Genomic DNA, 57,671 nt, shown 5'->3' with positions numbered 1-57,671 from the left:
TAAGCCTGATCAATGATCAGGCTTCTGTCCTTTGATCTGGTTAATGTTCACTTGTTAACATGCAAACCTGACTAGTTACAAAGAACTTTATTTCATCCAATGGAAAGTCAGTGTATTCAATAACCTGACTAGCAACAATGTTACCATTCCCATCATCACATGTTATGATACCACCAATTCCCTCCTTTTTAAAATACCAGACCTGAAAAGGTTCTTTTCTGACCTTTTGCTCAAATTGATAAGAAGCAATTAGGTCAAAAATCCAGTATGCTCTCCCCTTTTTTGCCACAAAAAGACACCCATCCGTTAAATTTATGCCAAAATATTTATGGTAATATTCTGTACCAGTAAATTGGTCTAATTCATTTAGAGTCAGTTTGGATACCTGCGTTTCTTGCTCAATTGACGATTGATTTTCCATACAAAAGAAAGTTAAAAGTGAGAAACTGCTGTATTGACGGTGAGAGGCGTAAATACAGCGTTTAGTTTGTTAAGCGTTCGTCTGTTCCCCTACATTCAGTTACTTGCCTAACCTGTTTCTAACTATCGTGTTATAGAAGGCTGGCTTTCAATTTTTCAGGGCAATGTTGAGTTTATCCTGCCTTGCAGACCTGCGGCAGTCTAGTACCCGTGTGAGAGGTAATCTTGCGACCTACCAGCGTGTCAGAATACCCTTACGCAGTAGCTAATTTCAGTAAGTAAAGAACGCTGCCTTGCTTGGCAAAAGAGGGATGAGAGGGGGTGTTTCTGTGTTTCTCTCTCATTATCTTATATGTAAATATACACTAAAAGTTTCAAATATGAAACTTTTGAAACAACTTTTTTACTCTTTTTTTTTAAACTTTTTCTTCAAAGAAAACTCGCCAAAAGCTTGTATAACAGTGCAGAATCCCCATTTTTCTTCCCTCTGGTTTTTTTGTATTCTATTTGGTTCTCTCTCTGGTTATTTCCTTTATAGAGCCTGTGTATGAATTGTACTCTATGCATTATCTAATATTGCTTAGATTAGAATTCTATTGTCTGTTTTAGAACTCTAATCCCTTCTTGAATTATTGCAGTCGAATAGGATTAACCATGAAGGTAGAAAGGTTAATAAATGCTCCGTGGTAAGAAATCCTTACTTCTCTAAACATTTTCCACAGTAAGGCAATACCAAATTGTGCTAGTGTTGAATTAATTAGCAAATCTTGTTTGGATAGTGCTTCTGCCAAAGAGCAGCTTGGCCCCTGTTGAACATCATCATCTGCGTTTATTAAATCCGGAAACATATCAGTCACAGTTGGCAATGTTTCATAGAGTTTATTTACGGATTTGGGTTGTTGAATGGGACGTACTGTACCTAATATTACTTGTCCTGTTGAATGGCTGTTTCCATAGTCCATCCAGTAAAAGGGCTTGTAAAAACTGTTATGAAATACAGTCATTGAATCAGTATATATTTTGCTAATTTCCAATCTGGCTTTTGCCGTATCAACACAGGTGATGAGTATATTACTTGGGGATATGTGGTTAGCACTCACATACTTTTTGGTATAATTCACCGGAATTGCCTCCCATGACAAACCGTAGAAACGGTTAATTCTTGAAATAAGCAGTATTGCTTTATTAAATCCAAGGTCAGAAGGAGAAAATAATTGTCTTCCTACATTGGCCTCTGAGACAATATCTGCATCATACGCTATCACATGCAGGCCAGGATGCCCAAGTTTTACCATTGCCAGATGCATTCTGGCTAAACCACTGAGAACCTGACTCCCTGTTCCTCCAACTCCAATAAGTGTCACACTGACTTTATGAGTAGGGTTAAGTAAATAATTGTCTATATAATGCATACACAAAGACTTGGTTTTATAGTGTTTCGATTAGTTGTTTTATGGTCTTTATTGGATGAGGAAGCAATTCTTCGACAGGAAACTTAGCACCGTTAGAAATCAAATCTTTCCAAAGAAGATTTATATTTGTTTTTGTAGGAGATGAATTAACAAGCAGGTTTGAGAACTCGGAGCCAAAAAATATTTTCTGCCATTGGGTTAAGACATTTTCATATTCTCCCTCTACATTTTCAATTTTGGCATTACCCAGGCAAACCTTTCCATCTTTATATATATTATGAAATGGTGCTATATAAAGTTTGGTCCGAAGGTTTACTATATCCCCTCGAAATGCGAAAACAGAGAGAGTTTTGTTTTTGGCCACGAATACTAATCCTGGACAAAATGCCTGTCCATTGGGAATTGCTAAATTACTCGTAAAGAAGAGAGGGTTTCTTTGAGGCTTTAAAAACCATACAAATGTAGAATTTCCATATTGCGTGTCAACATAAATCAGGTTATTGGGCAGAAGTTGCTTGCAGGTAAATTTTAATTGATTATCAGTGGAGAACTGTTTGGCAATCTGCATAATGGTTTCTTTCTGTAATGGTTTTCCCTCTGATAGAAAAGATTTATTATCCTGATCAAAGTATATAGTATGGCTTTCCAGATAATATTTGTTTTCATTCTGGTATAGTATAATTGCTTGTCTGGGAGCAAATGGAGATTCTAAATCAAGGCTTATCATGATCTATTTTAAAAGTTGAGATGTATTTCGAAATTTCAGAGAAAAGGGAATTTCCTTTTTCAAAAAAATCATATAAATGATTGGGAAAGTCAGGAGGTGATTGAGTTAAATCAGCAAGGTTTTTAATTGGCTTTGACCACACTAAGGGAATTGCACCATATTCAGCGTAGTTTTCATTCATACTATCAAATACTGCATTCATGGTATGTCCTTCATCTACCCAAACGAATCTCAGATATTGATGAGGTAGGATGGGATATTCTTCAGCTTCACCATCTGTAATACAATGACTAAAATTCAATAAGGAATAGGAAGAATCAAAGAGTTCAAGCCCCAATTTAATCCAATCAATCAGACCTTTTTCAAAGTCTGAAACGGGTTTAAATTTTTCTACCTGTGTTGTGACTACAGACAGGGATAAACTGGATTTTTGAATTATTTCTCTATACACATGTGCATCCCCTTCTCTATATAAAGCAATCTCCTCCTTTAATTCCTGTATATAATCCTTTGGAAAATCCTCGCCATAATCTTGCTCATCTACCTGTGATTCAAGGTATCCAAGAGCATAATCTTCATCCTCATCCCAGAGTTGAATTCCTTTTACTTTATTCAGATGATGAACAAACCCAATCAGTATATCATGCAGAGGATAACTCTTTAATGAAGGGAGAAACCATAAAGGAAGGCCACAAAAGATAGTTTCATGCTGGTAATAGTGAATACGCCTTACCAAATCGTAGTTATCATGTCTGTCTTCATATCTGGGAATGCCTATACTTTCATTTTTAGGTAATAAAATTGAAAGCTGATTAAGGAGCCACGTTAGCACTTCTGCGGGAGAAGTGCTAGGTAACCAATCCTGTCTATCCATAAAAGTGGTATACCCACTTAAATAGGTATACAAATCTGAAATTAACTTTGCAGGGTTAGTTAAGCTTTGTTTAAGTAATACTTCTAACTTGCTTTTAGGTAGAACAGAAACATTTACAGGAGTAAATCCAGTGTTATGGATGAGGCTAGGAACCTCTGGTCTTTCTCTACCCCCAAACGATGACTTTCCATGCTTTCGGTTTGGAAAATTGAGCCGATTAACTGATGGAACTCTTTGTAACTTTCCGGATCTCTGATGTTGTGATTTATTTCGCACTTTTGAATCTCGCTGTTGCATAGTATATCCTGTATAAATTGTCGTGTATTCATAGCTTTAGCCCTTAACTCCTACAGTGGTTTTAAATTCATATAAAAGTTCCTTCTCTTTTACCTCTGGGCCGTAAACTGTTGCTGTTGTGAGTTCACTATACATATTTGCATAAAAACTCATTACTTCTTCAGGAGAAAAGGACGAATTAGGGTCGTTTAACTCAATTACATTCCCGTTCTTCTTCAGTTGAAATTTGCGAGTCAGTGTTTGTGTTAGTAGTATCATCTTTTTGTGTGTTTGAGTATGATAGATTAGTTATAGATGAATCAAGGACAGAGGTATCAGGTGTAGAGCTGTCTGTCGAAGATGTATCTGGTGTAGTGGAATCGGATAAAGAGGTATCAAACAAACCGGGTATAGCCTTTGCAATTTTAATAGGTTCTATTTTTTTTGTGTCCTTGTTATTTTTATTCTGAGTTTCTTCTAATTTCTTCTTCATTGCCTGTTCAAAGGGCTTTATCGAAGCGATTACAGATCGGGTTAGCTGCATAGAATCTTCTATTTTAAAAAAAAATTGTTCATCCATCATATCAACCGGACCTATCATAGTTAAGGGGGTGAAAGAGGTAGTACTCTCTGGATTACTCATTTTGGGCAAAAGCAATATGGTCAATTCATGCCCCTTCAAGCGCAGGGAAATAGTCAGATCAAAGTCCTTCAGATAAGGTGTTATAGTTTTAAAAAAGTCCATAATGAAATTGGTTAATGAAAAGAATGGAAAATAAAAAACCCTCATTTATATGAGGGTTTAATGGAATTAATTAATAGAGAAGTACTTAAAAACTATTTATACTTAATGGTTGGCTTGACTTCTTCATTATTGCGGTCCAGAACTTTAAAATCCTGATCTAAAGTTTTGATCCCCTTTATTTCTGCATAAGGTACATTCCATGTCCATCCTGCTAAATCCAACCAATTTATAACAGTCACTGACTTTGTATTTAAGGATTTAAGAGGATACCATTTTGATTTATAGAAGATATGGCTTACTCGTTGCAGCTTTAAATTCTCTTTAGTATACTTTATTCCACCCATTGCTATAAGTTTATCAGTATAGAAAGTTAATTTGTCATTCTGCTCGGCTATTCTTTCCAGATAAATTCTCTTGTTATTTTCAGAGGTAGAGTTACTTAAGTTTTGTTCCTGCTTACGAATATTTGCTTTACACTCTTCAATTCTACGATTAAGGAAAGCAGGGTTATTAAGTTGTTCCTGACTGGCTGTATACGTTGCAGCTTTCGCTTTCTGCTGATAATAGTCCGCCCTTTCACTGGTTTTTACGGCATTTCCAAGCATAGTCCAAGACCTGTTTAAAAGGTTTCGGTGTGCTTTTTCGCTATGATGACCTACTAATATAGGTTGTCCTACTGGAATGCAGGATACCATGTTATGAGAGTTTGCAAAAAGCTGATTTGACTGATTTTCTAAATGAATTGCTCGATTTTTGAATCTTTCGGCTTGGCTGGCTGCTTTCTGTGAAGCCAGTTCTACTTTTTCTCCAAAACTAATCTTTTCTCCTTCTGTTCCTTTATAAATTAAGCCAATACTATTGGCTATCTCTTCAACCCAAGAAGTATTTTGAGAGGATTTACTAATCCATGCGGCTTTACTGGAAGAGAACAGAAAATAAGATTTTATCTTCTTTCTGGCTTCTGTGGATAATGCTTTATATTCACTCTTTGAGAAATAAAGTTCAATTTTTCCACTTTCAAGGTTTTTTATATAATATCCTGATTGCTGTGAACCTGTTTGCATAAATGTATTGGAAGGGAGAAAGTTTGTAAATGATGAAATGAATCGGCTTTGGTATTTTTCCAGCTATGCATAGCTGGAAAAATACTTAGGCTTTCCGTCCCATCTGCTGGCGTAGATTCCATCTACCTTAATAGATTCAAAAACTCTATCACCATCACATTTACTTTTCCAGTATCCTTTTACTATTTTACCTTGATTGCTATCAAGCGCAATTGCCTTACCACACATATCACCTGTATATGTATTTTCCCTTGGCAGTCGCATAGCCTCAAAGAATTTCTTTCCCATTTTAGTGACTTTATAAAAGTCAATATTGGTCTGCTCATACCCATAGCTAGTATAAAGTACAGTTCCAACTTCGAGCATTCCCGCACATGTATCAATTAAAAACGGAATTTGATTATAAGTAGCTTTGTCAGCAAGTATCTGCTGAACTTGATTTACAATTTCCATACAAAAGAAAGTTAAACGTGAGAGATAGCTGTATTGACGGTGAGAGGCGTAAATACAGCGTTTAGTTTGTTAAGCGTTCGTCTGTTCCCCTACATTCAGTTACTTGCCTTGCCTGTTTTAACTATCGTGTTATAGAAGGCTGGCTTTCAATTTTTCAGGGCAATGTTGAGTTTATCCTGCCTTGCAGACCTGCGGCAGTCTAGTACCCGTGTGAGAGGTAATCTTGCGACCTACCAGCGTGTCAGAATACCCTTACGCAGTAGCTAATTTCAGTAAGTAAAGAACGCTGCCTTGCTTGGCAAAAGAGGGATGAGAGGGGGTGTTTCTGTGTTTCTCTCTCATTATCTTATATGTAAATATACACTAAAAGTTTCAAATATGAAACTTTTGAAACAACTTTTTTACTCTTTTTTTTAAACTTTTTCTTCAAAGAAAACTCGCCAAAAGCTTGCATAACAACGCAGAACCCCCATTTTTCTTCCCTTTGGTATTTTGTATTCTCTTTGGTTCTATCTCTGGTTTATTTCTCTATGGTTTAGTATGCAAGGAATTGTCAGTGAAAAGAATATCCTTGTATAAAGCGAAAAACAACTTTTTACATTTGTGTTATGGTCTATTTTGATAACAATGTGACAAATCGTATTGAACTACAGCTTCTATAGAACCATCTCATGTTTTAATGTCTATGGGTTTGAATGAATCTGAGGCGTTTTCTTGTTTGTGTTTAAGTTTAGGCAGATTTAATACACAATAAGAAGTTCAGAAAGTGTATAAGATTTATACACAGTTACAAGACATTTAAGAACAATGGGCAGATAAGAATTGTTGAAAAATATGTTAAATCAGTTATAATCTATGCTGGACATGTATGTATTAACAAAAAGTAAACTTGTAACTATATCTTTTTAAAATCAAGAATTGAATACATGCCTAATCAACTCACCATACATATTAGTCAGTACTTAGATGACCAGGAAATCAATTTGATTATCGAATCTTCTGAGCATTTAAGTCTTATCTTTCAACTAGATGAGATTAGAATGAGCAAACTATGTATAGTGCTTCCACAAGTAAGCAGGAAAAAGGGATATGCCCTTGGTCAGTTAGATCTGAGTATATTCATACGTCACAGTCAGAAAACAGACTTAGGTCAAATGGAACTTTATCATGTAACAGATTTTATTCGTCAAAAAGTAAATTTGGGTCCGCTATTATTTGCAGTAGAAAAGATTAGTGGTGTTAAGGTGAGAGAAACAGCCGACTTAATTAAACTACAAATACATTACTTACAACGAGCAGAAAATATTAACTTACCTTTCACATCTTCACATATGCAAGGTTTCTAAGTCTGTTATTTTCAATAATCAACTTACTCAAAATCAATATTTTATCTTTAAATCCATCTTTCTCTCTTCTTCTGTTTAAAGCAGATTCCTTTTCTACTTTATTTTCGATATGCAGTGATTCGTATTACTGGTATATTTTTTTCCATTAACAGCTCTTTAAATTTTAAGTATAATTTATTTCTATACTACAAGTGTTAAAAGTAGTCGTCAAACAACTACCTTTAACACTTATAAAGTAGTTGAAGTACAACTACAATTCTAACGAAAAAGTAGTTGCATAGCAACTACTTACTATATAATAAATATGAAACGCAATATAACATCACTTGCTTCTCTTGTTTTTACAGTATGTCTAACGCTAACAGCTTGCGATCAAGCTACAGAATCAATTCCTAAACCACTTGGAGAAATACCTTCTAATGGAATTATGCGATTGGGAGAAAAACTAGTCATTCCATTTACAATAGAAAATGTAAGGAAGGCTTATAAAAAACTCAAATCGGAAAACCGATTAGTACATAAAGGTCAGGTTGAAATCAACGCTACCCATTTGTATATTCGACTGAAGCCAAAAACAGAAAAGCAGCTCGAAACCATTTTAGCAGATTCCAATCAGACAATATTTGATTATCCATTAGATTATCAGATTTTATCATATGGAAAATATATTGCTCCTAAAACACCATCAAATATATTGTCCTATCAGTATACCATTATTTCTGTTGATCAGATCAGCTCAACATATCCTGCTATTGAATATGACATTTTAGAAGAGTTATTTCTCCCTTATGAGCCAAAAATGATAGATATAGATCAGAAGACTACAGTTTACCCAGCTGTAGAGTATGACTTCCTTACAGATCAATATCCAGCACATGAATATGACTTTGTTCCAAATTCAGAGAATGAACAATCAAATAGATCTTCAAGAGATATTTACTCATCAGTTCAAAAAAGAGCCTTGAGAACTGGAACTATAACTTTAGCTGAAGACCAATTATCAACTGAATTTTTGAATGAGTTAATAGAGGAAGCACGAAGACTCGTCTCTAATCCAATCATTTCTAATAAAGACACAATAAATAAGCCTTCTGGAGCTCAAATAAGATACTAGTAAATGATTTCCTCCTATAAAAATGGTCCGTAGGGAAGAAAAAAATAAAAACGACCTGACTTGGATGGAAAATCCTGGTAAAAAAATCAGGTTTTTTGTAAATGGTTATTCGGTGATAAACTAAGTTAAGATAGTAAAGAGTTAAGTAAAGTCCTTGTCAGGTAGTTCTGTCAAGGACTTTTGGTTTTGAGTTATGATACTATACAATCGGTCATTAAAATGATCTATCTTATTAGGTTCATTTACTTTTTACCTCCACCTAAACCAGCTCCCAGACGAAACACCCAGGGAGAATTATAAAGCTGTTTGTTAAACTCGTTTTTGTTGTAATTAAAGTTATAGAGCACTGTAATCTGAAAAAACGATTTGCCCCCCGTATTCATGTTTAATGACAATCCAGCCAGAGGGTTCACTACCCAGTCACGTCTTTTGTCTTCTCTGTCATCAAAATAAGGGTAATTCAACGCCTCGGTTTCGGCCTGTAAAAACAATGGCTTATAGAGCCTTCTGGCTACAAATACTCTTCCTCCATACACATGCATAGGACCGGGTTTGCTACTACTGGGTTTGCTACTCACCAACGGAGAAACCAACCCTTCTTTGTTATAAATATAGGTAGGACCCAGGCCTGTCACCAGGTTATCTGTAAATTTATAACCCAACAGGGGAGAGGCATTGATCAGCAGCGGTTTGATCTGAAAGCTGACATTGCCAGCAAATACCCACGGACTTTCTTTCTTTCCGGCCTCGTGTCTGCGAGTATATAATGAGTCAGAAGGTGTCTGAGCTTTTATTTCCAAAGCTACTCCTACTACAAAGAGTGAGACCAGATAAGATAGTTTCAATAGAATAGTGCAATCATAGAGTTGTCTCATAGTGTATGAAGCATGATGTATTATCAGAGTGTGTGGTCTTATATATATTCTTTTGTATTACCTTAAAACTTCCAGCCAACCTGTTCTGGATCGGAAGCCTGTTTTGGCTAAGTGGTAATAATATATCCCGGCTGGCAAGCCTTCTGCTGACCAGTCCTGCTGATAATTTCTGGACTGATAGACCAGCTTTCCCCACCTGTTATATACCTGCAGCTGCCAGTTTTCCTTGCCTATTCCTTCAAAGCGAAATACTTCATTGTCCTTGTCGCCATTGGGGGTAATCACATTGGGAACACGGAAGGTTTCTTCGCATTCGGTAAAGTTAACCTGAATACTATCCTGATACACCACACATCCATCTGAGGCTTTGACCCAGTAGGTTCCTGGCTGGGAGATCAGCAGACTATCTGCCCATGAGCCATCAGACCACTGATAGACAAACTGTTCACGAGTCGTATCCTGTCCAATAATGCCGTCACTCTCCATAGTATGAAAACTGGGTCTGAGCGTGTAGGTACGTGAGTAGCAGACCAGTGTATCTTTCCCCAAAAGGTTTGCCCTCTCCTGTTGGTGAATATTATCCAGAAAGATACCGCCATGATAAAACGGCATTTGGGCAAAATAACAATCAAAAGCCAGCGAGAAATAAGCCGTTTGTCTGGGTGTAAACTGTACTTTATAGGTGCGCCATTCCCGGTGCTCAATTACCGGAGACGTCCATAACAGTTCAGTAGGTGTGCAGCCGTTGGTGCCTTCTGTTGCCCACAGCCGGAATATAGCCGGTGAAAGAATCGAGCTGCTCCCTGAACTCGGACCCGGAAAGCACAGGTCGATAAAAAAACAATAGGTACTATCTCGTTTTAATACAGGTCCATAAAAAGGTGAACCTGGTTCAACGGGTTTGAGAGGCAGTGACTGAAAAACCGACTCATAGCTGCCCAGTGGAAATACTTCAGTTTCTCCCCGACAGACTAACCCCAGATAGGTTTTCCCATCAGAGGCTGTTTGCGTATTGCCATTCCAGATCGGTTGTATATCCGGAGTTGAGGTCCAATCACAGCTTCTCCAGGGGAAAGGTGGGTAATCACGCTGGGGGGCCCCTTCAAAAGAAGGATTGGTAATCTCCACCCAGTGATATGGCATTGTCTGATAGGGTGCTGTCTGGGCAAAGACAGGCACTGCACCCAGACAAAAGCCTAGATTGAATACTACTAGCAGGAATACAACCCTTACCACCCTAAAACAATGCCTCATGGCTATTCAAATTATTATTCCCATTACTATTTCAATCGTTACAACCCAATTCCGGAAGGCAGTACATGGGTAGAAAGCAGACTTTGTTTGAGCTTTTCTCTGGCGGCTGATGTCAGGGTTGAGGTCTGTAGTTTCAACGAATCCAGATTTTTCAACTCTCCCAGTTCGGAAGGTAAATCGCTGATCTGATTGCTCCATAAATCCAGATTTTTCAGATTGGATAGTTTGCCAATCGAGGAAGGCAGGGTCGTGAGTTTGTTATTCCACACATTCAGGTTCTCCAGATTTTTCAATCCTGACAGATCCTCAGGCAATTTATCCAGCAGGTTTCCCGATAGATTCAATTCCTTTAACGAAGAAAGACTAGATACATCCGCAGAAGAAATTTCAGCTGCCAGCGAGGAAATCTGATTATTTCTGGCCAGCAGTGTTTGCAGACTTTTTAGCGAGCCCAGTTCTTTGGGTAGAGATGTCAACGTATTGGAAGACAGATTAAGATTTTTCAGACTCGATAGTTTACCCATAGACTCAGGCAAGGAAGTCAGTTTATTCCCCAGTACATTTAGATTCTCTAACGATGTCAAAGAACCCACCTGACCAGGCAAAGATGATAACTGATTAGAAGACAGATTCAGATCTTTTAAGGATGTGAGTTTAGTCAGCGACTCAGAGAGCGAAGAGAGTTTATTGCCTGACAGATCGAGCGTAGAAAGCTTTGATAGATTTCCTACACTTTCCGGTAAACTGGTTAGACTGTTTTGCCCAATACGTAGGGTTTGAAGATTTTTCAATCCGGAAATACTCTCTGGAAAGCTGGTCAATTTATTGGCTGACAAATCCAGCGTTTTCAGATTGGATAAGTTACCAATCTCTGTAGGTAGTTCTTTTAAATGTACACTGGTCAGATCCAGTTTTTCGAGTTTGGATAGATTGCTTATCTGAGAAGGTAAAGATTCTAAAATATTACCTGACAGATCTAGCTGTTGTAAGTTAGATAGTTCTCCGATTTGTGGGGAGAGTTTGGTTAATCCTGAGAGTTGAAGCTTATAGACCTGATCCGGGTTTTTCAGCGCTTCCTGGAGCGATTGTACCAAGGGCAATTGAGCAAGTTCACTTTGCGTAAGCAAACGGTCTTTAAGCTGGTTGCCCCGAATCTGCAGATCGGTCAGTGAGGGCAAAGAGTCTACAGATGAAGGTAAACTGCTAAGTTTATTATGAGTCAGTGTAAGCGAGCGAAGTTGCTTGAGTTTACCCATTGAATCAGGTAGAGCAGTAAGTGCATTACTATCTAGTTTGAGTACCTGAAGTTTAGACAGAGAGGTAATAGATACAGGCAGTGTGGTAAGCTGATTGCCTTGCAGATTAAGCGATTCCAGTTTGGCTAAGGAACCCACAGAAGAAGGCAGAGTCTTGAGCTTAGAACCTGATAAATCCAGTTGTTTAAGGCTTGTAAGTTTGGTCACAGAGGCGGGTAATGAATCCAAACCTGACAAGGATAGCTTGTAGACTTTGGCCGGATTCTTTAGTGCTTCTTTCAATGAGGTGTATACAGGAGCCTTTGACAGAGCAATCGAATCAAGAGTCTCTTTCTCTGTAAAAGAAGTTTTCTTTCCCGTAGATTTTTTTGTAATAGATTTTTGGGAGATACTCTTTGTTGCAGACTCAGTTTTGGTAGTAGAGGGACTTTGAGCAAGTATACATCCTGTTGCAAAGAGGAGGACTACCAGAGTGGGTATGGGTTTTAAACTGCCAAAAAAGCCTTGCTTAAACCACAATAAACAAACAGAATGAAATAGCATATTCTAACGGAGCTGTGAAATAAAATATATAATCTAGTAGGCGCTACCTGACAATTAGGTAGTTAAGTATAAGCTCTACACTATAGTTAAAAATTAAATTTTATTTATTTTATCATGTAACCATATGTAATAAATTCAATAGAATCTGCTTCGGTATATACCTAATTTATATCAAAACTGGTGTATTATCTATCTTGGTTAAAACCTATATGAGATTATACAAAAGAATGAATATACGATAAATATCAATAGTAATTCCAAATTTTAGTCAATAAAAAAATATTTTCATAGTCTGACTATTTTAATGTTTACCTTCTACTGTTTTCGTTATTAAACCTTCTTGTACTATTTTTTATATTTATTTTAGTGTAATATTTTTAATATTTTTTCACTGATTTTCTTGCTTATTTAAAACTGCTTTAACACATTTGTGGAAGTACGGTTAAGTAATTTAAAACCTACGTATCGTCTTCATTCCAGCCTTTCCTTTCCAGCGTTTTATTTCATAAATAAATTATCACCATAAGGTTAGTTATGCTGCCAATTATGCGCGTCTGCTTTTTTTACAATGGGCATTGTCATGGAAATAGTAGATTTCTAGTGCCATTTTGTTATATGTTTAGCAAATTCCTTCAGAATAAAGGGAGATCCGTTTTCACCATAGGCAAGGTGTTAGTGTTAGGCATGCTACTTCTTGACAGCGCTATTGGTATTCAGGCACAGAGTAATGCCTTTGCATTGCCAACAGTTATCCCTCCTTCTCCTACAGCGGCGGCCTTGGAAAAGTATGGCAATGTTCCGGTAAGCCCCTATACAGGAGTTCCTTCTATTAGTATTCCCCTATATCAGATCAAAAGTAAAGATATTGACGTGCCTATTTCGTTAAGCTATCATGCAGGTGGAATTGGCGTGGCAGAAGAGGCCAGTAGAGTTGGACTTGGGTTTGTTTTGAATGCAGGTGGCATGATAAGCCGGACTATTTATGGAAAAGATGATTTCTATCAGGATCCAACAACATATTTCAATACAGCCGAATTAGAAAAAACACTTATACAGCCAACCATTCAAAGGGCGTGCTTTACCACATTCACAGTTCCTCAGGCACAAGTAGAAGACACTCAGTTATTTGATTATGAGCCGGATCACTATTCTTTTAACTTTCTTAACTACTCTGGAAGGTTTATATTGGACCGAAGTAAAAATGCTATTTTACAGAAACAGGAAAAGCTACTGATTCGTCCGCTCACAACTGATGCCAGTAGTTGGGAAATTAAAACACCCGATGGATTTACCTATACGTTTGAGACTTTCGAAACCTGTAATACAAACGATGGTACAGGAGATCATAAATCCAGCTGGTATTTGACTAAGATTACATCTGTTACCAATGAGACGGTTACTTTCTCTTATCAGGTGGCAAGCAGTCGGTATATTAAACCTATTGGCTCCTATACAGAAGTAAAAGAAGGGGCTATCTTAAAAACAAGCCTGCTTTTGAGTAATGGAGTAACTACTCCAAGCCAAAATCAGGTCTCAGCTGGACGATTTTACTCCAAAGTGTTTCTGGATCATATTGATTTTCCAACCGGACAAGTTAAGATTGTCTATAATGCTGAAGACAGGTTAGATCTGGAAGGAGAAAAAAGTATACACTCTGTCCAGGTATTTCAAAAGACAGGAACAGGTCTTGTCGGATCAGCCCCGATTAAAGAGTATATTTTTAACTATGACTATTTTGATGGACAGATGGATTCAGACTTTATCCCATCCAATGGATTGTCTTCCTATGTTTACAAACGCCTCAAATTACTATCCCTAACAGAAAAGAATGGCTTGCTTGAGAAGAATCCGTATCGGTTTTCTTACTATGAGTGGGGGAGCTTACCTGCAAAAACTTCTTTTGCCAGAGATCATTGGGGTTTTTGTAATGGCAGATGGGAGAATAATTCGCTGATTCCTTCTGTGAGAACCCCTATTGGTAATCCCTCTATTTGTGAGTATACGATTGGTTTGATGGGAAATCAGCGTAATGTCAGACCAGACTTTATAAAAGTATTCAGTTTGCAAAAAATTACTTATCCTACAGGAGGAAGTACTGAATTTAATTATGAAGGGAATAAGGTAGATCTGAATGAGTCGAAAAAGAAAGATCATACAGTATATTCCAGGCTGGCACCTTCTGTTGAAGAGATTCCTGTACCACTTTTCTATAGCGCTAATGATAGAGGATCAGTCATCAGAAAAACACTGGATCTTACAGATATGTATGTGGGACCAGGGAATTCCATAGTTCAAACTACTTTAAAAGCAGCATTTCGAGCTATAAAGCCCTGTAATCAGGCGACCGTAGATACCCGTATCTATTTTGCTCTTTATCATATGGATGGTAGAAGGATAAGTGAGGTAAATTTGGGTGAGGCTATTTGCAGTGGTCCAAATCAGGATCAATGCATTTATTGTCCATCCGGTTCGAATGGCAGTTATGTTCCTCCAGTAATAAGCTATCAGAACACCTATAATCTATGGCCTGGAAAGTATATATGGGAAGCTTATATCCCTGATAGTACTTCTGACTTTAACGATATTTCAGCTATTTATACCTATACAGCTACTTCTTTAGAGACATATGGAGGAGGCCAACGGGTAAGTTCAACTATTGATTATGATGGGTTGAATAAAGACAAGAAGACGGTAAAAAAATACCAGTATACGCATTTGGTTGATAAAGATAAAAATGGAACAGCTGAAGTGTATGAATCAGGAATCAGAATGGCTTTGCCACAATACTGTTATTTTGAATATCAGCCTGTCAAAGAATACCTGATTGCTACAGATGGATTGCAAACTGTGGTTCAAGGTACCCAAATTTCTTTAAACCGCACAGCAGATAGTAATATACTGCTAAATGGCTCGGCTCAGGGAAGTATGGTGGGTTATTCAGAAGTGACAGTATTACATGGAGAGAATGGAGAATATGGCAAAACAGTGTATCAGTATGAAAATCAACCCGATGAAATACCAGCATATGAAATGCGCTTTACTGTTGCCATAGGATTGGGAAACACTATGCAGGATATTTTTCCGATGCGTTCTCCACTGCTTTCCACCATTCCCAATCAGACGAATGGTATGTTGACCTATCAGGCAGATTATGCTTTTCGGAACAATAGTTATGTACTGGTACGGGAAGTTACTAATACCTATGGCAATTCAAACCAGACTTTTTATCCTGCTTTTGAGAAACGTATTATTCCCAATATCGAACGTTACACAGATTGCCGGCAACTGCCATGTACCAGTACAGAATCCGGTGTTGCCTTTCCGTGTACTATGCCTTTATATATCTACCCGTCTTTGTTCTATTCCTGGGTTCGTCTAAATTCTACCACAGTCAAAACCTATGATCAGTTTGATGTAAGCAAATTTACAGAGGTAAGCACGCAATATTACTATAATAATTCGGAGCATATGCTGCCAAATACGATTGTAAGTCTGACAAACAACGGAGAGCAGATTGTAACGACTCAGACCTATCCGGCAGACTACAATAATACAGTCTCTAATCAGGTTGTGAATGAAATGAAAGGTTCTCGTTTTATGCATAACAGCATAATACAAAAAACTGTTGCACGTCAGAATGCCGAATCAAGAAGAGTCATTAGCAGTCAGGTGACAAGATTTGAGTATGTGGATGGAGAAAACAATACCAAAATGATTTTGCCCAAAGAGGTAGCTGCTTTGGAAACGGCTAGTCCTGTACTCGTTTCCGGATCAGAGCCTTATCTTTTCTATACCCCTGCCAATGGATACGATAATACAAAACTCAAACCCAGGTTATTATTTGAGCGGTATGATAAATCCGGGAATCTGCTTCAGGCCCGCCAGCAGGATGGGACACCTGTTTCATACCTATGGGGATATAATAAGCAATATCCTCTGGCAGAGATAAAAAATGCAACCTACACAGATCTATTGACTACCCTTGGTAAGCTTGGAATTACAGAAAGTAACCTGAATAGCCTGACCGATGCTGCCACTATTCGTACCACCATGCGTAATCTGCGAGAGCATACGGATATGAAAAAAGCACTAGTCAGTTCCTATACCTATGATATTCTGATTGGAATGAACTCTGCTACAACACCGGATGGGATAACTGTTTTCTATGAATATGACGAGTTGCAACGATTAAAACTAATCAAAGATGAACAGGGCAATATAGTCAAGCGGTACCAGTACCACTATACCGGACAAACCCAGCCAACAGATTAATACTGATAATCTTATCTGTCAGGATTTGATCCTGAACCAAATTATACAATTGAGTCATACAATTGAGTTAAACAGTTGAATCATACAAATGTATAAAGCTTTCTTTTTTTGGGGATATAATCATATATGATACATCTACATAGATTAGTAAAATACTTGCTGTTACTCCTGGTCGGGTTTGTCCTGACAGTTTCTGGAAGAGCTCAAAACATAACCAATGGTCTTATCGCATACTGGAATATGGATGCTGTTTCTACCAATCAGATCAGCGATCAGATAGGCACTTATCCGGCTACACTCTCTTCGACAGCCTCTATCACTTCTGCTGGTAAGGTAAATAGTGCCTTATTAATGCCCACCCGACAAACAGGAGTTACAGGAGCCACTATGACTGTCTCATCTCTTAGCTGGACTCCTTCCGCTTTCTCTGTTTCTTTCTGGATGAACGCTGCTTCTCATAGCGATTATTCCAATCAGCTTGGATCAAGCGTTGGATGGGGTGGTTTTATTTTCCATACTACTTCAGATGGGAGTATTCTGGTTGGAACCAATACTGCTACTAGAATTAACACACAGCCCTATGGCTATAAGGTGGATCTGAATCAATGGCAGCATTTTGTCTTCACTTTTGAGCCCGCCTCTGCAAATAGTGGCACAGGAAAGCTATATAAGAATGGGCTGCTTATTTTTACACAATATAGTATGGCTTTGCCTACAGCATGGAATGGATTTTATATTGGGTCGACAGATCCAAAAGGGACTCTGGATGGAAAGATAGACGAAGTTCGCATTTATAATCGGGCTATTACAGAGACAGAAGTATATGGGTTACTCGCTTACCCGTATACTCCCCAAACCATCGTTTGGAGCAACTCTCCTGTAAGTACGGATTGGAATACGGCAGCAAACTGGCAAAGTAGTATGGTTCCAACCATACATGATGATGTAGTGATTAATAATTGCACTGTTTGTCCACTAATTACTTCTTCACTTCAAATCCGAAATCTGACTATGAATTCTGCCAGTCAGCTTTCGCTGGGGGCAAATACCCTTACTGTATTTAGTAATACCCAACTCAATACGGCTAAAATTAACAGCAATGGAGGAGGAATCAAGTCAGCCAGCTATTCGTCTGTAGCTTCCTCGACATTTGATCAGGGAGAGATCCGTTTGGAGAAATACTGGGCTGGAAGTGCCAATTTTTCAGGAAACACCTATAAATACAAAACTACTTTTGTCAATCAGAAAGATGTAATAAATATTGGCTCCCAACAGGGAGAAACTTTTCAGGGAGAGGTACAGATAGAAAATTATGGCTATGGAATAACGGCAGCCTATCAGGCACCCTGGTATGCAAGTACAAATTTATTTAAAGAAAAAGCTTCTTTCCTTAACTATTCCAGCTCTGCGTGGACGTTTATCCTGGGAGGATATGGCTATGTGAAATTTGAAAAGGATGTCTTGATCCGTAATGCGTCCAATACATCGTTTGGAACTTCTGGGCATATAGATTTTATGGGTGCTGTACAAATTGAAAATCTGACGCCTCCCTTTGCTCCTGCAGGGACCTATTATGGAAACAGCATAACCCTTAATAATGCCTCTGTACAGACTGACCATACTTTTCATGGTCCTGTAACTGTCGTAAATACGACTTTATCATCTGATCAATATTCACCCACTTCTGTACGTTTTGGCGGAAATCTAGGCCGGTGTGTATTTAAATCAGATTTTAAAATCGGAAGTACAGGCTTTACCCGAAGCAGTCTGGTTTTGAAAAATTCTATTTTTCAGACCACCACCCCCATTCTTATTGATTTATCTGCTGTTTCCAGTATTGCAACGCTGGAATTAGGCACTGGCAATGTGTTTGAAGGGCCACTTACCGTAAAAGCACCCAGACTGAAACTGAATGGTTCTACATTTAAACAGGATGTAGAACTAACCAAAACAGGAGCCGGAAACGATAGTGGCAATGGGGGTAATCTATTCCGCAGTAAAGTCACACTGATCAATCAGACAAGCTCAACTATACAACTGGCCACCAGCAATGATGATATCATTCAGCAGTAATGATGATATCATTCAGGCTCAGTAACAAATCAGGCTTAGTAAAGACCTGATTGCATAGTAAGAGCAAGCTTATAGCTTCAGTAAAACCAGAAATACACCTATCAGAAGATACTATACATATGCCTATTTTAATAAGTACTGTTGTTATTAGATTACTACAAGAGCTCGATAGAGGGTTGTCTGCTGCTAGTAAGTTATTTAAAGGTAGCTATATCGGTTTGCTACTCATTCTTTTTTATATCATTTCTGGGTATAATTTCCTTTCTGCACAAAATAAAAACACCCTCACTAAGCAGCAGATAAGTAAAACATTCATTACAGAGACAGGAGCACATGTACGTTTGAATAGCTTGTTACCCATTCGCTTACAGGTTAAAAGCAATCCCAAAGAACAGGTCGATTTGTCAGTTTCTCTGGAAGGGGAAAATGTCAGTATAGATGCCGATCAGATCAATTTACCGGCTGCAGGACAGACAGCCGCTACCCAACTGATTACTATTTCCATTTTACCTGCTCAGGCCCAGAACAAAGCTTATCTGACAAGTAGTCTGGTTACCCTTTTACTCCCCAGTAATGTCATTAGTCATCTTACACTAAGTTCAGGTCAGGTTGAACTAACCAGGCTAACTAGTGAGCTTTCTTTGGAACTAGGACAAGGTGATCTGAAAATAAGCCAATGTGAAAACAGAATGAATGTTTTTCTTCATCAGGGAAGCCTTCAATGTGAGAAAAGCCAATTAGAAGGGCAGTTAAGTGTTCAGTCCGGTATATTGAAAGTTACACAGAGTGGCGGACATCTTTCACTTCATGGCCCTTCTGCACAATTTACTATTAATGCAACAGGGTCAATGGTGGAGTCTTTACTGGAGAGAGGAAACAACACCCTTACCGTACAGGCTGCTGATGTACAAGCTTCACTGGAAAAAAGTAAACTGGACTTTCGCTGGCTGGGGGATAAAAACAGTACAGGACACAAACTGGACTTTATAGCACATGAAAGTGAGCTTTACCTGCGCCTGCCCTCGGATTTTTCTGCCGAACTGCTGGTCGATCAAAGTGATCAGGCCGCAGACACACAAGTTCCAGACACACAAGTTGCAGACTTGCAAACCGAACCGGCAACAGATGTTTCTTCTCTGTCTACGAAAGCTGCCACCAATACTGCTGTTGATCATCCTAAAACGGCCCGACTAGAAAGTGATTTCCAACTACTCCTGCCTGCTCCAAAGGAAATTACCTATCAGGGAAAGAAAGTTCGTTTAGTCCAATCGAGTCAGGTATTAGGAACAGCTAATGCAAATGGCCGTAGAGATCATCAGATGAGTCTACATATGAATAATTCATCTGTATACCTAAAATATCGCCAATAAAGAACCGATACTCTGGCTCGTATGCGCCAAAAGAATGAGATCGTATTCTCTTTGCATTCAAATTGGTTATTCATACAGATACTTATCAAGATATTGCCGTGATACACAAGATATTGCCTGTTAGACACATGGTTAGATATATGAATCAAATGACCTTCCGCTTTTTATCTGTTTTCAGCCTTCCACTATGGAAAAAAGTGATGATGCTGTCCCTACTGGTCAGTAGTGCGCTAACAGGTTTTGCACAGAATTGTCCGGATGAAAAAGTAGTAACCACTTACGAATCGCCTGTGACCGCCCGAAAAATTACTATAGCCAAAGGCGGCACCTTTCTGCTCGGGGCGTATCAGACGTTCATTGGTCAAATCTGTCAGAACCTGCCGGATATTCCTCCCGTACCACTTGTGACCTTTTCTTGTGGTACGGCATTGGTGAATTCTCCCACAGCCGCACCGAATGGCATTACCTACTATCTGCAGAGCCTGGCCACGGGTACGTCTACTGAAGCTACTTTGCCTTATACAGTTACGCAAAGCGGAACTTATTATCTAAGAGCACGCAATAATCAGACCCTACTTTGGTCAGATGGAGCCTCTTCGGTAACCCTTACAGTTACACCTTTGCCTGCTGCACCTGCCAATCCAACTCTTTCCAATGTAACAGCCAGTTCAGCTGTTCTTACAGCACCAACAGCTCCCAGTGGTATTACCTATTATTTTCAGACTAGTGCTGATGGAATAAGCACCTCCTTTTCTTCTCCTTTCACTGTAACCCAGAATGGCACCTATTATCTACGAGCGGCAAAACTCCTGCAGCCTGCTAGTACACTAAAAGCTCTATACCGGTTTGAAGAGGGATCAGGTAGTCAGATTTTGGACCTGTCTGGCAATGCATGGCATGGTACATTAACCGGAAATGTAGATTGGGCGTCTACAGGTAGGGTAGGACAAAGTTTGCGTGGTCAGGGGTCTGCACTTGTACAAGCCCGTGCACAGGTAAATCTGCCTAATTTTAATCCTTCATCCTTTTCGGTAGCATTCTGGATGAAGCCTTATTCGGATCAGCATCTGAATCCGATTGCGGCTGGCAGTGGCTGGGGATCTTTTGTATTTGAGGTTTTGCCAGGAGGAACTGTGAAGACCGGAACCACAGAAGCTACCAGTCAAACGACAGCGACAGGTGTTGTTAGTATAGGTCAGTGGCAGCATTTTGCCTTTACATTTGAATCTACTTCTGCCACTACCGGGATAGGAAGATTATACAAAGATGGCGTGTTGGTATTTACTAAAACCAATATGGCCAAACCTGCAGCCTGGACAAGCTTTCAAATGGGCTGGGTTAGCAGTGAGGGGGCCTCTCCCATACCTTCTCTGAATGGAGAATTAGACGAAGTGCGGATTTATGAAGGAAAGCTTGCTGACACAGAAGTGAATATCCTGGCTGCTGCCGGAGAATTTACACCCCTTCCAACACTATGCTGGAGTAGTGGTACTTCCCAGATTATGGTTAACCTAAGCGAGCCTGTTCTATCAGATCTGAACTTTGTCAGAGAGCATACCATACTGGTACAAGGATTAAAGACCAAAGCTGCTGTCAATAACCAACCAATAGAAATGGTTGCTGAACAGACAAGTTATATAGATGGACTAGGCCGTCCGGTACAACAGGTTGCCAAACAGGGTAGTCCTATAAAAACGGATCTGGTTACCCCTACCGAATATGATGCGTTGGGCAGAGAGTTGCGCAAGTACCTGCCAATCGCACAGGGAACCACAGGTGGATATCAATCCGAAATTCTTAAGCGAAGCAATGCTTCCGACCCTACTTCTACAGCGCAGGGAAGTTTTTATTCTGACCTCAAAGCTGATAAATATGCCTTTGCAGAAACAGTTTTTGAAAATTCACCATTGAGTCGTCCCCTGGAACAGGGTGCTCCCGGAAGCGCATGGCAGATTGTAAAGGATAACAACGGCAATTCTATTGGCAAGACCATGCGAACACTGGAACGAACCAATACCTCTGCAGATCAGATTCTTATCTGGACATACAGCTTTTCTGCCGGAGAAGCTTTATCAATGCCTGGCAAATATTATAAACAGGGAGAATTGGAAGTAAATGAACTGACTGATGAACACAATGGGAAGACACTGGAGTTTAAAAATAAAGAGGGACAGGTGATAGCCAAGAAAGTTCAGGAGAACAAACTCACTAGTGGACAAAACGATGCAAATCGGCAGTATGTGACCACTTACTATATATACGATGATTTTGGACAGTTGCGATTTGTATTGCCTCCAATGGCTGTAGCAACATTGTCGACAGCATTGGATATATCCAGTAACCAATACCGGATTCCGTATGTCCGTTCTACTTCTTCCCACGCTGCTTTTACCAAACGGTATTGTTTTGCCTACCGGTATGATAAGCGAAATCGGCTTGTCGAAAAATCAGTACCGGGAACAGAACCTGTGTATATGGTTTATAATGCTATTGATCAGCCAATTCTTTCACAGGATGGAAATCAGCGCAAAGCGAATCAGTGGTCATTCACTAAATATGATGGGTTGGGAAGAGCCATATTGACAGGGATTTATACGCATTCTACCGCGGCTACTCCTGAACAGATGCAAACGTCAGTGGAAAACTGGCTGTCTGCCAATACCTCCCGCAAACTATATGAAGAGCGTAGTCCAGATAATTTTGCTATCCAGCATGGATATACGGCACAGGCCTTTCCACCACTGGATGCGATCATAACCTGTGAGGGGGTGACAGGGACTAGTTCTGTTCCTACTTCTACTACCAATACAACCTGGATACCGGTTGGTTTTACACCAGGGCTAGGCTATCAAACACTCGTGGCAACACCTTATACTGTAAGTGCAGGCACCTCACTTGGAGGTACGCCTTTATCGGTGTCCTTTCAGGTGGTGAATGGTAGAGCCAATCAATCTCCTACGGTTTCAGTAGGCAGTGATCAGAACCTGCTGCTTCCTGCCAATGCCATTGTACTTCGGGGCTCTGCCTATGATCCTGATGGATCAGTTGTTACCTATGCCTGGAGCAAACTTAGTGGCAATACGGCTACCCTGTCAGGGCAAAATTCTGCCAGTCTTTCGATTAATGATCTTACAACAGGAACCTATGTATTCCGTCTGACAGTCACTGATAACGGTGGTTCGCAAGCCTCTGATGATGTAAAGGTAACAGTAGTGGCTCCCTTTATTACGCCAGTTTTCTACCGGGCTATTAACCTGAATGGGCCCACTGTAACCATTGATGGCTTACAATTTGAGTCTTCTGCAACTGCTCCCAATGTAACTATTTCCGGAAGCACAGATTCGTCCCTTTCTGTCTCCCTTACACCTGCCACTGATGCTGCCCGTGCACAAATGATTCGGACTTCCCTTTCTTCTAATCCGGGTATAAACATTAGCTCTGTTCCCAATGGTTTTTATGATGTGTACCTGTATCAGTGGGAGAACGATTATCCGGATGGACTTTCCTTCTATATTGAAGGAGAGAAAGTACTGGATTATCATCAGATCCCTACGGCTGGCCGGTGGTATCGCCACGGTCCTTTCCGGACACAGGTAGCCGATAGCTCACTTACCATTGCCACAGAAGGCTATGGAGGCTTTAGTGGTTTGGAAATTTATTCGATTCCAACCAGTGGGGTTACAGGTAATATACCCCCTGCTGTAAATCTGGTAAGCCCTACGGCAGATATGACATTGAAGATCAATCAATATACTCTTTTCAAATCCCATGCGATTGATATGGATGGATCTGTTTCCAAAGTAGAATACTATATCAATGGGCAAAAGGTAGATGACTTCTTTTCTGCTCCTTATCAGATGTGGTATGCCTTTGAGTCAACAGGTGTCTATCACCTGGTGGCTAAAGCCTATGACGATCAGGGAGGTGTAGGCACATCAATGGAGCGAATAATTTCTGTAGGTAACGTGTCGGATATATTACAGATTGATGCGCTGGCTGCGTATCTACCTTTAAGTGAAGGATCTGGCAGTATTGCTTTTGATTATTCCGGCAAAGAAAACCGGGGCCGTCTGGTGGCAAATCCTGCGTGGAAGACCAATGGCAAAGTAGGAGGGGGATTGGAGTTAACTTCCGGCAAATATATCCAGATAGATAGTTTAACTTCTCAACCAGGTAGCTTCTCTGTTTCTTTTTGGCTGAATCCCTATACGATTACAGGGACCAGTTCGCTGGTGTCTGCGGTAAATGGGTGGGGTAGTTTTATGCTGGAAGTCAATGCGGACGGCTCACTGAAAGTTGGTACGACTCAGGGAACGGCAGTGATAGCCCCGGCAGGGACAGTAGAAACAGGTAAGTGGCAACATCTGGTATTTACTTTCTTTGCTTCGTGGAATAATGCCACTGGTAAACTCTATAAAAACGGAACCCTTATCGCTTCCCAGTCAGCAATGGCACTGAGTACGGTAGGCTGGAACGGTCTTCGCCTTGGGAATACCACTACCACTTGGTCTGGCATGGTAGATGAAGTGCGTGTATATACACGACCACTCAATGAGGTGGAAGTAGTGTCTCTCTCTCAGGTAGCCGATGTAATCTCCAATACACTCCCTGTGGTGAGTTTGACTGCTCCTGCTGACGGGACTACTCTAGCCGCTGGTGCCTCAGTAACCTTATCAGCTACCGCATCAGATGCAGAAGGTGGAATTGCGTATGTAGAGTTTTATGCCAATGAGACTTTGCTTGGTTCAGATGCTACCTCCCCTTACTCAATGTCCTGGACCCAGATACCACAGGGATCATATCAGTTATCAGCCAAAGCCTACGATTATCAGGGTGGGGTAACGACCAGTACAAAAAACTTACTATCGGTAGGCAGCGCTACTCCGGTTTTTGTCAGGGCAATTAATCTGAATGGGACGGCCGGTACCCTGAATGGCAATAGCTGGCAGTCATCGGCTTCTGCTGCGGATTTCTCGTATACGGGTTCTGTGGTTAGCCTGCCTACTGTGCCTTTATCTCCTTCTGTAGCCGACCCCTATCTGGCTTCCATGTTACGAACCTCGATCTCACAATGGAATGTCGGAATTAACCTGGCTAACCTTCAGACTGCTACCTATCGGATCTTTCTCTATGTATGGGAAGATGACCAGCAACAAACCTATTCGATTGCGATGGAAGGAAAGACAGTGCTGGCCGATTATAACTCTGGCAGTGCAGGACATTGGGAGAAACTGGGCCCATTTACTGTTCGGGTAACGGATGGTACACTCAATGTAGCTACCTATGGAGGATGGGCTAATATGTCAGGTATTGAAGTATATCGTCTGCCTGAGCCAAGCATTCTGCCAGTTGCCGCAAGTTCAATAGGGCGGTTTGCACTCGTTAACGGTGATACAGGAGAAGAAATTTCGCCACTGGTCGCAGGAGATATTGTGGATCTGGCTTCACTTCCTACACAAAACATCAATATCAAAGCAGTTGCCAATCCTGATTCGGTGGCTCGGGTAGAATTTGCTTTAAAACGGATCAAGTCCGATGGATCAGAGGAGGTTATTACGGGAATAGATGCCATCTACAGCGCTCCCAACAAAGGATATTATCTTCGTACTACGGATTCACCCACGTTGCCAGCAGGTGGAGACGGACCCATATCGACTCAGCCAGGAGTAGAATTATTGACAGTAAGTTACTATGATGATTATGATTTTAACCGGGATAATACACCGGATGTGACCTATTCTCAGGTGTATTCGGATATGGGTGTTTATCTGAACCTACAGGGTAAACCTACAGGATCGGTCATCAAGACTCTTGCCAGATGTCCCGAGCAGTGGCTCCGCTCTGTCACCTTCTATGACAATAAAGGCCGGGTGATTCAGGTTCAGTCTCAGAATCAGCTTGGAGGAATAGATATTACCTCTTCACGGTATGATTTTGCCGGATTGTTGCTGCATTCCCAGTTATCACATAAAAAAGATCCCTCAACGCCTGAACTGGTTGTAAAAACCCGTACAATAATTGACCATTCGGGTAGAGTCAAAGAAGCCTATCAAACCATTGGGACAGAATCAGAACAACAGGTCAGCGCCCTTACCTATTCTAAAATTGGTGAGGTGATTACCAAAAATCTAGGCAAAAATACAGATGGCTCGTATCTGCAGAAAGTAGATTTTACCTATACTATCCGTGGATGGATGAGCGCCATTAACGATGCGCCCTTAAAAGAAGCTGGGGATTTGTTTGGCATGGCACTAACTTACACGAGTGCAACCAATATTGCCGGAGATAATGCGCAATACAATGGCAACATATCAGGGCAGAAATGGATGAGTGGCTATGATAAAGTGTTACGTTCATATAGCTATGAGTATGATGCCATGAACCGCATTACCAAAGGTGGTTATACATTCAATAACACAACCAGTACTACTACAGCCATTGTACCCGCTCCCGCAACAGAAAGTTATACCTTGTCAGGGATGCAATATGATAAAAATGGTAATATTCTGCATCTGACCCGCAATGGAGTAACTTCCTTTAATGCAACAGGCAAAGCAACTGGCTTTGGACAAATAGATGATCTGAGCTACTCCTATTCAGGTAACCAGCTGACCAATGTGCGTGATTTCTCTCAGAGTACGATACAAACAACACCTTCTGTTACGGGCGATTTTACTGATGCCAGTTTTGGAAGTGGACAGGAATACTTTTATGATGAAAACGGTAATCTGACCAAGGAAACCAATAAAAATATAACTGTTGAATACAATTACCTGAATCTGCCCAGAGCCATTCGTTTTACAGGTAGTAGTAACTGGATTGAAAATGTATATAGTGCCACCGGAGTAAAGCTACAAAAGATCGTCCATACCAGTTCAGACAATAAGATTACCGATTATGTGGCAGCTATGGTTTATGAGGATGCTGTCTTGCAGTTTATTCCAATGAGTGAAGGAAGAGTACTTCCTCCTCAGGTGACAGGCAAAAGTGCCTATGTGTATGAGTACCACTACAAAGATCACTTGGGTAATCTCAGATTGGCCTTTCAGAAAGGAGAGAACCTGCAGTCGCAGGCAACACTGGAAGATGCGGCTCAGGCCACTGAAAGCCTTCAGTTTAATATTGTCCCACAAACCCGTCAGAGTGATGCAATCAAAGTCTATTCGGGCCTGAAAGCGGCTAAACTGACACTGCAATATCCGATGGGTCCTATGCGCATTTTTAAGGTACAGCGGGGAGATAAACTATCCGCTTCGGTTGTAGGTGCTTTCTTTGAGGATGCTTCCAGTACCACCAATGGATTAAGTTTGTTTTTACAAACGACAGGTGGAAATCCGGCAGGACAGACACGGGAAGGCAATCAAAGCTGGCCATCGTTGCAGGTGGGTTTAGCCACTGGCTTTCCCTCCAATGCGCCAACTTCTCTTCCCAAAGCCTATTTGCGGATGATCTTTTACAATGAAGATCAGACTGTTGTAGCAGATTTGAGTGATTTTCTGGAAAATACGAAAAACAGTTTTCATGCACTGGAAATCCTCAATCAGACCGTGCAACAATCCGGGTATGTACGTATCTTCGTTGCCAACGAGTCTGAGTCAGAAGTATGGTTTGATAACTTGCAGATTACCCATGTGCAAGCGCCTATTGTTCAGGAAAATCACTATGATCCATGGGGATTGAATCTGGTAGGCATTGAAACAAAAGGCAATCCTAATCATCGCTGGCAGTTTAATGGGCAGGAAAAGGTTTCTGATTTTGGCTTAAACTGGAGTATGTATCGCTATCGGGAATATGATCCTTCTATCGCCCGATTTATGCGTATTGATCCGATTACTGAGAAATACTATGAATTAACACCTTATCAATTTGCAAGTAATAATCCTGCTTCTAAAATTGAAATTGAAGGATTAGAGGGTATAGAATTTCAATTTATTGAATTTGTTATGCCTTACATCCAATTCTTATTAGCAGGTAATAGGCACATTGGAAATGAGATTCAGAGCAAGTATGATGAGGCTTATATAAACACTGTTCCTAAGAATGTAAGAGATTATAATGATAATCTAGGTTTAATGCAGGCTAAAGCAGATATGTTTGCAGCTGGGGCAAAAGCAGTTGTTTCCAACTATGCGCTTATGCAGCCTCTTGAACAAGCAGCTGTTGCTGCTGCTGGAGAAGTTATTCCTGCTGTAGCTAACAAAATTGCTAACAAAGATGTAGATATTGCACGAAGAGCTACGGATATTCAAAATGCACAAACTTCTCAATATGCTCGAGATCATTCTACTACAGCAACTGGAAAGTTTCAGAGAAAAGATGGCTCAATTTATATAGGTGTATCTTCTAGTAGAAAAAATTTAGATCTTGCACAAAAAAGTGTTTTAAAGCCAAATGAGGTACCTATACTAGGTGAGGGACATGGAGAAGCTACTCTTTTTGAACATGTTGACAGAACAGGAGAGACTCTTATAGAGTGGGCGGCTAGTCGCCCTGTTTGTGAAGGTTGTGCTATGGCAGCATATAAGAGAGATTTGCCACCTCCAATAACACCATTAAAAAAGCCGAATGAACCTAATGGAAACCCCTGGATCTATAAGTGGTGGGATATTTATAAAAAACCATAAGAGTAAAAACTATAAATTATGAGTACTGGAGAGATACTAAAACAGTTAGCAGTTATTATAGAGAAGCAACAAATACTTTCAGTACAGCAACAAATACTTTTTGCTGCACTGACTTGTGAGAAAATGTACCCTACATATGAAGCTTTTGTAAAGGAAAATAAATGGGGAGATGAAAAACTGTTGCAACTAATATTAGTTTCATTATATGAGGTAGTGCATACCGAAAAGATTGATCAGGAAGAATTACAAAGTCAAAAAAAAGATATAGATACTATAATACCTGATACAGGCGATTTTCCATATTCAATTACATCTTATGCAATAGATACTTGTTTTGCATTTTATGACACATTAGAACTCTTATCTACTCTTGATATCCAATCGTTGTCTAATGTATCAACTCACTCAATTAATATGATAGATATGTTTGTATCAGAAGTTCTTAACCTTGATTCTACTGATCTCTTATCAGAGAAAAAGATTCTCGCTAATAATTATATGGTTGCTGAAATGGCTAGGCAGCTTACCCTTATAACAGAATTATCAGCAATACAATCAATTGACATTGCACAAATACAACGATTAAGAAGAATAAATGAAAGTTATTTGACCTTTGATATTTCTTTGATTAAAAAGCGTAACAATCCATAATCGGTACTATTAATAACAAACATCTTAACCGTTTTTACAAACGACAGGCGGCAATCCGGCAGGACAGACACGGGAAGGCAATCAAAGCTGGCCATCGTTGCAGGTGGGTCTAGCCACGGGCTTTCCCTCCAATGCGCCAACTTCTCTTCCCAAAGCCTATTTGCGTATGATCTTTTACAATGAAGATCAGACTGTTGTGTCAGATTTGAGTGATTTTCTGGAAAATACGAAAAACAGTTTTCATGCACTGGAAATCCTCAATCAGACCGTGCAACAATCCGGGTATGTGCGTATCTTCGTTGCCAACGAGTCCGAGTCAGAGGTATGGTTTGATAACTTGCAGATTACCCATGTGCAAGCGCCTATTGTTCAGGAAAATCACTATGATCCATGGGGACTCAATCTGGTAGGCATTGAAACGCAAGGTAATCCTAATGATAAGTTTCAGTTTGTAGGACAAGAAAAAAGTGACGAATTTGGTTTAAATTGGTATTCATTCCGATTCAGAGAATACGATCCTCAACTCGCTCGCTTTATTAGTGTAGATCCATTAGCCGATAAGTTTGTTCATAATTCTGTCTATGCTTATGCGGAAAATAAACCTGTGAATGGCATAGATTTAGAGGGATTGGAATATGTCAATGTCAATGCAATCGGTGGAGTAGGAAGTGATAATTACAGACTATTAAGAAATGGTTATGGTAAAGAAGAGGTAAAATATAATGGACAGATCTATCTTAATGTGGGTACACACCTATATCAGGATAAGTCAGGTAACATAATCTGGAAAGAAACTGAGGGTAGTACCAAAATCACAGAGTGGATTTATAAAACTATTGATCAAGTTATTCCAGATAGTGATTATATAGCATATATTAAAGGAGACCCTAATTTTGGTGACTGTAAACAATGTACTGATGCTCAGTTGGATAAAGCAGGAGTAAAACCAGATTCTTATTTCAACTCCTTTCAAATGTATAAAGAAGGTAAAGATGGATTGCCAGTAACAAAGGAGTCAAAAGAAATGGCACTTGATATAATCCATAAAAATTTAGAAGCAGGATTACCTGTAGAGGTGGGAATTAGTTATACAAAAGGTCTTGGCCGAAATCATGATAAAAGTACTGATCATTTTGTGGTAATTGTATCAAGAGGAGAAGACGTGGAAGGAAAGTTCTTTAATTTCTTTGAAAATGCAGTCGGAAATCCACATTCTGGTACAGCATTGAAGAATCGATTGACTCTTCAAGCGGATGGTACATTGACTGGGACAACAACTTGGTATGCGATAGATCCGAAAACTAAAAGACATATACCATTGACTTATCAAGTCACACATGTAAGACCTAACATATCTAACAAATAATTAATATTTCGCTTTATACTATGAAAAAAATATTGATCTATATCTGGATAACTATGACTTTTTATTTCTATAATATAGATGTTAAGGGAGAGATAAACCAAGATCCCAAAACATTCTTAGAACTTATTGATGCAATCCAAGAGCACCATAAACTATCAATTAGCATAGTAAAGCAGTTCTTTAAATTGGATGCCTTTTTTTATGAAGGAGATCCTACCTTTGTTGGAGAATTTGCAATACAAGATAAGAGTAATCTGTACATAGTTTTAATTAAACATTATCAGGGAAACTATGTAAGAGATATAGTTATTACTTTAAGTAAAAATCACCAGCAAATTACTTATAAAAGTATAATGTCGATGTGTAAAAAATGTAGCTCATCAGAATTGTTTGCTGATATAAGTTTTGAAGGTGGAGATGGTGATTGGAGACAAATAAAAATTGAGTATTATATACCAATTTTTCAAAAAGCTAAAATTGTAGAAACGCAACGCGAAATCAAAAAAACAGAGCATTGGTATATAACAGATAAAGGCTTTATTGTAAAAAACACTAAAAAGAAATAAAGTAATATCTGTTTCTTAGATTTATACTTACTAGTTACAAAGCCTCTTACTTATGAGAGGTTTTGTAGTTTAAAGGGTATTTAGAATTGCCAACGAGTCCGAGTCAGAGGTATGGTTTGATAAATTGCAGATTACCCATGTGCAAGCGCCTATTGTTCAGGAGAATCATTATGATCCATGGGGTTTGAATCTGGTAGGCATTGAAACGCAAGGAAATCCGAATGATAAGTTTCAGTTTGTAGGACAAGAAAAAAGTGACGAATTTGGTTTAAATTGGTATTCATTCCGATTCAGAGAATATGATCCTCAACTAGCTCGCTTTATTAGTGTAGATCCATTAGCCGATAAGTTTGTTCATAATTCTGTCTATGCTTATGCGGAAAATAAACCTGTGAATGGCATAGATTTAGAGGGATTGGAATATGTCAATGTCAATGCAATCGGTGGAGTAGGAAGTGATAATTACAGACTATTAAGAAATGGTTATGGTAAAGAACAGGTAGACTATAATGGACAGACCTATTTTAATGTAGGTACACACCTATATCAGGTAACATAATCTGAAAAGAAACTGAAGGTATTGAAAACTCTATAAAAAAGAAGGTTAATAGTATATTTAATAGAATTAAGTTTATCTCCAGGATAGCTTGTTACTAAAGTGACAAGCTATTTTCAGTTTAGTAATTGTTGTTTTTATGCTTACACTACTAACAAACACTCAGATAACTATGGATGAATCAACTTCTCTTCACTAGTAAAACAAATAGTATGAAAAGGAAACATATTTTGATAACATCAGGAATTGCCATTATTGGAATTACCATTACCTGGTTCTTCCTGACAAAGGAAGATGATGATTGTATCTATATTGGCTTAGGATATGGAGAAAATGGAGATCATTTGCAAATAGAGGTAAATGATGAATTATTGCATGAGGAGACATTTGATTTTTCATATATGTCTGATGAAGTTGAAGTAGATAATTTTATGATCTCAAGAGATAATAGGTATATCATGATTGACAAATACTGTTCAGAAGATACAATCATAAAAACGCGTTTTATCTGGAACAAAATGCGTGATACAACAATCTATGTCAATTGAAAAAGGGTCAAAGGGATCAATATTAATACCTTTAAAGGCTTTCTTAATGTTGCTTATGATTATCGAAAAGGGGGGCTTGACTCCTTATTCACAGAAGGATAGGCTATTGAAAAATGTATATTGAATCATTTGTATTTAAAGACAAAAAAGCTACTTCATCGTATCCATCCGAGCAAATACATGTCCTAGCTAGAACGGATACAGTCAAGTGATAGGTCAAGTTACATGCTTATGTTGAAGCTGAAAAGGTCAGTTTCGTCACATAAGTTCTTCTGATACCACTTCTAGTGCTCTGCCCTTTTCAGTTATGGCAATGATTTGGAACTCATGAAATGCATTTCGTTTTACTTTTTCAAATTCAATTTTTGATTTGTCCGGGAGTTCTATGAAACCATTCTCATCAACTTGATCTACAAAGCCTTCGCTTTCATCATCAAAGTCATAGTCATAGTAAGCAGAGAGGATGATTTCAAAACTGTCGTTTTTGTCTTGGTCAAAATACAAATTGTTCACTGGTCTGTTATTAATTTGCTCAAGAGTATATTCATCACAAAACATGGCATTGAAACCGTTTTTACAACCGTCAAAAAGCAGGATTTCCTGTCCATTTGAAATGTCTTGGGCAATGACTAATGCGGGTGCAAACTCTGTCCCAACAATCAGGTTGTTAAACATATCATGTAACTGTCCGTAATACTTGATCTTAAATTTTGAATTTCCCGATTTAGCATTCAGTTTTCTACGCCATTCACACGACAAAACTCTTTTGGCGCCAGCAATGTGTTCGGTGTAATCTTCCAGATAGGTCGGTCCGGGCACTCCATTGTCTGTTGTCAGTATGGAACTTGTCTTGTCTATTTGTAAAAGATCAACCCCTTTCCTATTGAAAATGATTTCTTTTAACATTACTACCAAAGTGAGTAGTTTCAAAAGTATCTGCATACACCAAAGATAATAGATGGAGACACTTTTACCTAGTAGCTTAATTGTATGCATCCGAATTAGATCGTTAAAATGGGTTACTCATGTTTTTTCCATCGGTATGTTGTAAGCGTCCGGCCTAGGCCGTCTTTACTCGAATGCTTACACTTCATCAATAAGAAGTGGCTTTTTTTATCTGATGTCATACTAATTAAAGACTATATTAATTATAACAATCTGGTAAAAAATACTGTCTACATAAGCGGCACATTGCTCCTATCAAATTTAGTGGGGCACTCCCGCTTTTCTACTTCCTTATGAAATAACTGAGCAGATTGAAATCGTATATAAGGTCCATTTTTGCCGGAAGAGGTCACTTATTAATCTAGACCATCTCAGAGCATTTGATTACTCTATTTTCTACAGATTGATTAGTCATTTACAAAAGGATTGATTTGAAAAAAACCTACAGAAGACCTGGTTATCTATATCTTCCAGAATAAGCTGTAACCTATCGATATTTAATGGCTTTGTTAAATACTCTCTTGTGTTAAAACTATATGCTTGATAGGCAATGGTGGTATCTAATCGCTCTGATACAATTGTTACTATAGGCCTGTTTAATGCAATAGTGTCACCGCCTCCATACTCTTTGATTAAATCCCAACCTGTATAAGAGCTTTCACCTGTCTGTATATCTACAAGAATGAGGTTAATGTCACCATCTGTTTTTTCCAGAAAAACTCGTGCTTTAAGAGGATCACTTGTCTGTAACAGTATAGTATATCCCATCTGTGAAACCAACTTACCAAGACTTTCAATGTGATCAGCCGTATCAACTATAATACACGTAGGGGCAGAACTTTTTTCCATAACTATTTCAAAAATTGGTTTTGCCAAAGTTTGTTATGTTATGATTCAGTTCATATACTCTATTTAGATGAATGTTATACTCAGAATTGAGTATAGTATCGGTATATTGAATCTTATCTTATAAGTATTCATACGAGCAACCCGCCTTTTTTCGATCCGACTAGAATAGTAAATTAGCGAAAAAAGAAAATGGCAGTAAAAATAGTTATTTCAGCTAATATTAATCCCGCCCTGATTAGAGTAAGTGAAATATATACATCCAGGACCATCTTTACTTACAATGAGTAAGGTATTATATTTAGGCTAGCTAGTAAACACGGTCTGGACCGGACAGATACACATTGACACTAATTTTTTTATCTAAACTATTTATACACTAGAAGCCATAGCGGAGGTATAGACTTTAGTTCCGAATCTATTATCAAGGAATTGGGCAATTTCAAAAGTATTGATGCCTCTGGGATATTGACAATCAGGATCACACTCATTTTTTTGAAATGAGCCGAGATAGTACTTCACATTGCTTTCTATAATTGCATCCAGTTCCTTCAATAATTGGATAGCTTGTTTAATTTCTCCGTTAATCCGCATCAGACGTAAATCGTCATAAATAAGGAATTCAAGTCTGTTAGAAAGAAGTGCTGCAAATATTGGACTCGCTAAATCTATTTCTTCCTTATAGACTACTTTAAAAGCGAATGTAGTCTTTTGCGAAAGCTTTACAACTAAAGTATGAAGCCAGTCAAAATCATTCGTATTAGGCTCGAAAGAAATGTAGAGTACTGTCTGGTTATTCATTTGTTAAACTTACCATTTTTATGTGTAAGATCTCCTATTTTTAAAGAAGTATCCATCCGAGCGAGGACATGTAGTTGCTTGGATGGATACATTTGAATTTAACTTGATACAGGCGTCAATCACTATATAGACCTGATTGGTAATCTCATACATGGTAATCTCATACAGGTCATTGCGTTTATGGGATGCGTTACTCTCATAGTGTGCTGTTTGACTCTCATAGTCAGCAAGAGCTTCTTTAGCTTGCTGTAGACCTAGAAGTAGTCTTTTTGTATAAGTGGAGTTTATGCTTTGGAGGGCAACTTGTCCTTTATGGATAATGGCAAGCAAAGCTATGGCAAACAAAGCTTTCGCGTCTGCCTTTACAGGCATATTCAATTTGTATAATATCTTTAAGAAGTGCTATGAGAGATACTAGTTTTTCTGCATCCATTTCTACCAATCTGTTTCTACCAATCTGTTTCTACCAATCTGTTTCTACCAATCTGTTTCTACCAATCTGTTTCTACCAATCTGTTTCTACCAATCTGTTTCTACCAATCTGTTTCTACAATTTATTGTAAAACACCTGTCTGAAAATAGACAGGTACTATTCGTATTCCCTAACATATTATTCGCTAACATCTTATTCGCTAACATCTTATTCGCTAACAAATCTGGAAAGGAATGATTCCAGGATCACATAGACGGGATTGGTTATACCCAGTAAGTGCTGTGCAGATGGATTTTTCTGATAGTGTAACATCTTATCATTTATCTGAGATAGATCATATAAAAACCTATCCCGAATAAATCCAGTATCATTTGTTTCAATTAGGATCTGAGCATTTTCAATCACTTCGAACATACATTCCGGAGCTGACTCTCCCATTTCAATACACTCAATTGTATCAAGCAGCTCTCGTATAAAGAGCTTTTTGCTGTGGTTTTTACTATCCAGTAGCATTTTAACTCATTTATTTGACTTAGTTACAGGTAAGAGGCTGAGTGAAGTTGCAATTCAAGGATCTATTTCAAAAATATACTATTTCAAGAATGAAAAAATATGTAGCGTATTACCGGGTGTCCACTCAGAAGCAGGGACAGAGTGGACTCAGCCTGGAGGCACAACGCAGTTATGTCGAAAAATTTGCCAAAGACACTTTCCTGATTGTAAAGGATTTTATCGAAGTAGAATCTGGTAAAAACAATGAACGGCCAAAGCTTAAAGAAGCAATACGCAAAAAGTAAGTCAGCCCCACTGATCATTGCCAAACTGGATCGACTTTCCCGTAATGCCGCCTTTATTCTTACCCTGAGAGATTCCGGGGTTGACTTTATTTGTGCGGATATGCCTGATGCCAATACACTTACCATTGGCATTTTCGCCGTAATGGCCCAGCATGAAAGGGAGATGATTTCTCAACGGACAAAAGCAGCCATGCAGGCAAAGAAGGCAAAAGGATTTAAATTGGGAAAGCCAGAAAACTTTACTGCACAAAGCCGTTTGATGGGAAGTAATGCTAAAAAAGTAATTGCCTCCAAAAATCAAAACAACCGCAGGGCAACCGCTATGATCTTGTATTTGAGAGATTCAGGGATGAAATGGACTCATATTGCCAATCAGCTAAATCAAACAGGATTTACTACCAGCAAAGGAAAAATATTTAGAGCTGAGCAGGTGAAAAGGCTCTATATAAGGAGTGAAATAGATAAAAGATAATTACTTTTTCTTGCCATGGGTCAAACTGCCCATAGGTTGAGTTTACCACAAAATGGCCTGTGCGATTAATTCACCGAATGTTTGTGTTTAAGTAAGTTTTTTTAAGGATAGTACTGGAACAATTTCTACATCTGTGGCCCCTGTTGTTGTCAGCCATTTACAAATCGCATTGGGAGGAGTGTCCTCTACAATTTCAATGATTTTCATAACTGGATTTTCTAGTTTATTCTGATGCTTAAATATTACCTTGTCACCTGATTGCAACTCATCGGAGGCAATTGCCATATCCGGTCGAGCAGAGCAGGTAATCTCTTTTTGAAGAAAAAGTTCGATCTTCAGATGATAGGTATTAGTGAACCAGGCACAATGATACGTATCTTGGGAAAAAACCGGATCTGGAGATATATGTACAATAGTCATTGTTTTACCAGAGAAAATATTTTTGACAATATCTCCTACTTGAGGTTGTATAAGTGCTTGGGCTTCCATTGATCAGCTAGTTAAAAAAGTACAGCAAACTGTCTTGTAAAATTAATAAATTGGAACTTTGTGTAAAAGAAAATCCACTTTATATAGCAATCACTTCTGTGTCGCATCCGCCTCTGTAATCTTTTATCCAATTTCCACTTGTGCTGGTATGTCTTTTCAAAAGGAGTTTCACAAAATAGTATTGAAGAGTATAAGTATCATATTCTTTAGTTCCGGATATGCTTCTACTTTTTTTCTGTGCTATAACACAGTTAGCAGATTCAGGGTTTATAGTTTATAGATAATTTTTAGAGGATTACATGGTTTCTCTAGAGAGGCAAAAGTGTATATTTGAGTATATGTGTGGCTTTTATCAGTAGCTAGATAGCATATCAGTAGCTAGATAGCATACAGGAAGAGGATAACAAATAAAATTTATTTAGTAGGCAATGAAAAATAAGCTGGAAATTCATTTAAGAGCAAAATACTAAATCAAACTGTATAAACTACATATAGTTGCCACATATGCACTTACAAAAAAATCGTTTAAGCAAAATTTACTTAAACGATTTATTAGCACAAGGAACTTGCTGAGTAACAGAAAAACAGGTAGCTATCTACACATGTAAACTTTTTAAGATTGTTTTATTTACTTAAAGATGAATCAAAATTTACTTGTAACATATAGTATGAACGAACAATAGATTCCTGTTGGTGGGCAGGTTTCCAGTTTGGCATAGACTTAATTACGCGTATAGCCTCCTGATCACACCCATGACCGAGCCCTTTGATCATTTGTATAGAAGAAATACTCCCATCCTTCTCAATTAGAAGCTTGGTATATACTTTTCCAGATATATTTTCCTTTTTGGCTTCTTTCGGATAGTGCAGATTAGTGGCTATAAACTGATTGAGCGCTGTGGTACCCCCAGGAAATTGTGCCGACGCATCTACCACTGTATAAATCCGGTTTTCATCTGCTACCGGTGCTTCTACAGATGCAACCTGTCCGGTAGCTGCTTCCAGTTGTTGTGTAACCATTTCCAGAGCCTGCTCATCGGTTAACTGTTCAGCTACATACTCTTTCTTTTCCGAAGCCACAGCACTAGTAGCCAGATTTGTATTTTGCTCGCTGACTGGTTTTTGAGACGTAACAGCCTTCTTTTTTTGTGCCAATGCTGAATTACTGGCAACGGCCAATGTAAGTAAAAGGACAGGGACAAGTATAAATTTTTTCATGATCGAATGCAGCGTAAAATTGAAAATCAGTTGGTTATTAATTAACAGTGAATTGAGCAAATACTGAGTTGTCTGATTTTTTAACGTTTAATTCAAGCACCTATCTAGCAGGGGTGTATCCAGCAAAAATAGATGCTTGAAAAAGGCTAAGTATATCTAGTATTTTTGAGGCGTTACATACCTAGATACGCTCACTAGAAAACAGGTAAGATAGTTCCGACCTGTAGTCACTGTACTGAATGTAAGAATAGAAATTTGTAGATATATTTATCTAATTACTGTGTGACTTGAGGATCATTAGTTGTATTCACAATTTGTATTCACAATTTGTAGAAATTAGTAGGGCTATGTAGAGCTTAAATAGCAGATTTATACTAACAAGAGTCATCATAAAAGTATACTATTTCTACCAGAGCTGGAATATTGTATAGATTCTAAGAGAAAATAAAATGTAGCAAGTGAAAAAAGCGAAAAAGATCATTTCAGTAACAAACATACAAGAAGTTTTTCACTGTATTTAGACTTATTTAGATACATTAAGCATCCATTCAGTTGATAGGCAGCTATAAACTAAAAGAACAGCTTAATTTATAGAATTGTAGTAAGTACAAAAAGTACTATAGTTAACTTCTACGTTTGATAATGATTGAGTAAACTAGTGTTGGTGTAGCAAAATTTACTACCTGTGTCAGTTTTTTAAGTAATTTTACTTATAAATGCTTAATATTAGCCTGGTGTTTACTACAGTGATATCTTTCTCTACTAAAGGTTACAAAGGGTAAAAAGCGAAATCATGTTTGGTCTCAGAGGCACCTTCTCGGTCCTTTTCCAAAACTATCTTATCAGGATTACCTGTACTGAAGATCGAGCAGGAATACTTGCTTACATCTAAGTAGTACTAAAACTAAAAAATCCCGATAAGCGAATATCCTTCGGGATTTTGTTTACTAGGTCTTAGGCCTTCACTCTGTTGCCACTTATTTTGTTGATCAAAAGTAGAACCTTCACTGAAAAGAAAATAAGTAATCTATACAAGTGAATTACTTTGTAAGATTTTATAAAAACGGAAATTCAGACTTTACAGGCCTCCATTAAAATTTTAGTACAAAATTCGATTTTCATAAAGGCAAACAACTGGCTTTTGAGCTTTATCTTATTATCTTCATTTTGATCCCTAATTGCAGATCGAATCATATTTTAGCCATAATTCAAAGTTTGTGGTAAGCCGTAAAACCGAACACCAATGTTCGAAAATGAACACGCGCTATACATTATCTTGTGTTTTGTAGAAGTACAGTGTGTTTTTATAGGTCTGGCATCATCCTTGAATACCCTTCATTATATAACTACTGCCTCTAGTAAAACCTTAATTATAAAGGCACTAAGACCTTATCGCTAGGACGCATATAGCCATAGTATGATATTCCTTTTACAAGTAATAACAAATACAACTTTTCTATAAATAAACCTATAAGTGGTATAATTTAATCTTTATTGAAACTTGGTTTCTGCTATATAGATACAAGACAATGTGTTTTCTGAATCAGGTTTTTACTTTTTTTTCTTTAAAGGTTTATATATAACGTTTATCTTCTAACTGCAATTCTAAACTTCAATGAAAAAACAATCCCTTCTCCTATTGCTAAATCTATTTACAGTTCTATCGTTTATACAAACAGATACCTTTGCACAAAAGGGTAGACTAAACATCGAGGCAGTAGATCGTTTGTTTAGCAAATATGATACACTACAATCATCTTCTGTTAGCATAATGATTGTGGAAAATGGTAAAATATGCTACAACCGCTCCTTTGGCCTGGCTGAAATTGAAACTGGGCGAAAAGCAACTGCAAGTACTAACTACCGCATTGCATCGGTAACCAAACCATTCACTGCAATGGCTATCCTTATGCTCAGAGATGCAGGAAAGTTAAATCTGGAAGATCCCCTGACCAAGTTCTTTCCATCCATTCCTGCCTTTGGCAAACAGGTTACTATACAACAGATGCTTAATCATACTTCAGGGCTAGCAGGCTATGGTGACTTTATCGCCGAAAGCACTATTGAGCCATTACAAGATGAAGATGTACTGCACATGGTCGAAAAGCAAGATAGCACCCGCTTCCAGCCTGGATCTGAATTTTCATATAGCAACACAGCCTACGTCCTACTGGGCCTGATTGTAGAAAAAGTTTCAGGAAAGTCTTTTGCTGATTTTATGAAAGAGCATATTTTCAAACCGTTGCAGATGGATAACTCGACTTTAAACAGCAGAACCGGTGTAATCGCCAATCGTGCCTATGGTTATAATCTGATTGAAGGTACGCTTCTCAGACAGGACCAAAGTCTATACAGTTATCTATTGGGTGATGGAGGGATTTATAGTTCTCTAACCGATTTCTACAAATGGGATCAGGCGCTTTATTCCAATAAGCTTGTAAAAAAATCCACTTTGAAAGAAATGTTTATGGTAAGTTCCCATGAGACGCCTGACATAGGGTATGGGTATGGGTGGTATACCGAAAAGCGGTTTGGCCAGGAGCGGATATCGCATAGTGGAGGTACAACCGGATTTTCCTCCTATTATGTTCGCTATCCATCCAAAAAGTTTTCCATCATCCTATTTGCTAATCAGGATGATGGTTTTGCGGCTGAGCCCTTTGTCAATGCCATAGAACAGATGTACTTTGGCCAGTAAATCGATTTTGTTAATGACCTCCATTAAAACGGATTGTGCAATTTACTTGAATGCTTAATCCAAAATATAGATAAATTAAAAATTCCTGCTTAATTATTTGTAAACAAAGAAGTTGTTACTTTCAAAGTTAAGATTTATACTAAATTTTTAATGGAGGCCTTTACTATATAATTTTCTGCTTCAAAGATAAATGACATGATAGCATAGATTGTTATGTAAGTATAGTTTTAGTAATAGGTTTCATTGTCATTTACTTCGCGGGTCAGTTTGGTAAACCCAATTACTTGCCCCTCTTCATTATGTAATGCCGTAATAAGGATGCTACCCCAAAAAATGGTTCCATCCTTTTTTACACGTCTTCCTATGTGACGGGCACGACCTTCTTTTATGGCTAGCTCGATGAGTTGCTCAGGTAAGCCAGCTTGCCTATCCTGAGGCATATAAAATAGCCTGAAATTCTGGCCGACTATTTCTTCCTCTTTGTAGCCTTTAATCTTCTCTGCTCCTTTATTCCATGTTAAAATAGTCCCATCAGTATCCAGTAAGATGATTGCATAATCGAGTATTTCTGCAATCATTTTCTTGCGCAGCATTTCAAGGCGTTCCGTTTTGTCCATTGATCCCTCCTGATTTACAATAATTGTTCGCTATCTGAATGTATTATACGCAAAGTAGTAGAATTAGCTGCATAAAAAAACAGACTGGAAAACAGGAGATTAGTAGATAAACTATCAAGAAATACTATCTTTTACAGACTTTGTGTTAACTGGGGAATCTTTTGGATAATTGTAGTGTAAACCAGCATAGTTTACTAAGAAACAGGTAAATAAAAAAAGCTATTAGAAAACTAATAGCTTTTCCAGGTAAACTATTGAAAATTTTTATTTCCTATTTTTACAAATTTATTGTTTTACAGATTTGTATAAAATTCAATACTCCTCAATAAATCACAGAGGTGCTTTTTGATTTTTTTGCCAGTAAAATAAATACCTGATAATCAATAGTATTAAAATATAGGCCATTGACTTTCTATCACAGCGTTTAGTTGTTGGTAACAAGGAGAGATTACCTATTTTTTTACTACTCATCCCATTGTTTTCTTACCTATTTTAGAAAATAGACCTATCCTATGTTTAGTCAATGATAAACCTTGACATGGATGATTCCAGAATTACATATACCCGATTGGTTATATCTAGTAACTCATCAGATGTATTGTTCCGATAGTAGGACATTTTCTCTTTTACCTGTGATAGATCACTTAAAAACTTATCTTTTATAAGACCATGACCATGACTGTGGATTACTGTTTGGGCATTTTCAATAATCTCCAACATACATTCAGGATCTGTCTGTCCAAGCTCAATACGCTCAATTTTTGTAAGTAGCTCTTTTATAAAGAGCTTTGTGCTGTGGTTTTTAGTATCCAGTAGCATTTTGACTCATTTACAGGTAAGACCTTTTTACTTTTAAGACCGAGGCTTGTCCAAGCTAAGCAGCACAAAGTGCTACTCCCATTCAAAACTTAGTTACTCCAGAAAAGTGCTCTGTTGCCTGAAAAGCAAATAGCATTCATTTGAGTAACACGAACTGACCTCTTTTCCCGGAGGTAATATTACCTGCAGGTTAAATTTTTGACATAAACTGTAGAGTAGTTGCTTTTGTTTACATTTTTCGCTTTTTTTTCTATACATAAAAGTAAAATCCTTCTTATACACTGCTCATAGCTAACCTACACCTGGTTCACCTATACCTGGTAAGCACTTCTTTGCTGTTATAATTAAACTACATACCTTTAAGAAATAAAGGTAAAAACCACTAAGAATTTAATTTTTTTAGATATAAATACTCATTTTACTAATTAAGGACCGGAATGGAAAAGAGTTTGTTTGTATTGGTAGCAGAAGATGATCTGGATGATGTGGAAGTACTGAGAATAATATTTACACAATACTTTCCCCACTGGCATTATCATTTTGTAGCCAATGGGCAAAGTGCCATCGATTTTTTGAAGGAAAAATATGCACAGGGTCAGCCTGTTTCTTTTATATTGAGTGATATTAACATGCCTGTAAAAGATGGCATGACTACCCTGGCAGAATTACGTGCCACGATGGAATATAAACAATTGCCTTTTGTTGCGCTTTCAACAACTATTTTTCCCCCTATTGTAGACAGGTTCATGCAATTAGGAGGAAACGCTTTTTTTCAGAAGCCCGAATCACTGGATGACTATGTTCAGATCCTTAAGCAAATTCCGGAGAAGATTAATCAACAAAACAATTAGTTTTTCTGTGTAAAATAAGACATGTACAATAATGTGGATTCTATCGGTTAGTACTATAAGATTCCCTATAGTGAACCTGTATAAATCATTTCTCTCAAATCTGTTATGCAGGGTGGTTGATTACTAAATAAAACAATGTTATAACTTACTGAAGAAGAATAGACATCGGTCATATCCATAGACATAACTTCATACTCTTAGACCTACTAGCTTTAGACATAATGACTTTAGACATAATGACTTATGAATACAAAGCTGAAAGCTGCTCTCCAGCAAAGGCTCTCCCAATTGGAACAATCGATTATCAAATCTGGTAGAAGGCTTGCCAACCTCAGATCTGACAGTTTGCAGATTCAGGGTTTGAAGTCTATAGAAAACTTTTTAGAGGATTATATAATTTCTCTGGAAACACAGAAGTCTGCACTCGAGTATGTACTTGACTTTCATCAATATCTGGATAGTAAAGATGAAGATGATTTGTTGATTTTTAGCAAGTAAAAAACAATTATACCTCTATCATACTTAGTAGGTAAATACTTTGTAGGTAAATACTTAGTAGGTAAATACTTAGTAGGTAAATACTTAGTAGGTAAATACTTAGTAGGTAAATACTTAGTAGGTAAATACTTAGTAGGTAAATACTTGGTCAGTAAACTATAAAAAAGCAATAATATTAGTTGTGTCTTTCTGCATATACGCTAATTTAGAGCAGGCTCATGTGACAATCGGATAGAAGAAAACCAAAGGGTTATGACTTGAAAAAGTTATAACCCTTTTTATGTACCCGGCAATTTACTCACAAACCCATATCTTACAAACACATATATACAATCCAAAGACAATCTTATCACATAACTATTTTTGTTACTTCCTGCTTTTTAATCCATGTTAGCGCTTCAGGGTAGTTAGCAAAGAAAATACTATTATAGTGAGTGTTATTAGACTTGCGCACAATATTGTTCATGGCAACTTTATTGAATACGTCTTTAGATGTAACAATAGCGGTAAACTGCAAACTACTTTGTATGTACATCGGTGAGAGCTCATCTTTAGTCCACTGTTGACTTTCCATAGGAAGGACACCCATATTAGTCGTATCACAAACTAAGCGAGTACAGTTTCTTTCTAAAATCAATTGTAGTAGGGCCGTATTGACTTTTTGATATTGAGCATGTGTAATAAACTTAACATCCCAGATTATCAAGGCCATATCAAACGATTCATCATACGTAATTACAGCACTGTCATCTTTAAAGTATTGCATATGTGTAGTATAGTTTAACTATGTAGTATAGTTTAAGTTAGTAGTAAAGAAACTTCATCTGCCGATTTTTTACTCAATGAAATCACTTATTTAATGCCACAGGTAAGAATACTTAGTTTTAAAAATGCGTATTTATACTATTGTGCCCACGCATAAGAGCTTTTATCTTTAGTAAGGTAATTTTTAACTTAAAGACCTGGTGCAATGGATGAGAAAAAATGAAAGAACTCTTGGCTCAAGTCAATGAGTTGGAGCAGATCATACAAACGCAGCAGGAACTCATTTTATATCTGTTACAGGATATAGAAGGTATTAGAGTAGAATTGGATAAGCGGCCTATTATACATAGCGGTAGCGAGTACAACAAGGTATCTTTATAAATGAAAAGGCCTCCTATAGAATAGGAGGCTTTTTCGATAATCAATTTTTATTCTCGTTTTATGAACTTTAGATGGTCAAATAAGTGTGCCATACTTACATGATATCTTGGCTAATAGCAATAGCTATGTTTACTGTTAAGTATAGGAAAAGAGTATAGACAAGCAAAATATTTACCTGTTTAGAATGCACAACTTTAGAATATACTACTTTACAATGCACTGCCCGCAGCAGATGAATTTTTCTGCTTAGAAATTTCTGGCAATTGAGCCAGTATCGTATAAATATCTTCTATGTTAAACGGCTTTTGAAAATACGTATCTCCTCCAGCTTCCAGAAACTGATCTATTATCCTTTTATCACCAGCTGTAGAAAAAGCAACCACAGGTATTTGCTCGTAAGCAGGGTTTGTTCGTAATTCCCGCACTATATCTATACCATTTCTCAAAGGCATATTAATATCAAGTAGTATTACTGAAACGAAGGGGGGATCACTCAGGTGAGCCTGCAGGTAATCAAGTAATAGTTGCCCATTCGATGCGATAGAATACTTCCAGTCAGGAAAGCTTTGGTCAAGAACCATCTGTAGTATATCTCTATCATCCTGATCATCATCTGCTGCTAAAAGAAAGAATGAGTTCTTTTTCATACGTGTTGAAATAGTGTCATTTCTTTAATAGTATCACTAATAGTACCATTTCTTTAAAGGATTTGCAAAAACGTAGTTAGTAATCAGATAATGCTGGTAGATATTTGTAGTAACTTATTTGGGTACTTAGATTAACAAACTGATAGATTCATAAAATACTAAGGGTAAATAATCGGATTTGAAAATTACTTCCAACATATCACAGTGTGAACCATGAAAGAGAGTTTCATAATCAAGAGTTCTACATAATCAAGAGTACTAATAGACTTCCTTGATACGAAAATTCGCTCCGGGTTCTGTTAGAATTGATAAGCAGTCAATCAATTCCTGTATTGTCTTTTTCAAGATTGCTTATACTATATAACTTGTCCTAAAGAGAAAAAATAATACCTACCCAATTTTTAAGTCAGTTAGTTTAGAGTCAGTTAGTTTGGATGTTATGTTCAATATTCTTTGTTTTTAGCCAAAGGTTGATTGATCCATTCTACTAATTCAGGTAACTTATCAAGCATATTTATTACTCCTTCGTGCGTGTTAGATTTGTTCAGATACGCGTTTGCTCCCAGTTTCATAAACCGCTCTATGGTTTGATATTCTTCGTCAGCCGAATAGCCTATAACAGCCAGTGAATCGTAAGCGGGAGTCTCCCGTATTGCTTCTAAAACCTGTAGTCCGTTTAGCCTGGGCAGATGAATATCCAAAAGAAGCACATCTATTGGAGCTACATCCATAAATGGGTAGGTAGCAGTTCTATACGTAGCAGTTCTATACGTAGCAGTTCTATACGTAGCAGTTCTGTTGGCAAGATAGGTTAAAACGGCTTCTCCTGTAGTTACAAACTGATAATCCCAGTCTGGAAAGTGTTCATCTAATAATGATTTAAGTAAATAGATGTCATCTTTGTCATCTTCTGCAATAAGGACAGAAAAGTTGTGTTGGGCCATTTTTTTGCGGAATAATTATATTTTTATCATATCTATACAGGAATGAATATCTATAAACAATAGTTCCATTTATACTACATACAACAAGAAATAGTTACAATTACCGACACGTTTATTTTTGTACTACCATATCTTCAATAGATAACAGCACACATAAGATTTACAGTTATTTACGTACAGACCAGTAAATTATTTCATGCCTACAAAATAATAAATCTTTAATTCCCATATAGTAAAATATTCTATTTCTTAAATACACCTAAAAAACAGAACATTGTGTTAATACGCAAATTACAAAATACGGCAAAAGTACAATTTTTTACTCTTTCTACTAAGCTTCCTGTTTTGGGATGTTTTTCTGGTCTGGATGTGGGTAGTTCTTTATTGTATTTGTTTATACTAGCATTGATAGCCTTTAGAAAAGGCCAATTGAGAGCATGTTTAGAAAGAGCATGTTTAGAAAGAGCATGTTTAGAAAGAGCGGCTCGTTTGTAGTCTAGTAAGTTTAGACAACAAATACAGGAGGAGAAATTAAGTTTGTAAACTGAGATTGTAAGTGGATTATAAGTGAACAAGCTTATAAGTGAAGTATATCTTCAAGAAAACTGATAGTATGAATGAAACAATCACACTGACGTAAATAAAAATGAAAATAAGAAAGAAAAGATTTGAAAGTACGCCTCCAACTTATATCCAGAGCGAACAATGCCGATATGCTAAAATCAGAAATGTTATAAAAGACTTGAGAGAACACAGAGGGCGCAAAAAGAAAAGTCCCAAAGAAGACACAGGTTTCTACACCAGTCTGGATTAATTACTTTTTTCATCTTACTTATTTGATTTTAGTTTTTCGTTTTAATTATTTCACTCTCACTTATTGGAATGCCCAGGTAGTTACCAGGCTACTGTAAAGCTACGTTGCTTTTAGCTTTTTTTGTTGTTTGTAAAATTGTATGTATGAAATATGGTATGTATGTCATCAGGAAAACAGGTATGACTCCAGAGGAAATAGAGAAAATTAAATGCATTGTTAAATCCGTTCAGGAAATTAATAATCTGTCTGTTAGCTCTACTTACAAAAGACAGCAAATGGCAGAGAACTTTTTAAGACGACTGGATAATGAGGAGTTTTCAACAGTTAAAAGTGCTCTGGAAGCACTCAATGAAATTCTCTAGTGACATGCTTTAGTGACATGCTTTATAAAAATCCCAGTAAACAACCCCGATGAAGAAACATGCTCTTACTAAAAGCAAGAGCATGTCAGCGAAAAGCCCGTTAATTGCTTAACAGTTCTATACATTACTTTAACTCTTTATTGGCAAGTTAGTATTTTTAACTATAGAATATAGTTTTCCTTCACTTACTTTTACCAAAAGGTGGACCTATATACCTGAGTACATATACCTTACTATAGATACCTGACCATGTATAATTAAAAGGAAAATACATTTACGCTCTGGGCGCATTTACCCTCTGGGCGCGTAATACATAATACACACACCTACAATGGCAATAAGCGCTCCAATAATATCATATTTATCTGGCTGGAAGTTATCAAACTGATAAGCCCACAGGATGGAAAGCAATATAAAGAACGCTCCATAGGTAGCATATACCCGTCCAAAACCAGAAGGCTGCCAGGTGGCTACCACGCCATAACAGGCCATGATGATTGCACCCAGGATACCATACCAGAAAGGCTTTCCTTCCCTGAGCCATAACCAGATCATAAACCCACCTCCAATCTCACATAATCCGGCTAAAATAAATACAGCGATTGTTTTCAGAATAAGCATAGTGTTCTATAAGTATAGTGTTCTATAAGTATAGTATTCTAATAGTATAGTGTTCTACTAGTAAGGCTCTTATACTATTTTAAATAGGAGTCTATAATACTGCCTTTGAAGCAATAAAAAAATGCCGACTCTTATATAATTTAATAAGAGTCGGCAGAAACAAAACCTTTTGGATCTTTGTCTATAATTGTATTTCAGTCTCAATAAATGCTTTTGCTCCCTGTGGTCCGGTTAGCTGTAGCCAAACAGATTCATCCGGTTTTACTTTCAGTTCAAAACTAAAGAAATCACAACACATCCGCTCGGTTTTAATAAATGTTGTCAGCTCATCAAGCAGGGTATCACTATTTTCAAACTTATACGCATAGCCATTGGTTAATTCTTTCTTTTCCTGAACCTGGTTTCGAAGACTGGCAATGACTGTTTGTTTGCGTTCTTGCAACTGGGGAGTTGTTAGCTTACAGGAAAGAACAGGACTTTTGGTAGCAGTTATAGTAGTAGTTATATTCGTAGTAGTATCGGTTTTCATACTAGTAAAGGTTGAGTTTTCTTTTGTTGATAGTCTAGCAGATAGTCTAGCAGGTGAACTTGTACAACAAGATTCAGTGCATGCATAAGCAGATTGCTTGCTGGACAAATTTTGTCCCATAACACAATACATTAACCCTATACCAATGGCTAAGGATAGTATTAGCTTTTTCATATGGTAGGAGAGAATTTTAAGAGTTGGTAGTACCTGAAAGTTCGTTTGCACTCGGGGTTGTGCTGCAATCACAATCCACAGCACAAGAAGTGTTAGCGCAAGAAGTGTTAGCGCAAGAAGTGTTAGCGCAAGAAGTGTTAGCGCAAGAAGTGTTAGCGCAGGTAGCTGCTTTTTTCTGTTTTCTAAGCCAGGTGATACTGATTAGTAACATTGCAAGTAAGACTATGCCAAATCCAATCCTCTCCAGATAAAACGAAAAAGTATAAAGTGCTCCTAAGCCTGCAATCGCTCCTATAACTGGCAAGGTGCAACACACTACACATAGACCGATACCTGTCAGTGCCATTCCTTTGTGTATAGGTTTGAGAAAAGAGGCTGTGTTTGAAGAATGTGTTTTCATAGGTTTTTCTTTGGATAAATGAAATAATATTTTCTCTGAAAAAAGTATCTTTGACAAAGATAAACCGTGGAGTATAGTCAACGGTCAAGAAAAACTTTCAAAAATATTAGTAAAAAAGATTGGTAACCATGCGAATCGGGGAATTAGCCAAACGAAGTGGTCTATCTAGAGACACGATCCGTTTCTATGAAAAACAGGGACTGATAGCTGTTGCAGGCAAGCCTAATAAACACAACACGTATAAGGACTATCCTCAGTCAACCCTGGAGCGATTGGTACAGATACAACGCATCAAAGGTTTTGGATTTACACTAGCTGAAACTAGCACTATGCTGGAAATGATTGAGAGCCAGCAGGCCTCCTGTACCCATGTATCTGAGAAAGTATCAGAGAAGGTAGCTCTTATTGACCTGAAGATTACAGAGCTTCAGGTACTTCGTCAACTGATGCTTGGTGGGGTAGAAAAATGCCAGACCTGCTGCCCGCCACAGACTGAAAACGAGAATTGCCCTATCTTTACAACAGAGCAGTTTACAACAGAGCAGTTTGCTTCCGAATCAGCTTAGCAGAAGCTAGCCTGTAACTAATAATCCCATTAGTTAGTAAGACTAAGCTAATCATCTTAACCATATTTCAATTACTCTAGAAGCTACTGAAACTAAAAATCCCGAAAAGCTTTAGCTTTTCGGGATTTTGTTTAGTAGGTCTTGTGTATTTACTCTGTTACCTGTATTTACTCTGTTATCACTTATTTTGTTAGACCAAAAGTAGAGCTTTCGATGAAAACAAAAGAGTGAATCTACTAAAGCGAGTTAGTTTGTAAGATTAGCTAACAAAAAAAGGATGCTGAAAAAACAGATGGATCTGGAAGAATTGATATATAGTGGAAATACTGGTTGTGTACCTGCGTTTTTTATGTATTTTGTAGCCCTTATTGTCTCAAATAGTATTATCTCAAATATTGTCACTAATGATTAAAGCACCTGTTTACTGAATGGAAACCCATATACCTGTACAGGTAGGAGATATTGTACAGAATCTTATTTCTGAAAACAGAATGACCATTGTAGGAGTATTTTTAGATCCTGTTTTTTCTCTGGACTCCTACCATTGTGCATGGTTTGATGGAGAATCTTATTTAAAAGAAGCTTGTTTTCTTCACAAAGAAATTAGCCTCATTGCTTCCATCGAGAATAACCATGTTGCAATACAGGTAAATGATCAGGTACAACTCAATCATGCGAATAGCTTTTCTGACCCTATCATGGAAGTTACTGATACTATAGTAAATGAGGAAGGTAAGTTTGCTCTTTGTAAGTGGCAGACAGAAGGTGAAAAAACGGAAGTTGAATTTTTCCCTGTTTGTGCTTTGAAAAAGGTTGAATAGCTATCTAATTTCAGCAAGGCCACTTTCAGCAAGGCCATGCCTCAAGCTTAGCTGGGTAGATATCTTTTTGTTGTTGTGGAAACCAGATCACCACGAAAAAAGATATTTATATGGAATAGTACATTTGTAGCTTATTTGAATACTCTACAGATTATATATGTGCTGTTTCTTATATATTGCCTTCCCTTTGAATTACAGTTTATCTCAGATTATAGATTAGAGGACTAAAATAACGGAAATAGTGCATAAACTCTTCTAAGTGCATAAACTCTTCTATATGATGAAAGGAAAAGCCCGGTTTTTTAAGCTGGGCTTTTTATGGATGACAAAGAATACTACCTATGTACACTTGAACCCATTTTCTTCCTTAAAACAGATTTATGTTTCTTTTGAGTACACTGTCTTAACTCTGTCTTTATCTGTCTAATATCCTTCATTACATGCAAAATCAATTCTTGTTGCATTTGGATGACTTGTTGCAACTCATCCACTTGAGAGAATAGATTATTTATTTTTTCCTCATTCATTTTGCAAAAGTTTATTGTAAAAAATGCTTCTTCAAAAGTGAGGCTTTGGATTTTTTGATACAATCGTACAAATACGGATTTTGAAGATTGAGTATTTCTCACATGTTCAGTATCACATGTTCGGTATGTCGTTGATAGGATTGTGGATTTTTTGACATTCAGTTTCATGGCTTAAAGACCAAAAACAGAAAAGCGTATCCACACATAGTCACTTTCTCAAAGCTGCTTGTTTAGGGCTGCTTCCTTGTTTATGGCTGCTTCAAAGGTACACTGGCCAAATAATACGATTCATGTGGATAGATATCATCACTGCGAACAATGCGAACACCCATATAGTCATAGATAGCTACCAACGATGCATTTCCACCATAAATCTTATCCGGATCAATGCCATGCTCTTCTTTTATAATGCTTTTTATGAGCTTGTCTCCATCTTCGGTATTGATAACCAATAGGGTTGGATTCTGATCATGATTGACTTTAAAACTGAAAATAAGTTCTTTGAATTCACTGATGTTGGTTGGTGCAGTATGCATAGTTTACAGATTTAAGTATAGAAAAAAATAGCTTATTAAATTGAGAAGGACTTACGTATATCTCTTATTTAAATCTTCTCTTTTGCTAAATAAATCAATGACAGATGTTTCACTTACCAGACAAGTGATTGCTGATCAGATTTTTCAATCTATAAATTCATTTAGGTTATTACGAATATAATTGATTCTCAAAATTGACAAGTTTTCCACTTTGATCAATGAATAAAATTTTTCATCTAAATCGGTTAAGGAATTTGCTTCAGAGTAAATAGTAAATCCTTCAATAGTCCTCGTCTGATCTTTAGTTATATTCTGATCTTTCTTGGTATAAATGTTGATCGCCTCACTCATTAACACTGATAGGTTTATAGCCCCAATTCGAAATAGACCCTTATAAGCCAACTTAGCAAAACTACCAGTGGAATTATAGAAATATTGATTGAATCCTCCATTTAAGATTTCATTCTCTAAATAGAAGGTGGTATAAATTGCTTGTCTTCCCTCACTTAATTTGGTAATAGCTTCATACTCATCACTGAAATTAGGTCCTATTTTCGTATGGAGATTATCAATCACAGTTTGCTCTAAAATTGTATCTGGAGTGGATGATAGAATTTGTATGGTTAACTTTTCGTAGATTGAACGCTTTAGAAAATTATTAATTATGCTTTGCATCTGTTTTTCTGATTCTAAATCTTCTTGTTTTTTCATATTTAATGTATAAAGTAATAGGTGTTAATATATTCCCCTAATAAATAAGATTCTACAATACTTTAGAATAATATTTCATGTAGGAATTGGTGTCAAATCTAGAAGCAAGAGCTATTAAAAGAAACTATGGATCAACAGGCTAAATGTATTTTATTGTTTTTTCTATTAGCCACTTTTTTCTCTTGCCCAAGAGGGAGAACCGTTGACGACTCTAAGCCAATATATTATAATTTCGGTAAGGAGGTCAATGAGCAATTGGCAAAGGGATTAAAACTCTATGAAGAAGAAATATTTAAAGAGTTAAAGATTCAAAATGATGAATATTATATAAGGTTACTAAGTTTTGAGTCAAGCACATTAGTTGTATTAGATTATTGCAGAGACTGTGATGCGAGAAAAGCAATAGATGTATCTAATCGATATTTCAAGATTAATGATACATTTAAGATTCCCATTATAGTAAGTTATGATTTAGCCTATAGTCCGTTAGGACTAACTAATAACGGGGAAAGATTTGATAACTATAGATGGGGTGGGTACTGTATTGAATTAGACAAACATGGTAAAATAGTTTCTCACGCATTTCAACAATAAAAGATTTAAACCTGATCTTCCCATAGGAAGTTGTTAAACAACCCTCTCCATTTCAAATCTTGGTTATACTTAGCTACAACCTTAATCAATCCCAGATCTATATCCAACTAAACACAAGTCCTATACTAAAACAAGTGTATTTACAGCCTGTATCAATTAGGGTCTGATAAAGGTTTCTAAAAAACTCTTAACATAAAAGTGAATATCTTTCACTCCACTTTTTTAGCCTGTTACTTAGGCAGAAATATACCTTTCGAACTTTATTGTAATCTTACCTATGTAAGTAAACTGATTTGTATACAGTATAATCATTAGTTAAGTTGCTTACCTTCATATACAAAATGAAAAGAGTTTATAAGAAAGTAATGTTATATTTAAAAAAAAACAGCTATGAAAAAAAGTACTTTATTTCTACTAGTTCTTACAATATTCATTGTAGTATTTATTGTAAATAAATACTACAAGCCTCAGGTGATAGCATCTTTAAATCAGTTTGAAATAGATCCGTATCAAGTTGAAGCAAACGAAAGCACATCTGCTAAACATGTTACGATTGAGCCGATTGGATTTAAATTAAAAAACCTTAATAAAAAAGTTTGTTAATGACTTTAAGTAATATCCCTTCAAAAAGTCAAATGTATACTAAAGAAATCCGTAATTCACACTCCTTTAGTATACATTAAAAAAAAGGTTTTAATCATTGATAACGCCATTTGTTGGAGGAAAATGAAGCTTGCTTAAACATATAGGGCATATTAATAGAAAGAATTTTTAAATTTTCCCGTCCATTGTAGCTTTTCTTTAGCAGTTTGTTATATAATGGCTGATTTTTATAGATTAGTAATGCTTCAGTGTCCAAAATTATTTGTTTAGAAAGCCGACCAAAACTTGTGTCTGTTATCTCGCCTAACCAAATTGATATACCTCTTGTATTTTTCTTTAAGACCCTATTAATATTCTGCTTTATTTCGTCTTTAACATGTTGTTTTTTGGAATAACCAAGGTATAGTAGCTGGTTTCCTCTTGAAAAAGCATAAAAATAGTAATCTGTTTTGTAGTTAATCTTACTATAACATGTTTGAGTCCACGTTATTTTGATTTTATCCATCTTTTTGTTGAGTCTAGTTTATATCAGAATTTTTATTTAATCTAAGATAATAAATATTTTAATGTATTTGATTTCCAGTGTATTAATAGAGCGAATTGTAAAAACTAATAGTAAGATTAATCAACATAAGTAGATGAGAAATCGTACTGAATCAAATATCAATAAGAAAGTCTAAGGTTCTTCTCTAAAGTCCCAAAATTCATACAAAAAATAGATCAACATAATTTAATTTCGCTTACAGGTAAATTTCACAGACCAAGAAGGCTCGTTTGTGCCTTGTGAAAAAATGAGATTCCACTGTCATTCACTAGATGAATTGGCTGAAATTTTACCAATTTGACTGGAGGATCACTTGACAGGTAAATTTAATACGAACTGCAAAAGTATTGACTGTATGTGTCAATACTTTAATCTTAAAAAACAACTTAGATGAATCCGATTAAACGGTCTATTCTTGAGACTAAGTTCGCACTTACCTATCTCGGTAAGCTTTGGGAGAAAAGCCGGTGTGCTTACGAAAGAAGCGGGCAAAATAATTAGGATAGTCGAAACCAAGGCTGTAGGAAATCTCGCTGATTGACAGACTGGTAGTAAGCAGTTTTTGTTTTGAGACATCAATAATATGGCCTTGGATATGTTCTATCGGTGATTTTCCAGTTAATTGTTTGATTAGATCACCGAAATAATTGGGTGATAGAGAGGACTTTTGCGCAAAGTATGCCACTGATGGCAGGCCAGTGACCACTTCATGCCCAGAAAAGTACTGCTCGATATGGTGATGAAAATCGGCAATCACCTTATTGTAAACCTTACTTCTGCTTTGAAACTGCCTGTCATAAAAAGTTTGGGTATAATTCAGGATCAGCACTATGTATGAAATCAGAATCTGCTTATTAAATTTCACTTTCTTAAATTCATCATAGGCTTTCCTGTACAGATCCGACAAGAGTATGTTTTCGTCCATGGTAAGGAAAATGGCCTCCATAGTGCCGTTATAGTCAAAGAAATGATAATTTTTCGCTATCTTTTCTATGTACCTGCTGCTTGCGTATATCACATAACCTTCTGCTGGTGGCTGAATATCCCAGCTCTGTGAAGTATACGGAGACTGGGCAATCATAAAGGAACTGGACTGCTCTCCTACCGGAACCTGATAGACCAGATCTTTATGAATTGGAGGTTTCAATGCCAATATGTAGAAGTCAATGCCAACTGGGGCTGATTTTAACAGTCCGTGATCATCAATGGCAAAATTAACAATATGGAAATCATCATCCTTTACACCTGACAATCTGAGGTATTTGAGGAACTGAGGTAAATTCAGTAATTTCTCTGCCATGATTATAAAGTTATGTTACTAGTAATAAGCTAAATTACAGTGAGCAAGTCGAAAGAGTCTTTGCAGTCATAAATCTGAACTTGTATCTTACGTGACAAATATCCAAACGGCAGGGGGTCTGAAATTTGACCCAGCTTATTATGTTGTTACCTATCAGTTTTAGCCCCTTGTTATACTGCTAGTTAGTAAACTTTGTCCCCGTCTTGCACAGAAGCTTGGTTGGTGTTCAAATAAACACCGTTGACACTGGATTCCCTGTGATGAATGGATGGGAAAGAAAGCGCATAATTTTGTGTAAACCCAATTCAGGCCTGCTGAGTTCTCTCAAATAATCCAGATCGGCTTGGATTAGGATACATTTCCTGATCCGATGTTTTTTTCTGACAACGTCAAGCAACTGCGTGAAGGTACGCACCCAAACCTTGACTAGTAAGTTACCATTATAAATACTCGTTAAAAAAGCGGGTAACATTTTTAACAGCGTAGTCTATTTGCTTTGGACTATCGTAATAATCAAAATGGTTTCCATTGCCCCACACAAGTTCCTTTTTGCCTTGCAAACGGGAATAGAATTTTTTAGCCTGCTCAGGAAATGCACATCCATCTGAATGTACAACCATTGTAGGAACGATTATCCCCGATGCTTTACTGATGGGGTCAAAGTCTTGAAAGGTTTCCCAGGACATTATGGCAAGCTCATTTTTCCATTGGGAAACACCCCCACGGGTTTTGTTCAGATAATAATCATAAGAACCCTCAGTCAGGTTGTAATTAGCAGCAGACTTGTCATTCTCGCTATAGGCTGTTACAATGATTTCCTGACCAGTCTGTTCGAATTTGTTTTTTGCTACGGCTGCTTCCTCTCGCCTGCTGACTATTTTCTCTTTACCGAACAAGTTTTCTAACAAAGATGGGTCAGGCAAAAATCCGGCAACAGTTGCCATTGATTTGATATGAGGGTCGGCCGAAGCTAGATAGGCGGCATTTCCGGCAGAAGTACATACACCAACCATACCCACCGATTCTACGTAACTGAGGCTTGTCAGATAAGAAACTGCTGCTTGTAAATCCTTTAATTTGTTTTCAGGTGCTTCTAATTGGCGGGGGGATCCTTCACTTTCCCCATAGTGACTGTAATCAAAGGCAAGGACAATAAAGCCTTCATTTACGAATTTCTTAGCATATGTTTCGGACATTTGCTCCTTAACCGAAGTAAGCGAACCTTCAACTATAATAGTCTTGTATTGGCTCTTTTCGTCAAATTTTTCTGGAGTGAACAAGTTCCCTACTAAAGTGAGTCCCTCACGTTTGAAAGTTATTTTACTCTTCATGAATTCTGTCGATTTTGTTTTATTGTCATTAGAAAATCCGGCATTATCTGGCGATGTTTCACAACTGATTATCAGTGTTGACCATACGAATAAGATTAAGAACATTTTCATACTCACAAAGTTAGTCAGATGGATGAGCCCAAAAGGATACGATTTACTCTAAAACTGATACATTTTACTGATTCTGAAGAGAAGTGTGAAACCTATGGTTACAAGCATCGTCCGGTTTAAGATATAGTAAACTGTTGAAAGTCTTTCTGGAAAGTTGCCCATCAGCTATCGTCCAGAGAGCTGTTGTTACCATGAAACAAACGGCAATAGGCTCTACACTAGGCTCTATCTTACGGTAAGGTTTGGTTAAATCTTGTTTTTTGAAAGACATATATACATCCCGTAAAGGCAATTATAAAAAACAACCACACCAGAGAGTATGCTTGGTCAACGTTGAATTCTTTTAATTTGTAATACAGATGATGACGTCCACCCAAATTTGACCTCCTCCCATAAAAATGGACCGTAGGGAAGTAGAAAAAATCGGTGATTTTACTTAGTTTACACATAAAGAAAATCGCCATGAAAAAAAGCAAGTTTACTGAAGCGCAAATCGCGTTTGCATTGAAGCAGGCTGAGAG

The 57,671-nt window shown here is 37.6% G+C and carries 51 protein-coding genes and 1 pseudogene; 21 read left to right on the top strand and 31 right to left on the bottom strand.

Going from position 1 to position 57,671, the window contains the following annotated elements:
- Nucleotides 1-40: 40 nt before the first annotated feature.
- The 8 genes from QNI15_RS20345 to QNI15_RS20310 all read right to left on the bottom strand — a co-directional run bounded on the left by QNI15_RS20345 (nt 41) and on the right by QNI15_RS20310 (nt 5,971).
- Nucleotides 41-421: a DUF6876 family protein gene (locus tag QNI15_RS20345; RefSeq protein ID WP_314033230.1), complete on the bottom strand. Its 381-nt coding sequence runs from the start codon at nt 419-421 to the stop codon at nt 41-43.
- A gap of 628 nt (nt 422-1,049) precedes the next feature.
- Nucleotides 1,050-1,832 (bottom strand): PRTRC system ThiF family protein, encoded by a 783-nt coding sequence (locus QNI15_RS20340; protein ID WP_314033229.1) that lies wholly within the window; start codon nt 1,830-1,832, stop codon nt 1,050-1,052.
- A gap of 16 nt (nt 1,833-1,848) precedes the next feature.
- Entirely contained in the window at nt 1,849-2,559 is a 711-nt protein-coding gene (locus tag QNI15_RS20335) for a hypothetical protein (RefSeq protein ID WP_314033228.1), read from the bottom strand.
- Nucleotides 2,546-3,730, bottom strand: a complete 1,185-nt coding sequence (locus tag QNI15_RS20330) for a hypothetical protein (RefSeq protein ID WP_314033227.1) — start codon at nt 3,728-3,730, stop codon at nt 2,546-2,548. The genes QNI15_RS20335 and QNI15_RS20330 overlap by 14 nt, the downstream gene beginning before the upstream one ends.
- Nucleotides 3,731-3,766: 36 nt before the next feature.
- Entirely contained in the window at nt 3,767-3,988 is a 222-nt protein-coding gene (locus QNI15_RS20325) for a PRTRC system protein C (protein ID WP_314033226.1), read from the bottom strand.
- On the bottom strand, nt 3,924-4,454 hold the full coding sequence (locus QNI15_RS20320) for a hypothetical protein (protein ID WP_314033225.1): 531 nt from the start codon (nt 4,452-4,454) through the stop codon (nt 3,924-3,926). Before QNI15_RS20320 ends, QNI15_RS20325 begins: the two co-directional genes overlap by 65 nt.
- Nucleotides 4,455-4,546: 92 nt before the next feature.
- A complete protein-coding gene (locus QNI15_RS20315) occupies nt 4,547-5,518 on the bottom strand; it encodes a DUF3560 domain-containing protein (protein WP_314033224.1) in 972 nt (323 codons plus the stop codon).
- 63 nt (nt 5,519-5,581) lie between these two features.
- The gene (locus QNI15_RS20310; RefSeq protein ID WP_314033223.1) at nt 5,582-5,971 is read right to left on the bottom strand and encodes a hypothetical protein; all 390 of its coding nucleotides are present in this window, start codon (nt 5,969-5,971) and stop codon (nt 5,582-5,584) included.
- 926 nt (nt 5,972-6,897) lie between these two features.
- Between QNI15_RS20310 and QNI15_RS20305 the strand changes: the two genes are divergently transcribed.
- Together QNI15_RS20305 and QNI15_RS20300 are read left to right on the top strand one after the other, a co-directional pair.
- Nucleotides 6,898-7,317, top strand: coding sequence for a hypothetical protein (locus QNI15_RS20305; RefSeq protein ID WP_314033222.1), 420 nt, complete (start codon nt 6,898-6,900; stop codon nt 7,315-7,317).
- A 304-nt stretch (nt 7,318-7,621) separates the two neighbouring features.
- Nucleotides 7,622-8,431, top strand: coding sequence for a hypothetical protein (locus QNI15_RS20300; protein WP_314033221.1), 810 nt, complete (start codon nt 7,622-7,624; stop codon nt 8,429-8,431).
- 242 nt (nt 8,432-8,673) lie between these two features.
- Here the strand turns inward: QNI15_RS20300 and QNI15_RS20295 are convergent, their stop codons facing one another.
- From QNI15_RS20295 to QNI15_RS20285, 3 genes are read right to left on the bottom strand one after another with little or no spacing between them, the layout of a single operon-like run.
- The gene (locus QNI15_RS20295) at nt 8,674-9,306 is read right to left on the bottom strand and encodes a hypothetical protein (protein WP_314033220.1); all 633 of its coding nucleotides are present in this window, start codon (nt 9,304-9,306) and stop codon (nt 8,674-8,676) included.
- Nucleotides 9,307-9,363: 57 nt separating this feature from the next.
- Nucleotides 9,364-10,560 carry a gliding motility-associated C-terminal domain-containing protein gene (locus QNI15_RS20290; RefSeq protein WP_314033219.1) on the bottom strand — a complete coding sequence of 399 codons (1,197 nt, stop codon included), beginning with the start codon at nt 10,558-10,560 and terminating at the stop codon, nt 9,364-9,366.
- A 38-nt stretch (nt 10,561-10,598) separates the two neighbouring features.
- On the bottom strand, nt 10,599-12,359 hold the full coding sequence (locus tag QNI15_RS20285) for a leucine-rich repeat domain-containing protein (RefSeq protein ID WP_314033218.1): 1,761 nt from the start codon (nt 12,357-12,359) through the stop codon (nt 10,599-10,601).
- 684 nt (nt 12,360-13,043) lie between these two features.
- Between QNI15_RS20285 and QNI15_RS20280 the strand changes: the two genes are divergently transcribed.
- The 9 genes from QNI15_RS20280 to QNI15_RS20240 all read left to right on the top strand — a co-directional run bounded on the left by QNI15_RS20280 (nt 13,044) and on the right by QNI15_RS20240 (nt 32,385).
- Nucleotides 13,044-16,631, top strand: coding sequence for a hypothetical protein (locus QNI15_RS20280; RefSeq protein ID WP_314033217.1), 3,588 nt, complete (start codon nt 13,044-13,046; stop codon nt 16,629-16,631).
- 126 nt (nt 16,632-16,757) lie between these two features.
- Nucleotides 16,758-18,704 (top strand): LamG domain-containing protein, encoded by a 1,947-nt coding sequence (locus tag QNI15_RS20275; RefSeq protein ID WP_314033216.1) that lies wholly within the window; start codon nt 16,758-16,760, stop codon nt 18,702-18,704.
- 119 nt (nt 18,705-18,823) lie between these two features.
- Nucleotides 18,824-20,074 carry a hypothetical protein gene (locus QNI15_RS20270; protein WP_314033215.1) on the top strand — a complete coding sequence of 417 codons (1,251 nt, stop codon included), beginning with the start codon at nt 18,824-18,826 and terminating at the stop codon, nt 20,072-20,074.
- Nucleotides 20,075-20,214: 140 nt separating this feature from the next.
- Nucleotides 20,215-28,698 carry a LamG-like jellyroll fold domain-containing protein gene (locus QNI15_RS20265; protein WP_314033214.1) on the top strand — a complete coding sequence of 2,828 codons (8,484 nt, stop codon included), beginning with the start codon at nt 20,215-20,217 and terminating at the stop codon, nt 28,696-28,698.
- A gap of 18 nt (nt 28,699-28,716) precedes the next feature.
- Entirely contained in the window at nt 28,717-29,349 is a 633-nt protein-coding gene (locus QNI15_RS20260; RefSeq protein WP_314033213.1) for a DUF416 family protein, read from the top strand.
- A 103-nt stretch (nt 29,350-29,452) separates the two neighbouring features.
- Nucleotides 29,453-30,715 carry an RHS repeat domain-containing protein gene (locus tag QNI15_RS20255; RefSeq protein ID WP_314033212.1) on the top strand — a complete coding sequence of 421 codons (1,263 nt, stop codon included), beginning with the start codon at nt 29,453-29,455 and terminating at the stop codon, nt 30,713-30,715.
- A 53-nt stretch (nt 30,716-30,768) separates the two neighbouring features.
- Nucleotides 30,769-31,281: a hypothetical protein gene (locus QNI15_RS20250; protein ID WP_314033211.1), complete on the top strand. Its 513-nt coding sequence runs from the start codon at nt 30,769-30,771 to the stop codon at nt 31,279-31,281.
- A gap of 139 nt (nt 31,282-31,420) precedes the next feature.
- Entirely contained in the window at nt 31,421-31,840 is a 420-nt protein-coding gene (locus QNI15_RS20245; protein WP_314033210.1) for an RHS repeat-associated core domain-containing protein, read from the top strand.
- Nucleotides 31,841-32,049: 209 nt separating this feature from the next.
- Entirely contained in the window at nt 32,050-32,385 is a 336-nt protein-coding gene (locus QNI15_RS20240; protein WP_314033209.1) for a hypothetical protein, read from the top strand.
- A gap of 258 nt (nt 32,386-32,643) precedes the next feature.
- On the opposite strand, the gene QNI15_RS20235 is transcribed toward QNI15_RS20240, so the two are convergent.
- From QNI15_RS20235 to QNI15_RS20215, 5 genes are all read right to left on the bottom strand, one after another.
- Nucleotides 32,644-33,291, bottom strand: a complete 648-nt coding sequence (locus QNI15_RS20235; protein WP_314033208.1) for a hypothetical protein — start codon at nt 33,289-33,291, stop codon at nt 32,644-32,646.
- Between the two features lie 450 nt (nt 33,292-33,741).
- Nucleotides 33,742-34,179, bottom strand: a complete 438-nt coding sequence (locus QNI15_RS20230) for a hypothetical protein (protein ID WP_314033207.1) — start codon at nt 34,177-34,179, stop codon at nt 33,742-33,744.
- Nucleotides 34,180-34,548: 369 nt separating this feature from the next.
- Nucleotides 34,549-34,977 carry a hypothetical protein gene (locus tag QNI15_RS20225; protein WP_314033206.1) on the bottom strand — a complete coding sequence of 143 codons (429 nt, stop codon included), beginning with the start codon at nt 34,975-34,977 and terminating at the stop codon, nt 34,549-34,551.
- An 18-nt stretch (nt 34,978-34,995) separates the two neighbouring features.
- Nucleotides 34,996-35,349 (bottom strand): hypothetical protein, encoded by a 354-nt coding sequence (locus QNI15_RS20220; RefSeq protein ID WP_314033205.1) that lies wholly within the window; start codon nt 35,347-35,349, stop codon nt 34,996-34,998.
- A 268-nt stretch (nt 35,350-35,617) separates the two neighbouring features.
- Nucleotides 35,618-35,923: a hypothetical protein gene (locus tag QNI15_RS20215; RefSeq protein WP_314033204.1), complete on the bottom strand. Its 306-nt coding sequence runs from the start codon at nt 35,921-35,923 to the stop codon at nt 35,618-35,620.
- An 89-nt stretch (nt 35,924-36,012) separates the two neighbouring features.
- Here QNI15_RS20215 and QNI15_RS20210 point away from each other — a divergent pair.
- Nucleotides 36,013-36,679: pseudogene (locus QNI15_RS20210) on the top strand (recombinase family protein).
- Nucleotides 36,680-36,766: 87 nt separating this feature from the next.
- Here QNI15_RS20210 and QNI15_RS20205 read toward each other — a convergent pair.
- Both QNI15_RS20205 and QNI15_RS20200 read right to left on the bottom strand, forming a co-directional pair.
- Nucleotides 36,767-37,168, bottom strand: a complete 402-nt coding sequence (locus tag QNI15_RS20205) for a DUF2158 domain-containing protein (protein ID WP_314033203.1) — start codon at nt 37,166-37,168, stop codon at nt 36,767-36,769.
- 624 nt (nt 37,169-37,792) lie between these two features.
- Nucleotides 37,793-38,386 carry an energy transducer TonB gene (locus tag QNI15_RS20200; protein ID WP_314033202.1) on the bottom strand — a complete coding sequence of 198 codons (594 nt, stop codon included), beginning with the start codon at nt 38,384-38,386 and terminating at the stop codon, nt 37,793-37,795.
- Nucleotides 38,387-40,001: 1,615 nt separating this feature from the next.
- Here QNI15_RS20200 and QNI15_RS20195 point away from each other — a divergent pair.
- Nucleotides 40,002-41,084 carry a serine hydrolase domain-containing protein gene (locus tag QNI15_RS20195; RefSeq protein WP_314033201.1) on the top strand — a complete coding sequence of 361 codons (1,083 nt, stop codon included), beginning with the start codon at nt 40,002-40,004 and terminating at the stop codon, nt 41,082-41,084.
- A gap of 227 nt (nt 41,085-41,311) precedes the next feature.
- Here QNI15_RS20195 and QNI15_RS20190 read toward each other — a convergent pair whose 3' ends face one another.
- Both QNI15_RS20190 and QNI15_RS20185 read right to left on the bottom strand, forming a co-directional pair.
- Nucleotides 41,312-41,701: a PAS domain-containing protein gene (locus QNI15_RS20190; protein ID WP_314033200.1), complete on the bottom strand. Its 390-nt coding sequence runs from the start codon at nt 41,699-41,701 to the stop codon at nt 41,312-41,314.
- A 516-nt stretch (nt 41,702-42,217) separates the two neighbouring features.
- A complete protein-coding gene (locus QNI15_RS20185; protein ID WP_314033199.1) occupies nt 42,218-42,520 on the bottom strand; it encodes a hypothetical protein in 303 nt (100 codons plus the stop codon).
- A 437-nt stretch (nt 42,521-42,957) separates the two neighbouring features.
- Here QNI15_RS20185 and QNI15_RS20180 point away from each other — a divergent pair, with 437 nt between their 5' ends.
- Nucleotides 42,958-43,371: a response regulator gene (locus tag QNI15_RS20180; protein WP_314033198.1), complete on the top strand. Its 414-nt coding sequence runs from the start codon at nt 42,958-42,960 to the stop codon at nt 43,369-43,371.
- Nucleotides 43,372-43,614: 243 nt separating this feature from the next.
- Nucleotides 43,615-43,869, top strand: coding sequence for a hypothetical protein (locus QNI15_RS20175; RefSeq protein ID WP_314033197.1), 255 nt, complete (start codon nt 43,615-43,617; stop codon nt 43,867-43,869).
- A gap of 349 nt (nt 43,870-44,218) precedes the next feature.
- On the opposite strand, the gene QNI15_RS20170 is transcribed toward QNI15_RS20175, so the two are convergent.
- On the bottom strand, nt 44,219-44,635 hold the full coding sequence (locus QNI15_RS20170) for a hypothetical protein (protein ID WP_314033196.1): 417 nt from the start codon (nt 44,633-44,635) through the stop codon (nt 44,219-44,221).
- A gap of 218 nt (nt 44,636-44,853) precedes the next feature.
- Here QNI15_RS20170 and QNI15_RS20165 point away from each other — a divergent pair, with 218 nt between their 5' ends.
- Nucleotides 44,854-45,015 (top strand): hypothetical protein, encoded by a 162-nt coding sequence (locus QNI15_RS20165; RefSeq protein WP_314033195.1) that lies wholly within the window; start codon nt 44,854-44,856, stop codon nt 45,013-45,015.
- A gap of 209 nt (nt 45,016-45,224) precedes the next feature.
- Here QNI15_RS20165 and QNI15_RS20160 read toward each other — a convergent pair whose 3' ends face one another.
- Complete coding sequence (locus QNI15_RS20160; protein ID WP_314033194.1) at nt 45,225-45,662, bottom strand: response regulator; 438 nt, start codon at nt 45,660-45,662, stop codon at nt 45,225-45,227.
- A gap of 443 nt (nt 45,663-46,105) precedes the next feature.
- Nucleotides 46,106-46,606 (bottom strand): response regulator, encoded by a 501-nt coding sequence (locus QNI15_RS20155; protein ID WP_314033193.1) that lies wholly within the window; start codon nt 46,604-46,606, stop codon nt 46,106-46,108.
- 957 nt (nt 46,607-47,563) lie between these two features.
- Between QNI15_RS20155 and QNI15_RS20150 the strand changes: the two genes are divergently transcribed.
- On the top strand, nt 47,564-47,782 hold the full coding sequence (locus QNI15_RS20150; RefSeq protein WP_314033192.1) for a hypothetical protein: 219 nt from the start codon (nt 47,564-47,566) through the stop codon (nt 47,780-47,782).
- Between the two features lie 291 nt (nt 47,783-48,073).
- On the opposite strand, the gene QNI15_RS20145 is transcribed toward QNI15_RS20150, so the two are convergent.
- Both QNI15_RS20145 and QNI15_RS20140 read right to left on the bottom strand, forming a co-directional pair.
- The gene (locus QNI15_RS20145; RefSeq protein WP_314033191.1) at nt 48,074-48,403 is read right to left on the bottom strand and encodes a YnfA family protein; all 330 of its coding nucleotides are present in this window, start codon (nt 48,401-48,403) and stop codon (nt 48,074-48,076) included.
- A gap of 181 nt (nt 48,404-48,584) precedes the next feature.
- Nucleotides 48,585-48,932 (bottom strand): hypothetical protein, encoded by a 348-nt coding sequence (locus QNI15_RS20140; RefSeq protein ID WP_314033190.1) that lies wholly within the window; start codon nt 48,930-48,932, stop codon nt 48,585-48,587.
- Nucleotides 48,933-49,634: 702 nt separating this feature from the next.
- On the opposite strand from QNI15_RS20140, the gene QNI15_RS20135 reads away from it, so the two are divergent.
- Entirely contained in the window at nt 49,635-50,072 is a 438-nt protein-coding gene (locus QNI15_RS20135) for a heavy metal-responsive transcriptional regulator (protein ID WP_314033189.1), read from the top strand.
- 428 nt (nt 50,073-50,500) lie between these two features.
- A complete protein-coding gene (locus QNI15_RS20130; RefSeq protein ID WP_314033188.1) occupies nt 50,501-50,893 on the top strand; it encodes a hypothetical protein in 393 nt (130 codons plus the stop codon).
- Nucleotides 50,894-51,228: 335 nt separating this feature from the next.
- On the opposite strand, the gene QNI15_RS20125 is transcribed toward QNI15_RS20130, so the two are convergent.
- The 3 genes from QNI15_RS20125 to QNI15_RS20115 form a co-directional block, all read right to left on the bottom strand.
- A complete protein-coding gene (locus QNI15_RS20125) occupies nt 51,229-51,588 on the bottom strand; it encodes a hypothetical protein (protein WP_314033187.1) in 360 nt (119 codons plus the stop codon).
- A gap of 80 nt (nt 51,589-51,668) precedes the next feature.
- Entirely contained in the window at nt 51,669-51,956 is a 288-nt protein-coding gene (locus tag QNI15_RS20120) for a hypothetical protein (protein WP_314033186.1), read from the bottom strand.
- A 144-nt stretch (nt 51,957-52,100) separates the two neighbouring features.
- The gene (locus QNI15_RS20115) at nt 52,101-52,667 is read right to left on the bottom strand and encodes a DMP19 family protein (protein ID WP_314033185.1); all 567 of its coding nucleotides are present in this window, start codon (nt 52,665-52,667) and stop codon (nt 52,101-52,103) included.
- 126 nt (nt 52,668-52,793) lie between these two features.
- On the opposite strand from QNI15_RS20115, the gene QNI15_RS20110 reads away from it, so the two are divergent.
- Together QNI15_RS20110 and QNI15_RS20105 are read left to right on the top strand one after the other, a co-directional pair.
- The gene (locus QNI15_RS20110) at nt 52,794-53,261 is read left to right on the top strand and encodes a hypothetical protein (protein WP_314033184.1); all 468 of its coding nucleotides are present in this window, start codon (nt 52,794-52,796) and stop codon (nt 53,259-53,261) included.
- 390 nt (nt 53,262-53,651) lie between these two features.
- Nucleotides 53,652-53,864 (top strand): hypothetical protein, encoded by a 213-nt coding sequence (locus QNI15_RS20105; protein ID WP_314033183.1) that lies wholly within the window; start codon nt 53,652-53,654, stop codon nt 53,862-53,864.
- 94 nt (nt 53,865-53,958) lie between these two features.
- On the opposite strand, the gene QNI15_RS20100 is transcribed toward QNI15_RS20105, so the two are convergent.
- The 3 genes from QNI15_RS20100 to QNI15_RS20090 form a co-directional block, all read right to left on the bottom strand.
- Complete coding sequence (locus QNI15_RS20100) at nt 53,959-54,369, bottom strand: hypothetical protein (RefSeq protein WP_314033182.1); 411 nt, start codon at nt 54,367-54,369, stop codon at nt 53,959-53,961.
- Nucleotides 54,370-54,841: 472 nt separating this feature from the next.
- The gene (locus QNI15_RS20095) at nt 54,842-55,708 is read right to left on the bottom strand and encodes a helix-turn-helix domain-containing protein (RefSeq protein WP_314033181.1); all 867 of its coding nucleotides are present in this window, start codon (nt 55,706-55,708) and stop codon (nt 54,842-54,844) included.
- A 440-nt stretch (nt 55,709-56,148) separates the two neighbouring features.
- Nucleotides 56,149-57,150, bottom strand: coding sequence for an alpha/beta hydrolase (locus tag QNI15_RS20090; protein ID WP_314033180.1), 1,002 nt, complete (start codon nt 57,148-57,150; stop codon nt 56,149-56,151).
- Nucleotides 57,151-57,671: the final 521 nt, after the last annotated feature.

Origin of the sequence: Xanthocytophaga flava, assembly GCF_030068545.1 — a bacterium.
Lineage (GTDB): Bacteria > Bacteroidota > Bacteroidia > Cytophagales > 172606-1 > Xanthocytophaga > Xanthocytophaga flava.
Note: the sequence above shows the minus strand (reverse complement) of the source record. Positions and strands in the feature narration are given on the sequence as shown.

What these genes read in the sequence shown, in the direction of transcription:
- QNI15_RS20345 (WP_314033230.1), bottom strand. Translation starts at nt 421, where the DNA reads ATGGAAAATCAATCGTCAATTGAGCAAGAAACGCAGGTATCCAAACTG.
- QNI15_RS20340 (WP_314033229.1), bottom strand. Translation starts at nt 1,832, where the DNA reads ATGCATTATATAGACAATTATTTACTTAACCCTACTCATAAAGTCAGT.
- QNI15_RS20335 (WP_314033228.1), bottom strand. Translation starts at nt 2,559, where the DNA reads ATGATAAGCCTTGATTTAGAATCTCCATTTGCTCCCAGACAAGCAATT.
- QNI15_RS20330 (WP_314033227.1), bottom strand. Translation starts at nt 3,730, where the DNA reads ATGCAACAGCGAGATTCAAAAGTGCGAAATAAATCACAACATCAGAGA.
- QNI15_RS20325 (WP_314033226.1), bottom strand. Translation starts at nt 3,988, where the DNA reads ATGATACTACTAACACAAACACTGACTCGCAAATTTCAACTGAAGAAG.
- QNI15_RS20320 (WP_314033225.1), bottom strand. Translation starts at nt 4,454, where the DNA reads ATGGACTTTTTTAAAACTATAACACCTTATCTGAAGGACTTTGATCTG.
- QNI15_RS20315 (WP_314033224.1), bottom strand. Translation starts at nt 5,518, where the DNA reads ATGCAAACAGGTTCACAGCAATCAGGATATTATATAAAAAACCTTGAA.
- QNI15_RS20310 (WP_314033223.1), bottom strand. Translation starts at nt 5,971, where the DNA reads ATGGAAATTGTAAATCAAGTTCAGCAGATACTTGCTGACAAAGCTACT.
- QNI15_RS20305 (WP_314033222.1), top strand. Translation starts at nt 6,898, where the DNA reads ATGCCTAATCAACTCACCATACATATTAGTCAGTACTTAGATGACCAG.
- QNI15_RS20300 (WP_314033221.1), top strand. Translation starts at nt 7,622, where the DNA reads ATGAAACGCAATATAACATCACTTGCTTCTCTTGTTTTTACAGTATGT.
- QNI15_RS20295 (WP_314033220.1), bottom strand. Translation starts at nt 9,306, where the DNA reads ATGAGACAACTCTATGATTGCACTATTCTATTGAAACTATCTTATCTG.
- QNI15_RS20290 (WP_314033219.1), bottom strand. Translation starts at nt 10,560, where the DNA reads ATGAGGCATTGTTTTAGGGTGGTAAGGGTTGTATTCCTGCTAGTAGTA.
- QNI15_RS20285 (WP_314033218.1), bottom strand. Translation starts at nt 12,359, where the DNA reads ATGCTATTTCATTCTGTTTGTTTATTGTGGTTTAAGCAAGGCTTTTTT.
- QNI15_RS20280 (WP_314033217.1), top strand. Translation starts at nt 13,044, where the DNA reads ATGCTACTTCTTGACAGCGCTATTGGTATTCAGGCACAGAGTAATGCC.
- QNI15_RS20275 (WP_314033216.1), top strand. Translation starts at nt 16,758, where the DNA reads ATGATACATCTACATAGATTAGTAAAATACTTGCTGTTACTCCTGGTC.
- QNI15_RS20270 (WP_314033215.1), top strand. Translation starts at nt 18,824, where the DNA reads ATGCCTATTTTAATAAGTACTGTTGTTATTAGATTACTACAAGAGCTC.
- QNI15_RS20265 (WP_314033214.1), top strand. Translation starts at nt 20,215, where the DNA reads ATGAATCAAATGACCTTCCGCTTTTTATCTGTTTTCAGCCTTCCACTA.
- QNI15_RS20260 (WP_314033213.1), top strand. Translation starts at nt 28,717, where the DNA reads ATGAGTACTGGAGAGATACTAAAACAGTTAGCAGTTATTATAGAGAAG.
- QNI15_RS20250 (WP_314033211.1), top strand. Translation starts at nt 30,769, where the DNA reads ATGACTTTTTATTTCTATAATATAGATGTTAAGGGAGAGATAAACCAA.
- QNI15_RS20240 (WP_314033209.1), top strand. Translation starts at nt 32,050, where the DNA reads ATGAAAAGGAAACATATTTTGATAACATCAGGAATTGCCATTATTGGA.
- QNI15_RS20235 (WP_314033208.1), bottom strand. Translation starts at nt 33,291, where the DNA reads ATGTTAAAAGAAATCATTTTCAATAGGAAAGGGGTTGATCTTTTACAA.
- QNI15_RS20230 (WP_314033207.1), bottom strand. Translation starts at nt 34,179, where the DNA reads ATGGAAAAAAGTTCTGCCCCTACGTGTATTATAGTTGATACGGCTGAT.
- QNI15_RS20225 (WP_314033206.1), bottom strand. Translation starts at nt 34,977, where the DNA reads ATGAATAACCAGACAGTACTCTACATTTCTTTCGAGCCTAATACGAAT.
- QNI15_RS20220 (WP_314033205.1), bottom strand. Translation starts at nt 35,349, where the DNA reads ATGCCTGTAAAGGCAGACGCGAAAGCTTTGTTTGCCATAGCTTTGCTT.
- QNI15_RS20215 (WP_314033204.1), bottom strand. Translation starts at nt 35,923, where the DNA reads ATGCTACTGGATAGTAAAAACCACAGCAAAAAGCTCTTTATACGAGAG.
- QNI15_RS20205 (WP_314033203.1), bottom strand. Translation starts at nt 37,168, where the DNA reads ATGGAAGCCCAAGCACTTATACAACCTCAAGTAGGAGATATTGTCAAA.
- QNI15_RS20200 (WP_314033202.1), bottom strand. Translation starts at nt 38,386, where the DNA reads ATGAAAAAATTTATACTTGTCCCTGTCCTTTTACTTACATTGGCCGTT.
- QNI15_RS20195 (WP_314033201.1), top strand. Translation starts at nt 40,002, where the DNA reads ATGAAAAAACAATCCCTTCTCCTATTGCTAAATCTATTTACAGTTCTA.
- QNI15_RS20190 (WP_314033200.1), bottom strand. Translation starts at nt 41,701, where the DNA reads ATGGACAAAACGGAACGCCTTGAAATGCTGCGCAAGAAAATGATTGCA.
- QNI15_RS20185 (WP_314033199.1), bottom strand. Translation starts at nt 42,520, where the DNA reads ATGCTACTGGATACTAAAAACCACAGCACAAAGCTCTTTATAAAAGAG.
- QNI15_RS20180 (WP_314033198.1), top strand. Translation starts at nt 42,958, where the DNA reads ATGGAAAAGAGTTTGTTTGTATTGGTAGCAGAAGATGATCTGGATGAT.
- QNI15_RS20175 (WP_314033197.1), top strand. Translation starts at nt 43,615, where the DNA reads ATGAATACAAAGCTGAAAGCTGCTCTCCAGCAAAGGCTCTCCCAATTG.
- QNI15_RS20170 (WP_314033196.1), bottom strand. Translation starts at nt 44,635, where the DNA reads ATGCAATACTTTAAAGATGACAGTGCTGTAATTACGTATGATGAATCG.
- QNI15_RS20165 (WP_314033195.1), top strand. Translation starts at nt 44,854, where the DNA reads ATGAAAGAACTCTTGGCTCAAGTCAATGAGTTGGAGCAGATCATACAA.
- QNI15_RS20160 (WP_314033194.1), bottom strand. Translation starts at nt 45,662, where the DNA reads ATGAAAAAGAACTCATTCTTTCTTTTAGCAGCAGATGATGATCAGGAT.
- QNI15_RS20155 (WP_314033193.1), bottom strand. Translation starts at nt 46,606, where the DNA reads ATGGCCCAACACAACTTTTCTGTCCTTATTGCAGAAGATGACAAAGAT.
- QNI15_RS20150 (WP_314033192.1), top strand. Translation starts at nt 47,564, where the DNA reads ATGAAATATGGTATGTATGTCATCAGGAAAACAGGTATGACTCCAGAG.
- QNI15_RS20145 (WP_314033191.1), bottom strand. Translation starts at nt 48,403, where the DNA reads ATGCTTATTCTGAAAACAATCGCTGTATTTATTTTAGCCGGATTATGT.
- QNI15_RS20140 (WP_314033190.1), bottom strand. Translation starts at nt 48,932, where the DNA reads ATGAAAACCGATACTACTACGAATATAACTACTACTATAACTGCTACC.
- QNI15_RS20135 (WP_314033189.1), top strand. Translation starts at nt 49,635, where the DNA reads ATGCGAATCGGGGAATTAGCCAAACGAAGTGGTCTATCTAGAGACACG.
- QNI15_RS20130 (WP_314033188.1), top strand. Translation starts at nt 50,501, where the DNA reads ATGGAAACCCATATACCTGTACAGGTAGGAGATATTGTACAGAATCTT.
- QNI15_RS20125 (WP_314033187.1), bottom strand. Translation starts at nt 51,588, where the DNA reads ATGAAACTGAATGTCAAAAAATCCACAATCCTATCAACGACATACCGA.
- QNI15_RS20120 (WP_314033186.1), bottom strand. Translation starts at nt 51,956, where the DNA reads ATGCATACTGCACCAACCAACATCAGTGAATTCAAAGAACTTATTTTC.
- QNI15_RS20115 (WP_314033185.1), bottom strand. Translation starts at nt 52,667, where the DNA reads ATGAAAAAACAAGAAGATTTAGAATCAGAAAAACAGATGCAAAGCATA.
- QNI15_RS20110 (WP_314033184.1), top strand. Translation starts at nt 52,794, where the DNA reads ATGGATCAACAGGCTAAATGTATTTTATTGTTTTTTCTATTAGCCACT.
- QNI15_RS20105 (WP_314033183.1), top strand. Translation starts at nt 53,652, where the DNA reads ATGAAAAAAAGTACTTTATTTCTACTAGTTCTTACAATATTCATTGTA.
- QNI15_RS20100 (WP_314033182.1), bottom strand. Translation starts at nt 54,369, where the DNA reads ATGGATAAAATCAAAATAACGTGGACTCAAACATGTTATAGTAAGATT.
- QNI15_RS20095 (WP_314033181.1), bottom strand. Translation starts at nt 55,708, where the DNA reads ATGGCAGAGAAATTACTGAATTTACCTCAGTTCCTCAAATACCTCAGA.
- QNI15_RS20090 (WP_314033180.1), bottom strand. Translation starts at nt 57,150, where the DNA reads ATGAAAATGTTCTTAATCTTATTCGTATGGTCAACACTGATAATCAGT.